The sequence below is a fragment of the Skermanella aerolata KACC 11604 genome (assembly GCF_000936425.1).
Taxonomy (GTDB): Bacteria; Pseudomonadota; Alphaproteobacteria; order Azospirillales; family Azospirillaceae; genus Skermanella; species Skermanella aerolata.
The window spans coordinates 113,544-167,226 of sequence record NZ_AVFK01000015.1 but is presented as its reverse complement, the minus strand read 5'-3'; the positions used below and the strand labels follow the sequence as shown (position 1 = coordinate 167,226).

Annotated in this window: 46 protein-coding genes; 28 read left to right on the top strand and 18 right to left on the bottom strand. The window is 64.7% G+C overall.

The features are described 5' to 3' along the window. Positions 1 to 249: 249 nt before the first annotated feature. The 8 genes from N826_RS19055 (at position 250) to N826_RS43135 (ending at position 9,229) form a co-directional block, all read left to right on the top strand. Entirely contained in the window at positions 250 to 882 is a 633-nt protein-coding gene (locus tag N826_RS19055; protein WP_044431417.1) for a hypothetical protein, read from the top strand. 148 nt (positions 883 to 1,030) lie between these two features. After that, on the top strand, positions 1,031 to 2,116 hold the full coding sequence (gene hisC / locus N826_RS19050; RefSeq protein ID WP_044431470.1) for a histidinol-phosphate transaminase: 1,086 nt from the start codon (positions 1,031 to 1,033) through the stop codon (positions 2,114 to 2,116). A 121-nt stretch (positions 2,117 to 2,237) separates the two neighbouring features. After that, on the top strand, positions 2,238 to 3,770 hold the full coding sequence (locus N826_RS19045) for a DegQ family serine endoprotease (RefSeq protein ID WP_044431416.1): 1,533 nt from the start codon (positions 2,238 to 2,240) through the stop codon (positions 3,768 to 3,770). Positions 3,771 to 3,905: 135 nt separating this feature from the next. After that, entirely contained in the window at positions 3,906 to 4,580 is a 675-nt protein-coding gene (locus tag N826_RS19040) for a winged helix-turn-helix domain-containing protein (RefSeq protein WP_044431469.1), read from the top strand. Then, positions 4,573 to 5,961: a sensor histidine kinase gene (locus tag N826_RS19035; protein ID WP_044431415.1), complete on the top strand. Its 1,389-nt coding sequence runs from the start codon at positions 4,573 to 4,575 to the stop codon at positions 5,959 to 5,961. The genes N826_RS19040 and N826_RS19035 overlap by 8 nt, the downstream gene beginning before the upstream one ends. 206 nt (positions 5,962 to 6,167) lie before the next feature. Next, positions 6,168 to 6,644, top strand: a complete 477-nt coding sequence (locus N826_RS19030) for a PAS domain-containing protein (protein WP_044431414.1) — start codon at positions 6,168 to 6,170, stop codon at positions 6,642 to 6,644. A 229-nt stretch (positions 6,645 to 6,873) separates the two neighbouring features. Beyond that, complete coding sequence (locus N826_RS19025; protein WP_044431411.1) at positions 6,874 to 8,823, top strand: DNA translocase FtsK; 1,950 nt, start codon at positions 6,874 to 6,876, stop codon at positions 8,821 to 8,823. Between the two features lie 241 nt (positions 8,824 to 9,064). After that, on the top strand, positions 9,065 to 9,229 hold the full coding sequence (locus N826_RS43135) for a hypothetical protein (protein ID WP_157599350.1): 165 nt from the start codon (positions 9,065 to 9,067) through the stop codon (positions 9,227 to 9,229). Positions 9,230 to 9,284: 55 nt separating this feature from the next. Here the strand turns inward: N826_RS43135 and N826_RS19020 are convergent, their stop codons facing one another. Both N826_RS19020 and N826_RS44240 read right to left on the bottom strand, forming a co-directional pair. After that, positions 9,285 to 9,755, bottom strand: coding sequence for a response regulator (locus N826_RS19020; RefSeq protein WP_052831603.1), 471 nt, complete (start codon positions 9,753 to 9,755; stop codon positions 9,285 to 9,287). Continuing rightward, positions 9,736 to 10,014: a hypothetical protein gene (locus N826_RS44240; protein WP_044431408.1), complete on the bottom strand. Its 279-nt coding sequence runs from the start codon at positions 10,012 to 10,014 to the stop codon at positions 9,736 to 9,738. The genes N826_RS19020 and N826_RS44240 overlap by 20 nt, the downstream gene beginning before the upstream one ends. A gap of 1,119 nt (positions 10,015 to 11,133) precedes the next feature. Here N826_RS44240 and fusA point away from each other — a divergent pair. Both fusA and N826_RS19005 read left to right on the top strand, forming a co-directional pair. Further along, positions 11,134 to 13,257 carry an elongation factor G gene (fusA, locus tag N826_RS19010; RefSeq protein WP_044431405.1) on the top strand — a complete coding sequence of 708 codons (2,124 nt, stop codon included), beginning with the start codon at positions 11,134 to 11,136 and terminating at the stop codon, positions 13,255 to 13,257. 114 nt (positions 13,258 to 13,371) lie between these two features. Next, positions 13,372 to 13,644 (top strand): hypothetical protein, encoded by a 273-nt coding sequence (locus N826_RS19005; RefSeq protein WP_044431403.1) that lies wholly within the window; start codon positions 13,372 to 13,374, stop codon positions 13,642 to 13,644. Here N826_RS19005 and N826_RS19000 read toward each other — a convergent pair. Beyond that, positions 13,641 to 14,765 (bottom strand): sigma-54 interaction domain-containing protein, encoded by a 1,125-nt coding sequence (locus N826_RS19000; RefSeq protein ID WP_169789379.1) that lies wholly within the window; start codon positions 14,763 to 14,765, stop codon positions 13,641 to 13,643. The two genes, N826_RS19005 and N826_RS19000, sit on opposite strands and share 4 nt — an antisense overlap. 373 nt (positions 14,766 to 15,138) lie before the next feature. Between N826_RS19000 and N826_RS18995 the strand changes: the two genes are divergently transcribed. The 6 genes from N826_RS18995 to N826_RS18970 all read left to right on the top strand — a co-directional run bounded on the left by N826_RS18995 (position 15,139) and on the right by N826_RS18970 (position 24,515). Continuing rightward, complete coding sequence (locus tag N826_RS18995; protein WP_044431401.1) at positions 15,139 to 16,968, top strand: TolC family protein; 1,830 nt, start codon at positions 15,139 to 15,141, stop codon at positions 16,966 to 16,968. Then, complete coding sequence (locus tag N826_RS18990) at positions 16,965 to 19,025, top strand: TolC family protein (RefSeq protein WP_044431399.1); 2,061 nt, start codon at positions 16,965 to 16,967, stop codon at positions 19,023 to 19,025. Before N826_RS18995 ends, N826_RS18990 begins: the two co-directional genes overlap by 4 nt. Then, complete coding sequence (locus N826_RS18985) at positions 19,022 to 21,004, top strand: TolC family protein (protein ID WP_044431396.1); 1,983 nt, start codon at positions 19,022 to 19,024, stop codon at positions 21,002 to 21,004. Before N826_RS18990 ends, N826_RS18985 begins: the two co-directional genes overlap by 4 nt. Beyond that, a complete protein-coding gene (locus tag N826_RS18980) occupies positions 21,001 to 22,035 on the top strand; it encodes an ATP-grasp domain-containing protein (protein WP_044431393.1) in 1,035 nt (344 codons plus the stop codon). The genes N826_RS18985 and N826_RS18980 overlap by 4 nt, the downstream gene beginning before the upstream one ends. A gap of 200 nt (positions 22,036 to 22,235) precedes the next feature. Further along, a complete protein-coding gene (locus N826_RS40275) occupies positions 22,236 to 23,576 on the top strand; it encodes an FHA domain-containing protein (RefSeq protein ID WP_052831599.1) in 1,341 nt (446 codons plus the stop codon). Positions 23,577 to 23,594: 18 nt separating this feature from the next. Next, positions 23,595 to 24,515: an adenylate/guanylate cyclase domain-containing protein gene (locus N826_RS18970; RefSeq protein WP_044431391.1), complete on the top strand. Its 921-nt coding sequence runs from the start codon at positions 23,595 to 23,597 to the stop codon at positions 24,513 to 24,515. Here N826_RS18970 and N826_RS18965 read toward each other — a convergent pair. Beyond that, entirely contained in the window at positions 24,512 to 25,288 is a 777-nt protein-coding gene (locus N826_RS18965; protein ID WP_044431389.1) for a PP2C family protein-serine/threonine phosphatase, read from the bottom strand. The two genes, N826_RS18970 and N826_RS18965, sit on opposite strands and share 4 nt — an antisense overlap. A gap of 313 nt (positions 25,289 to 25,601) precedes the next feature. Here N826_RS18965 and N826_RS18960 point away from each other — a divergent pair, with 313 nt between their 5' ends. Beyond that, positions 25,602 to 25,850, top strand: coding sequence for a hypothetical protein (locus N826_RS18960; protein ID WP_044431386.1), 249 nt, complete (start codon positions 25,602 to 25,604; stop codon positions 25,848 to 25,850). A 93-nt stretch (positions 25,851 to 25,943) separates the two neighbouring features. Next, complete coding sequence (locus N826_RS40270) at positions 25,944 to 26,903, top strand: ATP-grasp domain-containing protein (RefSeq protein ID WP_052831597.1); 960 nt, start codon at positions 25,944 to 25,946, stop codon at positions 26,901 to 26,903. Between the two features lie 122 nt (positions 26,904 to 27,025). Here N826_RS40270 and N826_RS18950 read toward each other — a convergent pair whose 3' ends face one another. Further along, positions 27,026 to 28,528 carry a beta-barrel domain-containing protein gene (locus N826_RS18950; RefSeq protein WP_084720884.1) on the bottom strand — a complete coding sequence of 501 codons (1,503 nt, stop codon included), beginning with the start codon at positions 28,526 to 28,528 and terminating at the stop codon, positions 27,026 to 27,028. Further along, positions 28,492 to 29,241 carry a peptidylprolyl isomerase gene (locus tag N826_RS18945; RefSeq protein WP_044431381.1) on the bottom strand — a complete coding sequence of 250 codons (750 nt, stop codon included), beginning with the start codon at positions 29,239 to 29,241 and terminating at the stop codon, positions 28,492 to 28,494. Before N826_RS18945 ends, N826_RS18950 begins: the two co-directional genes overlap by 37 nt. A 269-nt stretch (positions 29,242 to 29,510) precedes the next feature. Here N826_RS18945 and N826_RS18940 point away from each other — a divergent pair, with 269 nt between their 5' ends. Both N826_RS18940 and N826_RS18935 read left to right on the top strand, forming a co-directional pair. Then, positions 29,511 to 31,088 (top strand): S10 family peptidase, encoded by a 1,578-nt coding sequence (locus tag N826_RS18940; protein WP_084720883.1) that lies wholly within the window; start codon positions 29,511 to 29,513, stop codon positions 31,086 to 31,088. Between the two features lie 7 nt (positions 31,089 to 31,095). Further along, on the top strand, positions 31,096 to 31,710 hold the full coding sequence (locus tag N826_RS18935) for a hypothetical protein (protein ID WP_147039948.1): 615 nt from the start codon (positions 31,096 to 31,098) through the stop codon (positions 31,708 to 31,710). On the opposite strand, the gene N826_RS18930 is transcribed toward N826_RS18935, so the two are convergent. After that, a complete protein-coding gene (locus N826_RS18930) occupies positions 31,676 to 32,176 on the bottom strand; it encodes a GAF domain-containing protein (protein WP_044431375.1) in 501 nt (166 codons plus the stop codon). The two genes, N826_RS18935 and N826_RS18930, sit on opposite strands and share 35 nt — an antisense overlap. Positions 32,177 to 32,260: 84 nt before the next feature. Between N826_RS18930 and N826_RS40265 the strand changes: the two genes are divergently transcribed. Continuing rightward, positions 32,261 to 33,043: a 3'-5' exonuclease gene (locus N826_RS40265; protein ID WP_052831592.1), complete on the top strand. Its 783-nt coding sequence runs from the start codon at positions 32,261 to 32,263 to the stop codon at positions 33,041 to 33,043. Between the two features lie 16 nt (positions 33,044 to 33,059). Here the strand turns inward: N826_RS40265 and N826_RS18920 are convergent, their stop codons facing one another. From N826_RS18920 to N826_RS18915, 3 genes are all read right to left on the bottom strand, one after another. Then, on the bottom strand, positions 33,060 to 34,451 hold the full coding sequence (locus tag N826_RS18920) for a dipeptidase (protein ID WP_044431373.1): 1,392 nt from the start codon (positions 34,449 to 34,451) through the stop codon (positions 33,060 to 33,062). A gap of 100 nt (positions 34,452 to 34,551) precedes the next feature. Beyond that, positions 34,552 to 34,728: a hypothetical protein gene (locus N826_RS44235; RefSeq protein ID WP_169789378.1), complete on the bottom strand. Its 177-nt coding sequence runs from the start codon at positions 34,726 to 34,728 to the stop codon at positions 34,552 to 34,554. A gap of 150 nt (positions 34,729 to 34,878) precedes the next feature. Beyond that, a complete protein-coding gene (locus N826_RS18915) occupies positions 34,879 to 35,892 on the bottom strand; it encodes an alpha/beta fold hydrolase (protein ID WP_084720882.1) in 1,014 nt (337 codons plus the stop codon). Between the two features lie 161 nt (positions 35,893 to 36,053). Here N826_RS18915 and N826_RS18910 point away from each other — a divergent pair, with 161 nt between their 5' ends. Next, a complete protein-coding gene (locus tag N826_RS18910; RefSeq protein WP_052831605.1) occupies positions 36,054 to 36,629 on the top strand; it encodes a tyrosine phosphatase family protein in 576 nt (191 codons plus the stop codon). 6 nt (positions 36,630 to 36,635) lie between these two features. Here N826_RS18910 and N826_RS18905 read toward each other — a convergent pair whose 3' ends face one another. After that, positions 36,636 to 37,493 (bottom strand): alpha/beta hydrolase, encoded by an 858-nt coding sequence (locus N826_RS18905; RefSeq protein WP_044431371.1) that lies wholly within the window; start codon positions 37,491 to 37,493, stop codon positions 36,636 to 36,638. Positions 37,494 to 37,659: 166 nt separating this feature from the next. Here N826_RS18905 and N826_RS18900 point away from each other — a divergent pair, with 166 nt between their 5' ends. Continuing rightward, positions 37,660 to 39,264: a SagB/ThcOx family dehydrogenase gene (locus N826_RS18900; protein WP_044431368.1), complete on the top strand. Its 1,605-nt coding sequence runs from the start codon at positions 37,660 to 37,662 to the stop codon at positions 39,262 to 39,264. 5 nt (positions 39,265 to 39,269) lie between these two features. Here the strand turns inward: N826_RS18900 and N826_RS18895 are convergent, their stop codons facing one another. The 3 genes from N826_RS18895 to N826_RS18885 all read right to left on the bottom strand — a co-directional run bounded on the left by N826_RS18895 (position 39,270) and on the right by N826_RS18885 (position 42,285). Continuing rightward, positions 39,270 to 39,932 carry a Fe2+-dependent dioxygenase gene (locus tag N826_RS18895; protein ID WP_044431366.1) on the bottom strand — a complete coding sequence of 221 codons (663 nt, stop codon included), beginning with the start codon at positions 39,930 to 39,932 and terminating at the stop codon, positions 39,270 to 39,272. A 75-nt stretch (positions 39,933 to 40,007) separates the two neighbouring features. Continuing rightward, complete coding sequence (locus N826_RS18890) at positions 40,008 to 40,886, bottom strand: hypothetical protein (RefSeq protein ID WP_044431363.1); 879 nt, start codon at positions 40,884 to 40,886, stop codon at positions 40,008 to 40,010. Positions 40,887 to 40,986: 100 nt separating this feature from the next. After that, the gene (locus tag N826_RS18885; RefSeq protein WP_044431360.1) at positions 40,987 to 42,285 is read right to left on the bottom strand and encodes an amino acid deaminase; all 1,299 of its coding nucleotides are present in this window, start codon (positions 42,283 to 42,285) and stop codon (positions 40,987 to 40,989) included. A 179-nt stretch (positions 42,286 to 42,464) separates the two neighbouring features. Between N826_RS18885 and N826_RS18880 the strand changes: the two genes are divergently transcribed. After that, entirely contained in the window at positions 42,465 to 42,995 is a 531-nt protein-coding gene (locus N826_RS18880; protein ID WP_244619365.1) for a hypothetical protein, read from the top strand. Positions 42,996 to 43,275: 280 nt separating this feature from the next. Here the strand turns inward: N826_RS18880 and N826_RS18875 are convergent, their stop codons facing one another. The 3 genes from N826_RS18875 to N826_RS18865 are packed head-to-tail and all read right to left on the bottom strand — an operon-like array spanning position 43,276 to position 46,922. Beyond that, positions 43,276 to 45,117: a GMC family oxidoreductase gene (locus N826_RS18875; protein WP_044431355.1), complete on the bottom strand. Its 1,842-nt coding sequence runs from the start codon at positions 45,115 to 45,117 to the stop codon at positions 43,276 to 43,278. Between the two features lie 14 nt (positions 45,118 to 45,131). Beyond that, entirely contained in the window at positions 45,132 to 45,599 is a 468-nt protein-coding gene (locus N826_RS18870) for a hypothetical protein (RefSeq protein WP_044431354.1), read from the bottom strand. Positions 45,600 to 45,623: 24 nt separating this feature from the next. Then, complete coding sequence (locus tag N826_RS18865) at positions 45,624 to 46,922, bottom strand: hypothetical protein (protein WP_052831590.1); 1,299 nt, start codon at positions 46,920 to 46,922, stop codon at positions 45,624 to 45,626. Between the two features lie 840 nt (positions 46,923 to 47,762). Here N826_RS18865 and N826_RS18860 point away from each other — a divergent pair. The 4 genes from N826_RS18860 (at position 47,763) to N826_RS18850 (ending at position 52,560) form a co-directional block, all read left to right on the top strand. After that, a complete protein-coding gene (locus tag N826_RS18860; RefSeq protein ID WP_063772275.1) occupies positions 47,763 to 48,818 on the top strand; it encodes an ABC transporter substrate-binding protein in 1,056 nt (351 codons plus the stop codon). A gap of 124 nt (positions 48,819 to 48,942) precedes the next feature. Next, positions 48,943 to 50,091 carry an alpha/beta fold hydrolase gene (locus tag N826_RS18855; RefSeq protein WP_052831589.1) on the top strand — a complete coding sequence of 383 codons (1,149 nt, stop codon included), beginning with the start codon at positions 48,943 to 48,945 and terminating at the stop codon, positions 50,089 to 50,091. A 153-nt stretch (positions 50,092 to 50,244) separates the two neighbouring features. Further along, on the top strand, positions 50,245 to 50,418 hold the full coding sequence (locus N826_RS43130; protein WP_157599349.1) for a hypothetical protein: 174 nt from the start codon (positions 50,245 to 50,247) through the stop codon (positions 50,416 to 50,418). An 87-nt stretch (positions 50,419 to 50,505) separates the two neighbouring features. After that, positions 50,506 to 52,560 carry a PHA/PHB synthase family protein gene (locus N826_RS18850; protein WP_211099329.1) on the top strand — a complete coding sequence of 685 codons (2,055 nt, stop codon included), beginning with the start codon at positions 50,506 to 50,508 and terminating at the stop codon, positions 52,558 to 52,560. Positions 52,561 to 52,668: 108 nt separating this feature from the next. Here the strand turns inward: N826_RS18850 and N826_RS18845 are convergent, their stop codons facing one another. Next, on the bottom strand, positions 52,669 to 53,331 hold the full coding sequence (locus N826_RS18845) for a LuxR C-terminal-related transcriptional regulator (protein WP_052831587.1): 663 nt from the start codon (positions 53,329 to 53,331) through the stop codon (positions 52,669 to 52,671). Between the last annotated feature and the right edge of the window lie 352 nt (positions 53,332 to 53,683).

Genomic DNA, 53,683 nt, shown 5'->3' with positions numbered 1-53,683 from the left:
TCGCAACCAGGCCATGGGCAAAGGTCAATGTTTAATGCCGTTGGTATAAGACATGGGGACACCCGGATGTTGGTTATTGGACCAACGCCACGGCGTGTGACGTCGGTCATAGGCACAGGCATATAGCGAACTTTCCTAAATTTTCGTGAGTTTGCATCGCTGCGGGTGTCCCCTGCGACTTTTCGACGGGTGACGCTGCCGCATCGGGTGCTAAGGTGCGGCCCGACCCTTCAGCCTTTCAGTACCACCATGATTCTGACGCCGATCGACACAGAAGACCTTCCCGCCGTGCTGGACCGGTTCGAACAGCAGCTTGACGGAAAACCGCTGGCGCTTGCCGCGTTCAGGCGAATCGCGAGATCGATCCCGCCGGACGGCAGTCTCGGCGACCCGGCGGCCCAGCGCGCCCAAGCGGTCGAGCTGGCTGGCAGGCTCGGGATCGAGACGCTGGACGAGGATCCCGCCGTCGCCTTCAGCTGGGACGGCCGCTTCATCCGCACCAGGAGCGAACCCTCGGTCGTGATCCATGAGATCGCCCATTGGCAGCTCTGCACGCCGGAGCGCAGGCCGCTCTACGATTTCGGCCTCGGCGCCGGACCCGAGTCCGGGCGGGTCGAGGAGGCCGACCGCGTCATGGCGCTGAGCCAGGAGGAAGGGCAGGACGAGGAAGGCCTGACCTCCCTGCTCGGCATTCTGTGGGAAGCCGACCTGGGGCAGCCGGCGCTGCTGGCTTTCCTGGAGCAGAACTGGCTGGAAGGCTACGACCGCCCGGCCACGGCATCGCATTTCGAGCGGATGCTGAAACGGCTGCACGCCGGCGGCTTCATCGACGACGAGGCTCATCCCCTGCCGGCGGCGCGGCAATCCGGTCAGATTCTTTAAATCGGGCGATAATTTCAAGCGGGCGAGTTCCCATCGGCCGCGAACGAATGTTCCCTGCGCTAATCCGATCACTGGCTAATTGCCGGCGTTTAAGATTCAATGGCCGACGGAAAGCAGTAGCCGCAACGCAACAGGGAGATGGATGCCGATGGAACGGCTGACACCAAGGGTCGGCATTGGCCAGATCGCCCCCTACCGCTCTTCCCGGGTTCCGCCCGACGGACGCCCGTTCATCGATCTCTCGCTGAGCCACAACGCGCTGGGCCCTAGCACAAAGGCTATAGCGGCATACCGCAAGGCGGCGCTGAGCCTGCACCGCTATCCCGACTACGAACACACCCTGCTGCGGGCCGCGATCGGCCGCCGCTACGACATCGCGACCGACCACATCACGTGCTCCAACGGCTCGGACGAGATGATCCAGCTCGTCGCGGAAGCCTATGCCGGCCCCGGCGACGAGGTGCTGTTCCACCAGTACGGCTACCGGGGCTTCCACAAAGCGGCGCGGATGACCGGCGCCACTCCCGTCGTCGCGGCGGAACGGGATCTGGCGGTGGACATCGAGGCCCTGGCCGATCTGGCGAGCGAGCGGACCAAGATCGTCTTCCTCGCCAATCCGAACAACCCGACCGGCTCCTATGTGCCGGCCGAGCAGGTCCAGCGGCTGAGGGCCGACCTTCCCGCGCATACCCTGCTGGTGCTGGACAGCGCCTATGCTGACTATGTCCGGCGCGACAATTACGATCCGGGCTTCGGGCTGGTGGAGGAGCACGACAACGTCCTGATGGTCCGGACCTTCTCCAAGCTGCACGGGCTGGCGGGCCTGCGGGTCGGCTGGGCCTATGGCCCGCCGTCGATCATCGAGACGCTGGACCGCATCAGGGACCCGTACAACGTCGGCCTGCCGGCGCAGGCCGCGGCGGCAGCGGCCCTGGGCGACCCCGAGCACGAGGCCGCGACGCTCGAGCACAACGACGCGTGGATCGCGTGGCTGTCGCATGAGCTGCGGGCCATCGGCGTGCGGGTCTATCCCAGCGTCTGCAATTTCCTGCTGATCCGGGTGCCGCCTGACCCGACCATGAGCGTCGCGGCGGTCTGCACGCATTTGCGGGACCGCGGCATTCTGGTCAAGACGCTGGGCGAGTACGGGCTGGCGGACTGCCTGCGGATCACCGTCGGAACGGAGGAAGAGAACCATGCGCTGGTCGACGCCCTGCGGGAGGTGCTGGAGTAGGGCAGGCGCGGGGACGTCGAAAGAAACGAAGGTTTCAGCGATTTAATGTTGGTGCAAGGCGGGCGTAAGCCTGGACGGGCTACAAACGGCTTCAATGAATTCGTGAAGCCAGGAGCCATCCATGTTGTCCACTTCCTCGATCGCCAGCCCCTCGATCGTCGGCTTTTCGGCCGGACGCCTGCGCAAGGTCGCGGCCGCCGCTCTCCTCGGCACCACCATCCTGACGGGATCCGTCGGACTTCCGGCCAATGCTTTCGCGGCACCCCAGGCGATCTCCCATGAGCTGCCCGGCAGCTTCGCCGATCTGGTCGAGCGCGTCACCCCCGCCGTCGTCAACGTCTCGACCGTCCAGGGCAGTGCCGACTCGGAGCAGCCGCGTGGCATGCCCGGCATGCCGGAATTCCCGCCCGGCTCGCCGTTCGAAGAATTCTTCAAGCAGTTCCAGGAGCAACAGCGCGGCGCCCGTCCGAAGCAGCAGGAGAAGCAGCAGGCGCAGGGCTCCGGCTTCATCGTCGATGCGGCTGGCTACGTCGTCACCAACAACCACGTGATCGACGGGGCGGAAGAGATCACAGTCACGACTCATGACGGCGCCAAGCTGGACGCCAAGCTGGTCGGGCGCGATCCGAAGACCGACCTGGCGCTACTGAAGGTCGAGGCCGGCAAACCCCTGCCCTACCTGGAATTCGGCGACAGCGACACGGCGCGGGTCGGCGACTGGGTGATCGCCATCGGTAACCCCTTCGGCCTGGGCGGCACCGTGACCTCCGGCATCGTCTCGGCCCGCGGCCGCGACATCCAGGCCGGCCCCTACGACGACTTCCTCCAGCTCGACGCGTCGATCAACCGGGGCAACTCGGGCGGTCCGACCTTCGACGTGCAGGGCCGGGTGATCGGTATCAACACGGCGATCTTCTCGCCCAACGGCGGCTCGGTCGGCATCGGCTTCGCAATCCCGTCCAACCTCGCCAAGGGCGTCATCGCCCAGCTTCGCGAGACCGGCACGGTCAGCCGGGGCTGGCTGGGCGTCCAGATCCAGCAGGTCACGCCGGAGATCGCCGAAAGCCTCGGACTGACGCAGCCCAAGGGCGCGCTGGTCGCCGACGTGACGGCCGACAGCCCCGCCGCCAAGTCCAAGGTCCAGGCCGGCGACGTGATCCTGAGCCTGGACGGCCGGCCGGTCGACACGATCAAGGACCTGACCCGGATGGTGGCCGACAGCAAGACCGGATCGGACGTGACGCTGGAGGTCCTGCGCAGGGGCAAGCGGCAGAACATCAGCGTAAGGCTCGACCAGATGCCCGACCAGCCCAAGGTCGCGGCCGCCACGCCGGCTCCAGAGTCCGGCGCCACTGCCAGCCACACGGTCCTGGGCATGCAGCTGTCCAAGCTGAGCGAGCAGTCCCGCCGGAAATACGGGCTGACCGAGGGCATCGAGGGCGTGCTGGTCGTCGGGACCGACGAGTCGCTGGGCGAGGTCAACTTGCGCCCTGGCGACGTGATCACGGAGGTCGGCAGCGAGCCGGTCGCCGCCCCCGATCAGATCGCCGCCAAGATCAAGGAAGCCAAGGAAGCCGGACGGGGAGCCGTGCTGCTGCGGGTCAGCCGTCAGGGGACCGAGCAGTTCGTCGCAGTTTCGATCAAGAAGGCCTGAGTCCAAATGAGCGGTGGCATGGGTGGCAGGGCCGGGGGTGGCGGAGCCGGGGACGCCGATCCGGACGGCGGATTCGGCGACGGGCACCCTCGGGAAGGTTCTGGCGAGAGACCGTTCTTCGGCTATGATGGGGCCATGAAGATACTGGTCATCGAAGACGACGCCCAGGCCGCCGCTTATCTGGTCAAGGGGCTGAAGGAGAGCGGCCACGTGGTGGACCACGCGGCCGACGGCAAGGACGGGCTGTTCATGGCCGGCTCGGAGAACTACGACGTGCTGGTCGTGGACCGGATGCTGCCGGGCCGCGACGGGCTGGCCGTGGTCGAGATCCTGCGCGGGGCGGGGACGGAAACCCCCGTCCTGTTCCTGAGCGCCCTCGGCAGCGTCGACGACCGGGTGCGGGGCCTGCGGGCGGGCGGCGACGACTACCTGACCAAGCCCTACGCCTTTTCCGAACTGCTGGCCCGCGTCGAGGCGCTGGGCCGGCGGAAATCGGCGGCGGCGGTGACGACGACCAGGCTCCATGTCGGCGAGCTCGAGATGGACCTGCTGGCGCGCAAGGTCAAGCGCGCGGGCAAGCAGATCGACCTGCTGCCGCGCGAGTTCCGGCTGCTGGAATACCTGATGCGCCATGAGGGCAACGTGGTGACGCGCACCATGCTGCTGGAAAACGTCTGGGACTACCACTTCGATCCGCAGACCAACGTGATCGACGTCCACGTCGCACGCCTGCGGCAGAAGATCGATCGGGAGTTTCCGACGCCGATGATCCATACCGTGCGCGGGGCGGGATACTGCCTGCGTGCCTGACTTCGCCTTGCTCCGGACGACCACCTTCCGGGTGGCGCTGCTGTACCTGGGGCTGTTCCTCGCCTCGGTGCTGGTGATCCTGGTCCTGATCTACTGGTTCACCGCCGGCTTCATCGAGCGCCAGACCGACGAGACGATCGCCGCCGAGATCGCCGGATTGCGGGAGCAGTACCGGCAGCGCCGGCTTCCGGGCCTGATCGAGGTGGTCAAGGCGCGGAGCGCCGTGCCCCGGACCAGCACGCTCTATCTGGTAGCGACGCCTACCTTCACGCCGCTGGCCGGCAACCTGTCCGACTGGCCGGATGCGCGACCCGATCCGGATGGCTGGATAGAGTTCGAGATCGCCGATGCGCCGGAGGAACCCGACGGCGGCAGCCATGAGGCACGGGCCGTCGTCTTCACCCTGCCCGGCGGCTATCACCTGCTGGTCGGGCGCGACACGATGGAGCGCAGGCACTTCCAGGAACGCGTCCTGATCTCGCTGGCCTGGGCGCTGCTGCTGACGGTCGGACTGGGCGCCGCCGGCGGCGTGCTGATAAGCCGCAACGTCATGCATCGGATCGACGCCATCAACCGCACCACCCGGCAGATCATGTCGGGCGCGCTGCAGGAGCGCATGGCGGTGGCGAACACCGGCGACGAGCTCGACCAGCTTGCCGGCAACCTCAATGCGATGCTCGACCAGATCGAGCATCTGATGGTCGGCATGAGGCAAGTGACCGACAGCGTCGCGCACGACCTGCGGACGCCGCTGACCCGGCTGCGGTCGCGGCTGGAAATCACGCTGGTCGAGGCTGGGACGGAGGACGAATACCGCGCCGCGATCCAGGAAGCGATCAGCGAGGCCGACCGGCTGCTCGGCATCTTCAGTGCCCTGCTGAGCATCGCCGAAGCGGAGGCCGGGACCATGCAGCGGAGCTTCCAGAAGGTTTCGCTGTCCGATCTGGCGCGCCTGATGGCGGATCTCTACGAGCCCGCGGCCGAGGAGGCGGGACTGGGCTTCGTCGGCGATATCGAGGCGGAGCCGATCGTGCTCGGCAATCAGCAGTTGCTGGCACAGGCGATCGCCAACCTGCTGGACAATGCGCTGAAATATACGCCGTCCGAGGGCTGCGTCACCCTGGCCGTCAAGGGACCGGCGGGGGCGCGGGGCGCCTGCATTTCGGTGGCTGACACGGGGCCGGGCATCCCGGCGGCGCAGCGTGAAAGCGTGCTGCGCCGGTTCGTCCGGCTGGAGGCCAGCCGCAGTTCTCCCGGCAACGGTCTGGGCCTCAGTCTTGTCGATGCCGTGGCGCGTCTGCACGGTGCGCGGCTGGAAATGGACGATAACGATCCGGGTCTGGTTGTTTCCCTTGTGTTCCCCCGCATGGGTCCGGAGTGACAAGTTTCAGAAACACCTTGCCAGCGACTCGGCCGGCCTGTTACCCGTATGGGGAACGGGCGATTTCCTGTCGGCGGGGCTTGGCGCAACCACATCCCGACCGCGCCGGCCGGGCCTTGTGCCTGACCGGCGGGGACCGATCGACCGTAAGTTCGTCCGCAGTTTTTCCGACCACCATCCGCTGACCTGGGGCAGCGCATATCGATATGACCGACGAAACCCTCGTCCTTCGCCATCCCAAGCTGATCAGCTTGTACGCCTTCTGGCTGGAACAATGCGCAGGTGCTCCGCTGCCATTGGCTTCGGCGCTGAACCCGGCCGAGCTGAGGCCGTGGCTTGGCAACCTGCTGATCATGGACGTCGTCCGCAATGCCGACTTCGTCTATTCCTATTACGGCCAGTCCTTCTCGGACTCGTTCGGCGAGGACCGGGTCGGCCAGTCGATCGCGCGCCTTCCGGAAGGGCAAAGCGATATCCTGCGGGCGGAATACGACCACGTGCGGTCGGAGGCCAAACCGGTGGTGCGCGTCTATTCGGCCGAGTTCGACGGAGTGCCCTCCACCTGGGAGCGGCTGGTGCTGCCCTTGACGGAAGACGGCGAGACGGTCGGCAAGCTGCTGGTCGGCGCCTATAAGCTGGACCAGCCCTACCCGGTGTCGGTCAGCGCGCCGAGCCTGTCGTAACCCGTGTTTCGTGATCCGGCCTCGTTTTCGCCCAAGGGTCCGACCGTGGGTGCGGCCTGACTCCGGCGGCTCGTCCGGCTTCCACCGGAATCGGTGCTCCCGAACAGGAAACTGACTGAGCCTTTACGAACATTTACCATTGGGAGACGGACCGGCGCTAGGATGCGGCAAGCACGCCGCTCCGCCGGCGTCTCCCCGATTCTCTTTTTCCAGGTGTTTGGACGAGACCATGACTCAACAGGAAAGCCGTCAGCCCATCGATACGGCAATTTCCGACATCACGACCGCCCAGGAGTTCAATCTGGGCTGTGCCTTCAACAGCCAGCCCTTCAAGCTCCGTCCCGACGAATGGCCGGACGGCGCGGTGGAATGGGTCCTGGAAATGAATCCCGGTCGTCCGAACGCGATCATCGCCTATGGCACCGGCCAGCGGGAGGAGCTGTATGCGGTGATCGCCGCCAACGCCTTCCTCGCCGGGGTCGAATGGGGCGAAGCCACCGCCAGGGCGCCGATGATCGGCCCGGACGCCGACGAAGAGGAAGTGACGGCCGCAGTGCTCGGGAACGGCGAGTTCGAGATCGAGGACAACGGCGTTCCTGTCGAGGACCTGATCCGCGATCCGGATGCACCGTACGAATTGCCGCCGGTCGACCTGCTGGAGCCGGCTCCGCAGTCCGAGACGCTGACGATGGACGAGCTGTCGCTTGCCCATAACGCCCGCAACCTTGAAACCGTGCTGAAGAACTTCGGCGTGCGCGGCGAGATCATGGAGGTGCGGCCCGGTCCGGTCGTAACGCTCTACGAACTGGAACCCGCGCCCGGTCTGAAATCGTCGCGCGTTATCAATCTGGCGGAAGACATCGCCCGTTCCATGCGGGCCCTGACCGTCCGTATCGCCGTGGTGCCCGGCCGCAGCGTCATCGGCATCGAACTGCCGAACCCGACGCGCGAAAAGGTCTTCCTGCGGGAGATGCTGGACTGCGACGCCTATCAGCAGACCGCCGCGAAGCTGGCGCTGGTTCTGGGCAAGGATATCGGCGGCACGCCGATCATCGTCGATCTGGCGCGCATGCCGCACCTGCTGATCGCCGGCACGACCGGGTCCGGCAAGTCGGTCTGCATCAACACGATGATCCTGTCGCTGCTCTACCGGCTGCCGCCGGAGAAGTGCCGCTTCATCATGGTCGATCCCAAGATGCTGGAACTGTCCGTCTATGACGGCATCCCGCACCTGCTGGCGCCGGTCGTGACGGAACCGAAGAAAGCGGTCGTCGCCCTGAAATGGGCGGTTCGAGAAATGGAAAACCGCTATCGAGCAATGGCGAAGTTCGGCGTCCGCAATATCGAAGGGTACAATATCCGTATCGAAGAACTGCTGGAAAGCGGCGAGCAAGTCTTCAAACAGGTCCAGGTCGGCTACGATAAGGCGAAGCGACAGCCGATCTTCGAAGAACAGCCGATGGAGCTGAAGTCCCTGCCTTATATCGTGGTGGTGGTGGACGAGATGGCCGACCTGATGCTGGTGGCGGGCAAGGACATCGAGGCGGCGATCCAGCGGCTGGCGCAGATGGCGCGCGCCGCCGGCATCCACCTGATCATGGCGACCCAGCGGCCGTCGGTGGACGTCATCACCGGCACGATCAAGGCCAACTTCCCAACCCGCATCAGCTTTCAGGTCACCAGCAAGATCGACAGCCGCACCATCCTGGGCGAACAGGGCGCCGAACAGCTGCTCGGCCAGGGCGACATGCTCTACATGGCCGGCGGCGGCCGGATCACCCGCGTCCATGGCCCATTCGTCTCCGACGAGGAGGTCGAGGAAGTCGTGCGCCACCTGAAGGAGCAAGGGACGCCCGACTACCTGCATTCCATCACGGAAGACGACGACCACAGCGGCGACGACGAGGCCGAAGCCCCCTCCCCCACCCCGGAAGAAGGTGCGGCACCGTTCACCGGCAGCGACGACGAACTGTACGAACATGCCGTTGCCCTGGTCACCCGCGAGCGCAAGGCATCGGTCAGCTTCATCCAGCGCTGCCTGCAGATCGGCTACAACAGGTCGGCCCGACTGGTGGACCGGATGGAAGCGGAGGGGATAGTCAGCTCGGCAAACCACGTGGGCAAACGTGAAGTACTGGTATCATCACGCAGCGATGCTTTTAACCGTGATGGTGAATGATTAACTTTTGCTGCAGTTGCGAACAAGAGTTCGCTGGTATGACCAATTACGAAGCCCAAGATAGATGGGATTTTTTCGATCTTCGATAAAAGTTATGGGTCAATTATTCTGGCCCAGCCTTGGATTTTACTCTCGAAAACATCATGAACATCAGGTAACATTAACATCACAAAGGTGTAAAGCGCCGGTAAGGTGAGAGCGCTATAACATAATCGACTGCGCCACCAAGGGGAGAGACGCCATGATCGGCAATGAACGTCGGGAGCCTACGCTGGACGATTTGTTGAACGACCCCATCGTCCAGATCCTCATGCGCCGCGATGCGGTAGAGCGTTGGAAGCTTGAAGAGATGATCGCCCGCGTCAGCCGGAACCGGCGCGCCGAGGCCGATCGCCTAGCCGCCTGACCGTCCTGCACTATCGTTTTCGTCCAATCAGGGGCATGGGCCGCTGACCTTCAGGTCAGCGGCCCATTTCAATTCCGATCCCGGCGGCAGGTGCCGGCTGGTGGGCCGGCTTCGGCTCCCGAGGAAATATCTCAAGGCCGGATGGGAGGTCCATGGCTGAAACCTGTCCGCCCGCCAGGAGCAGCGATGCGGCGTCCAAGGTGGCGCGAACGGCGTCGTTGCCATAGGGCTTCACGAGAACGCCCAGGGCGGCGTCCGGCGCCTGTCGAGCCCTTTCCGGATGTTCGGTGACGAACAGGGACGTCAGGCCGTGATGCTTCCTCATGCCGCGCGCCGCGGCGATCCCGCTGCCGCCGAGGCCGAGGTCGATGTCCATCAGCGTCAGGTCCGGCGTATGGGCTCGGGCTAGGTCCATGGCGGCGCGCACGGTGACCGCGTGGCCGACGACTTCGTGTCCGGCGCCCTCCACCATCATGGCCAACCCGGCTGCCAGCATCCGGTCGTCTTCAACGATCAAAATCCGCATTGCGGGCCTCCCCTGCTGTTCGCTCGTGAGCTGTTTGCTCGTGGTCCATGGATTTAGCTGGCCGATCGCCCGTTCCCAGGTCCGTGGACCGTAAGTCTGGCTCCATATGCGGAAGAGTCGCCAGATCGCCCTCCCGGACGTTCGGGCGGACGCTGCCATCGGCCAGCATTACGTCGTATTTGGGCTGGCCCTCGAACGTGCGGCCGACGATCCGGCCGGTCTGCTTCTCGTATTCAACCCACGTGCCCAACTTCAGCATCGCGTTTTTCCCGGCGCGCGCATCGGGACCTCTCCCCGTCTCGACTGGCTGAAAGGGTGCGGGATTACCGGGTGAAAGAGTTGGTCAATAAAGAGGTATGCGGTGCTTAAGGCGGTTGTGTCGGCCCCTCCGGGGCGGTTCGGCCGTCGAGTATATTCAACATGCCTCTGTCAATTATTTTGAACATTGCGCGTGATGGGCGGCAATAGCGGACTGCTCTTATGTCAGACTGATTGGAAAAACGTCAAAAGCAGGCGAACTGACGGAGAAGCGCAGCTATGGCATGGCTCATCGTGAAAAAGTTTCCCTGCCCTTCCATGAAATATCGTCATGATACAGATGCGATGCTGCGATATCGCAATCCATAGAACGCTGCGATATCGCAGCCATGTAGATGCAGGCATTCGCTGTGTCACAGTCTTCAGGAATTTAATCAGTAGCAGTTTTGGTAGGTTAGTTTTCTTTAAATAGGCAAATAAAGCTGTTAACTTGATGTTAAATCAATAACAGCAGTGCGCCGTGGTCTGGTAAGGCTTGTTGCGTCCGCTCACACTTTCCTGGTCTTCCGCCAATCGAGTCGCTATATCGTCGCCTCGTCCGCAGGCTGAATTGCCTGCCAAGGGCAGCGATTTGCGCCAAGGATTTCCCCAATATCTGTGGATAAGTCTGTGGACACTATACGGGAGAAGTGTGTGTCGAACGTCAAGGAAAGGGGTCTCGAGTGATTGCCTATTTTTTGGGCAAACACGATAACCGCATGAAATTGTTTAGCATCGCGAACAGGCGCGCGTCGCCGACGGTGCCGTGGGAGGGGTTTGTAGCCGCTCCGGCAAGGTGTTGCACGCCGCCATCACCTTGTGGAAATTTTTTTCATGCCAGCTATGCGGGGGCGAGACGAAATGTCGCACTGGCCTTTCTTTGGCCAACGACATATTTTCGATACCAAATTTCCTGTATAGGACAGCGCAATGGCGGCGGGTCATCTCGACCCGGCCGCCTGAGCGCGCAACTGCCGCCCCTGCCCGATGGACGGTCGCGGTCGGCGAACTCCAACCCATAAAGCCGGAAACTTCCGAAGGCGCCCCGGCGCTGGAGGAGGCTGGCTCAGGAATAGTACTCATGGCACGCAGAACGCCACTCAAGGATATGCGCAACATCGGCATCATCGCCCACGTCGATGCCGGCAAGACCACCACGACCGAGCGTATCCTTTATTACACGGGCCGCAGCTACAAGATCGGCGAGGTGCACGACGGTGCGGCCACGACCGACTACATGGAGCAGGAGCAGAAGCGGGGCATCACGATCCAGAGCGCGGCCGTGACCGTGTTCTGGAAGGATCACCAGATCAACGTGATCGACACCCCCGGCCACGTGGACTTCACGATCGAAGTCAACCGGTCGCTCCGCGTGCTGGACGGTGCCGTGGTGGTGTTCGACGGCGTTGCCGGCGTCGAGCCGCAGTCCGAGACGAACTGGCGCCTCGCGGATAACTACAACGTCCCGCGCATGTGCTACGTCAACAAGATGGACCGGTCGGGCGCGAACTTCCGCCGCTGCGTCGACATGATCGTCAACCGTCTGGGCGCCCGCCCGATGATCCTGTCGCTGCCGATCGGTTCGGAAGACAACTTCCGCGGCCTGATCGACCTCGTGACCATGAAGGCCCTCGTCTGGTTCTCGGACGAGAAGGACGCCCAGTGGGAAGAGTGGGAGATCACCGACGATCTGGCCGCCAAGCTGAAGATCGAGGTGAAGGAAGACCTCGACATCCTGCGCGACATCCCGAAGTACCGCCAGGAGCTGATCGACACCGCTCTCGAGCAGGACGACGCGGCGATGGAAGCGTATCTTGACTCGGGCGAAGATCCCGCCGTCGAGGTGCTCCGGAAGTGCATCCGCAAGGGCACCGTAACCGGCGCCTTCACCCCCGTCATCGCCGGCAGCTCCTTCAAGAACAAAGGCGTGCCGCAGATGCTGGACGCCGTCGTGTGGTACCTGCCCTCCCCGACCGACGTCGAGGCGATCAAGGTCGTCGACGAGGAAGGCGAAGTGGTCGGCGAGCGTCACTGCGACGACGATGAGCCGTTCGCGGCGCTGGCCTTCAAGGTCATCAACAACCAATTCGGCGCGCTGACCTTCGCCCGCGTCTATTCCGGCGTGGCGCAGAAGGGCATGACCCTGCTGAACTCGACCCGTGGCAAGCGCGAGCGCATCGGCCGCATGGTCGAGGTGTACGCCAAGGACACTAACGCGATCGAGGAATGCCGCGCCGGCGACATCATCGCCTTCGTCTCGCTGGCCGAGACGGAGACCGGTGACACCCTGTGCGATCCGGCCCATCCGGTCATCCTCGAGCGGATGAAGTTCCCCGACCCCGTCATCAGCGTGTCGGTCGAGCCGAAGACCAAGGGCGACCAGGAGAAGCTGGGTGCGGCACTGGGCAAGATGGTCCGCGCCGACCCGTCGCTGCGCCTGGAGCTGGACAAGGAAACCGGCCAGACCATCCTGCGCGGCATGGGCGAGCTTCACCTGGAGATCACCATCGACCGTATCCGCACCGAGTTTGGCGTGGAAGCCGTCGTGGGCCGTCCGCAGGTCGCGTACCGCGAGACGATCACCAGCAAGATCGAGCACATCTACACCCACAAGAAGCAGACCGGCGGTTCGGGCCAGTTCGCCGAAGTGAAGATGATCTTCGAACCGCAGGAACGCGGCGAGGGCTTCAAGTTCGTCGACGCGATCGTCGGCGGCTCGGTCCCGCGCGAATACATCCCGGCTGTCGGCGGCGGCATCGAGGTCCAGAAGGAAGATGGCGTTCTCGCCGGCTTCCCGACCGTGGACTTCAAGGCCACGCTGATCGACGGCAAGTACCACGACGTCGACTCCAGCGCTCTGGCGTTCGAAATCGCTGCCAAGGCCTGCTTCCGTGAAGCGATCCGCCGGGCCAATCCGGTCCTGCTGGAGCCGATCATGAAGGTCGAGGTCGTCACGCCGGAAAACCACCTGGGCGACGTGATCGGCGACTTGAACCGCCGCCGCGGCCTGATCCTGGGCCAGCTGGAGCGTGGCATGAACCTCGCGGTGGAGGCACATGTGCCGCTGTCCGAGATGTTCGGCTTCATCGGTGACCTGCGTAGCATGACCTCCGGTCGGGCGACCTTCACCATGGAGTTCAGCCACTACGATCCGGTTCCGCGCAACGTCGCCGACGAGGTCATCGCCTCCAAGGCCGCCGCGTAATGCTTCGGTCCCGCCGGCTGAATTGCCGGCCGGTTGAGATGGATGACGGCCCGGGAGGAAACTCCCGGGCCGTTTTTCATTTTCCAGGGGTGTTGTCGAGGCGGGAGGAATGCGATGGCTGAACTGTTCGCGAGCGGGCGCATCATCGACCTGATACTGGTCCTGGTCGCAGTCGAGGCGGCGGCGCTGGCCCTATGGCGGCGGTGGTCCGGTTCCGGCCCTGGGCTCAGGGGGATGGCCGCCAATCTGGCGTCCGGAGCCTGCCTGCTGCTGGCGGTGCGGGCGGCGCTGGTTGGGGCCGACTGGGAACTGGTGGCACTGCCCTTGCTAGGCTCGCTGCTGGCGCATGCGGCCGATCTTTACGGCCGGCGCCGGGCGCGGCCTTAACGCTGGCGGAACTCGTCCGGCTTGAGGTGGTGCTTCTTCATCAGCTGGTAGAGCCTTGCGCGGGACAGGTCCAGCGCCGAGCAGACCGCCTTGATGTCGCCGTTGTGGCGTAGGAGAAGCTCGCTCAGGTGGCTGCGCTCCGCCCGGTCGCGGACGACGCGATGGTCGTCGTCGGGATGCGGCGGGGCCGGATCGACATGGGCGCGGGTATAGCGCTGCGGCAGGTCGCCGATCCGGACAGGCCGGCCGTCGTAGATGTGGGCGATGTACATGCCCAGGTTCTTCAATTCCCGGATGTTGCCGGGATAATGGTAGGTCTCGACCAGGAACTGCTTCAGTTCGGCATCCAGCGACGGCACCGGAATGCCGTTGTCGGCGCAGACCTTGCGGATGAAGTATTCCAGCAGGAGCTGGATCTCGTCGCGCCGCTCGCGCAGCGGCGGGATCAGCAGATGGCAGATGTTCAGGCGGAAAAACAGGTCCTCGCGGAACTGCCCGTTGGTGACCATCTGTTCCAGGTTGCGGTTGGTCGCGGCGATCACGCGCACGTCCACCTTGGTCACCCTGTCGGAACCGACGCGCTGGATTTCTCCGACGTCTAGCGTCCTCAGCAGCTTCACCTGGGCCAGCGGTTCCAGTTCGCCGACTTCGTCGAGGAAGATCGTGCCGCCGCTGGCCTCCTCGAACCGGCCCTTGCGGTCGGCGGTGGCGCCGGTGAAGGAGCCCTTGGAGTGGCCGAAGAGTTCCGATTCGATCACTCCGCTGGGCAGGGCTCCGCAGTTCACGGCGACGAACTTGTCGCGCTTGCTGTTCAGGTGGATGATCCGGGCGAACAACTCCTTGCCGGACCCGGTCTCGCCCTCCAGCAGAACGGTCAATTGGGAGGGCGCAATCCGGGCGATACGGTCGAGATTAGCCGCGATCTGGTGGTTTGAGCCGAGGACGCCTTCAAGCTCGAGGTTTTCGCGGCTGCGCGTGGGCGGTGCCGGTTTCACCCGTTCGTGGACGGCGTTCGCTACCGGCGGCGCCAGCGTGCAAAGGTGAAGATAAGCCGCACGCAGGGTGTTCAGCTCGCTGAGAAAATCATGTTGTTCGAAGTCATATATCCGGGAATTTCCCAAGATTTTGAGCTTCAGAGTCTCGATCCGGGCGATGCATTCATTGATATGATCGTTCGTGCTATCCGCGAATATACCGGCCGAATAGGGGCTTGGCTGGCGATAATCATCATCCATGACGGTAAATACATCCGTTCCATTTAATGCACGACGAAAATTGCCGGCCCACTTCCTGCTGCGGCAGTTGGATGTAATCACCCCTCTTACGCGCCGCGAACCTAGATTTACTAACACCTCCGGCAATTTGTCTACCTATAAAGGATTGCGGGATCGTTCCGGAAGTGGCATGAATCGAGGCCTGTAGCTCAGGCCTCTGGCAAAGCCTCTCTTGATGCAACCCATCATTGTTCGTTCGGCAAAAAGTCGACTGAGTGAGTTGAAGGCGATCGGCAGGCTGCTGCTGGTGCTGCCGCTGCTTCTCTGCGTCCCGTCGCCGCTCGACGCCCAGATGCGCAGCTTCGATCCCATGTCCCTGGTGCGGAAGGCGGCCGCGGGTCCGTCTCCCGGCGTGCGTCGCCTGCTCGACAGCATGGTGCTGCGCGAAGTCACGCTGAACATCGTCGCGGACGAAGCCCTGCGCCAGAACTACACCCTTCTCGCCGCGCACGAGGCGCTGGTATCGGCCGGCGCGCTGGTGGCGCAGCGCGACGCTGCCTTCGACGTCAGTCTCAGCGCATCCCTGAACGTCGGGATGTCGAAGACGGGAGATCGCATCGAGATGATCGGGCGGCCGAGAACGCCGGACAGCGACCTGACCGCCGACGAGGATGCCGACGGCATCCCCGACTTCGTCCAGGGCGGCACCAAGACGGTCGAGGAAGTCGATGGCGAAAAGGTCCCCTGCGTGCTCGAGGACGACCAAGTGGTCAATGGCGGTATCGGTCCCGGCCTGTGCGGCCAGATCCCGGTCTATTCGACGGCCAAGGAGGCTGCAAGCCTGAAGAGCCCCTCGACCAAGCGAATCACTGCGTCGGTCGGTGCGTCGAAGGTATTCTCGTTCGGCACCGCCCTGAACGCTTCGCTGAGCACGAGCTACAACCAGAAGAACGGCGTCCAGGCGCCGGCGCTGACCCGCCCGATCTCGGTCGAGGACCCGTTCGGCTGGGGAGAGAAGCTGTACTGGACTGCGGGCGCATCGCTGAGCGCCACGATCTCGCTGCCCTATACCAAGGGCTTCGGCGAGGCAGGGTCGAAGGAAAGCCTGGACCTGGCGAGCGCCCGCAGCGGCGACCGGCGTGCGGCCTTCGTGGAGCAAGCGGTGCGCAACGCCACCCTGGCGGAGGTGCTTCAGACCTACTGGGACATGATCCGCAGCCTTCAGGACATCACGATCCTGAACGAGCAGAAGGTGGTGCTGGACCAGCGGCGCGCCCGCGTCACTCGGCTGCTCGGCTCCGGCACCATCACCAACTACGAGCTGGGCCAGATCGACAGCGAACTGGCGTCGTTCGTCCTGCGGGAAGAGGCGGCCTGGACCCAGTACCTGCTGCGCTCCAGCACGCTGCTGACGCTGATGGCGGGAGATGCAGACACGATCCTGGTGCCGGCCGACGCGGAGGCGCTATTGGCGGATGCCGTGCCGGAGCCGCCGGCCGACGCCTACGACCGCGCCATGATCGGCAACCCCGAGATCATGGCCGCCCAGGAAGACGTCAACGTGGGCAAGTTGAACCTCGCCTACCGCGACAACCAGTCGCTGCCGGACATCGATCTGGTGCTGACCGCCAAGCTGACCCAGAGCGATACGACGTTTGGGTTCAGCGATCCGGGCACGGCGATGCTGAACCTCGGCAAACCGGACCAGACCAACATCTTCGTCGGTGTCCGCTACCTCTACCCGCTGGGCAACCAGGCGGCAAAGGCGGCGCTGAGCCGGGCCAGGATCGACGAGCGCAATGCCTTCGACCGCGCCCAGCAGACGCGGCAGCGCATCATCAATTCGGTCGACCGGGCGCTGGCCGACATGCGCGGCGCCCAGGCGGTGATGCAGGTCAGCCAGGGCGACATGGAACTGGCGTCGTTCGCCTACGAGAGGCTGGTCGAAGAGCGGGAACGCGGGCTGGCGACCGAGTTCGAGGTGATGAACGGCTATCAGGACGTGCTGTCCGCCCGCCTCAACCAGGCCAGCGCCCGCGTCGAGATCCATAAGGCGCGGGTCCGGCTGGGTGCGGCACAGGGAACCCTTGAGGAGGACTTCCTGCGATGAGGAGACTTGGAACGGCGGCCCGCGCGACGGTGTCGGGGCTTGTCCTCGCGGCCGTCCTGGTGCCCGCGGCGCAAGCCCCGCTTCGGGCACAAACCAAGCCGCGCCCTCCGGTCCAGGCTCCGGCGCCCGACGCCCTGGAGGTGCCGCCCGGCATGTTCACCCTGGATGCGGCCCGCATCGCCGACGAACGGACCGGCAACGCGGTGGTGGCGGCGACGCGCGAGGCGCTGGCGCGGACCGGCGTGCTGTTCGCGCCGCTGGAGATCCGCGAGATCGGCCTGCGCGACGCCGTCATGGCGGCCTTGCAGCGGAACCTTGACATCAAGCGGAGCGGTCTGAGCAAGAGCGTGGTCGAACGGGCGCTGACGGAGGCGGAAGCGGTGTTCGACCCCGTCTTCACGGTGTCCGCATCGGGATCGATGTCGCGCAGTTTCGACCGGGTCGAGCGCCCCATGCAGTGGAAGCCGGCGACCCAGGAGTACAAGCGGGGCCAGCAGATCAAGACCAGCGAATCGATCGAGAACGTCTTCCTGTGCGGCGACATGATCGACATCCTGGAGCAGCCGGAGGACATGCAGGTCAGGTTCCTGACCGGGCGTCTGGTCACTCCCGATGCCAACGGCGAGTGCCATGTCCGGGTGCTGCCCGCAACGGCGCCGGTGGCGCTGGTCAGTTTCGACAAGCAGCGGGTCGCCGGATATTATCCGGTCCACAAGCAGGCGAGCACCAAGAGCCCGACGGGCCAGGACGAAAGCTACACCGGCGCCGGCGGCGTTTCCCAGCGGTTGCCATGGGGCGGCAGCATCGACGTCAGCATCGCTTCCACCTATCACGACACCTACTACACCAACAATCCGAACGATCCGCTGACCCGGAGCTACGGTTCCTACAAGCGGCCCTGGACCGCGCGCGCCTCGCTCAACACCGGGCATGCCCTGCCCTACACCAAGAATTTCGGCGACGGCGACGACAGCCGCCTGGCGATCGACGTCGCCAGGATCAGCCTGAACATCGCCGACTTCGCGGTCCGGGGAGTCGTCAACCAGACCTTGCAGACGGTGGACGGGCTATACTGGTCGCTGGTCGGCGCCGTCCACCGTCTCAACGCCGCCGCCGGCTCCGTGGCGCTGGCGGAGGAAACGTCCCGGCGGATGCGGAAGAAGATGGAGCTGGGGCTGGCGACCGAGAGCAACCGCGCCCAGGTCGATGCCCAGCTGGCCCGGCTGCGGGCGACGCAGCAGCAGATCTTCGGCGATTACGTCACCGCGTCGGAAACCCTGCGCGAGGCGCTGAACGAACAGGACGAGGTGCTGATCCTGCCGGTCGGGTACAGCGCCGTCCTGGACAACCCGCCGGAAGCGCCGGCCGGACCCGCCAGCGTCCTGGACAGTCCCGATTACCTGCGGGCGGAGACGGCCGTCAGGATCGCGATGCGGGTGCGCGACACCCGGGTCGCCCAGACCCGTCCGGACCTGTCCATCAGCTCCGGCGTTCAGCTCGGCCAGAGCAACGCCGTCTTCGGCTATTCGAGCATCAGCGAATCCGTCAGGAACCTGATCAGCTACGACACCGCCTCGGCGAGCATCGGCATCCTCTACCGCCGGCCGCTCCTGAACCGGGCGGCGAAGGCGGCGGTCACGATCGCCGAGTCCGAGATCGCGCGCCAGACGCTGCTGCTCCATCAGGTCGAAACCCAGATACGGGGCGAGTACGAGGCGGCGCGGATCCAGATGGTCAGCGCCCGCCAGCGGATCGAGGATTCGCGGAAGCGGCTGGAGATCGTCAGGGGCCTCTACGAGCGGGCGGTCCGGCTGGAGGCGGGCGGGGTGGTGACGGCTTACGAGACGATCGGGCGGCTCGGCACCCTGCTCGACGCGCAGCTGAACCACGTGCTGGCCCGGATCGACGCGCAGACGGCCCAGACCCGCCTGCTGGCCGCCGTCGGTGCCCTGGCCGACCGCTATGGCGAACGCGTGGCGCAGACCGCCGACGACCGCCAGCGGATCGCGCACCTGCGGCAGACCGGTGGCATGGTCACCTTCGGAGGTCCGCTGTGACGCTGTCCCGCCTGATCGCGAAGCTTCCGGCCGCGCTTGCCTGCGGCCTTGCCGCCGGCTGCCCGTCGTGGGCGGCCTCGGCCGGCGAGCCGGCGCGGTTCCCGCTGGAGGACCTGAAGCGGAACAGCGCCGCCGTCACCGAAATCGTCCGACGGCAGATCGTCGAGCAGCCGACCGAGCGGGACGGCAGCCGGTCGGCCCTGATCGGGGACCTGCTGAAACGGCGTCCCGATATCGGCGGCGCCCGGGTGCTGGAGCCGGTCGACCGGCGGTCAGCCATCGCCAGCGGTCTGGGGAACAACCTGACCGTCGCCATCGGTCTGACCTCGCCCGAGCGCACAGCGGCGCTGGCGCGGGAGGCGAGCGCCGTCTTCCTTCCCGTGCTGGACCTGACCATCGGCTACGGGCGCATCGATGCCGAGCACAGGACGCGGATCGGCCAGGCGATCACCAAGGCCGTCAATGCCGACGGCTTCAACATGAACTCGCCGTTCAAGAACCTGCCGCCCGCGGAGAACGCCGGGCAGGCCGTCATCACCGACATGAAGCTGCGGCCGGTCAAGGGCGGCAAGCTGATCGAGCTGCCGATCGAGGCGACCAGCGGACGCGAATTCGGCGCGCCCAAGGAGAGCCTGAACTATACGCTCAACATCACCCAGGAGCTGCCCTGGGGCGGAACCTTCACGATCACCGACAGGACCGTGCAGCGGGAGGTCTATTACCGGGGCGGATACTACTGGGAGGACGGGCAATGGAGCACCGGCCTGTCCGGCAGCCTGAACATGCCCCTGCCCTTCGCAAAGGGCTTCGGCGCCGGCAACGACAAGCTGGCCGCGTCGCGCAGTGCGGCGGCCGTCGCGGAGCGGGCCGACTGGGACCTTCAGGCGCTGGTCAACAAGGTCCTGCTCGACATCGACACCGCCTATTTCGACGTCGTCCGCCGCATGGAGGCGCTGGAGACCACCGTCGGAAACCGCGACATGATCCGGAAGCAGAAGGAGCGGATGGACCGGCTATTCGACCTGCGTCAGGTCACCCGGTTGCAGAAGGCGCAGATCGATGCCGAGGCGGCCAAGGCGGAGGTTCGGGTCGAGCAGGCGCTGAGCGACTACGTCGCGTCGTCGCAATCCCTGTCGCTGCTGATCGGCGACAGCTCCGTCGTGGGCGGTGCCGCCATATACCTGCCGGTGGACTACGACGACGACCTTGCGCGGGCCATGCCGGTGAACTTCGAGGAAGCCCTGGCGACCGCCCATGCCGTCCGCCCCGACTTCAGGATCAACGATATCAACAAGCTGCTGCGCGAGATCGCCGAGGCGCAAGCGCGGACGAATGCCCGGCCCGACATCAGGGTTTCCGCCAGCGCCACCTCCTCCCAGGCCGGAACGACCTATGGCTACGCCGACCCGCTGAACAGCCACACGAAGATCGCGACGCCCGACAAGCTCGACCAGAACTATGGCATGACCTTCACGAGACCGTGGGGGAACCGGGCCGCCTATGCCGATGCGGAAAGGGCGGAGCTTGGCCTCAAGGATCAGGAATACGCTGGCGAGGCGCTTGCCAATCGGGTGCGCCGGGAAATCACGGAGAAGCTGGTGGCGGTCCAGGCGGCACGGTCGCGCCTGAGGAACGCCACGGCCGAAGCCGACAACATGGCCGCCGCGGTCGCCAGCCTGGAGCGCCAGCAGGCGCTGACCGGGACTGTGTCGGAGGACGAACTGATCGTCGCGACGCGCCAGTTGCTGAATGCCCGGCTGAGCCTTACCGGAGCCCGCGTCGATGCCAAGCAGGCGGAGAGCGGGCTGCTCTACGCGCAGGGCACGATCGCCGGGGCATTGGCGTCGCAGTCCGCCAGCAGCCAGCTGGACCGCAACCGCATCGGCATGCTGTCCGATGCCGGCTTCCTGAAGTTCTTCACGCAGCCTTCCTCCACGCAGCCTTCCGGTTCCGGAAACCAGCCACAGGAAAAACCATGAGAATCGGAATAATCGCCCCGGCCGGCTCGCCGCTCGCAAAGCGGCTCCAGGAGAAGCTGATCCTGCTGACCGGCTCTGCCGCCGATCTGTTCGACGCGGACCTGCCGGAAGGCACGCGGGTCAGCCTGGGTGAAGGCGGCGCAAGCTGGGACGGCATTTCGCTGGACGGCTTCGACGGGCTGTTCATCCACGGCTTCCGCTACGAGGACCCGGTGCTGCCGGTGGCAGACCCGGCGGCCGACTGGTCGCTGTGGCAAGCGGGGCATGTTCGGCAGCAGCAGCGCTACAGCCTGTTCTACAGCCTGCTGGCACGCCTGGAGGCAGGACATCAGCGCCTTTACAATGGTCCGTCCGTCCATCTCGAAGGCTTCTCTCGGCTTCACCAGCTGGAGCGGCTGGGTCTGACGGGCGCGCGGGTGGCCGCCGCCATCGTCACCAACGATCCGGCGGAGGCCGAACGGTTCTGTTCGGCCCATACGGCGGCGGGGGCGCCCGTCGTGTGGCGGACCGCGACGGGCCGCTGCGCGTGGCAGATCTTCCGGGACCGCCAGCGCCGGCACCTGATCGCCGCCGACAAGCCGCCGGTGATGCTGGCTCCCGTCGTCCCCGGATTGCTGCGCCGCGCCTTCGTGATCGACGGGCAGGTCGTCCTGACGGTGCAATGGGCGGCGCCCTCGCTGGAGTCGCTGGAGCGGTTCGAGCAATTCCATGTGGTCGAAGCGGCACGGGATGGAAACGGGATCGAGGGCCGCTCGCTGTCGGCGCTCGGAATCCGATGGGGCAGCGCGCTCTACGTCGCGGGACCCGAAGGACCCGTCATCTACGACGTGGATGTCGACCCGCTGATCGCCGATCTGCCTGCTCCTTTGCGCGACCACTTGGCATCGTGCCTCGCGGCGGGCCTGGCCGGGGGGCAGCCGCCCGCCTATGAGGGGCCGGCCGTAATCGAGCGGGACAGTCTGTTCCTGCGCCGGATGCTGCGGATCCAGTTCGAGATGGAGCAGACCAAGTTGGCGGAACCAGCGGCATGATGCGGACCGGGTCGGTATTCCGGCCAAGTCGCACCGGGAGCAGGTTCACGCATTCCGGTTAATTTACATTAACAAATGTCGTCGCAGTTGCTTAAAAATCTATACTTCTGCATATTGCTGGGAGGGTTGAATGGGGTAATTCGAAAGGCTATATCCTTCCGCCGCTCCCTGTTCCCGTGGCCAGGATCTCCCGCCGAGCGATGACCAAATCGAACGAAGATCGAACCGTGATGATGCGCGACGCCGGCCGGAAGGATTCGGCCGGTGCGAACGCGGCAGCCACCAGGCAGGCCGCCAACCCCGATGGGCGCCTGATCTGCCTGGACCCGTCCCAGGTCGATGGCGGCAAGAGCGAGATCGTCGTGCCCCTGAAGGGGAGCAAGGACGTGACGGTCGGCCGTGGCGACACCAGCACCTTCATCGTGGCGTCGCGCAAGCTGTCGCGACAGCACGCGCGGCTGTTCTCCGGCGAAGGTTCCTGGGGAATCGAGGACCTGAACAGCACGAACGGGGTCTATGTCAACGGCCACAAGGTCACCACGATCTGGCTGAAGCACAAGGACGAGGTCCGGCTCGGATCGCTGGCGTTCAGCTTCGAACTCGACCGTCCGCCCGCCGGGGTCCAGCAGGTCGGCAGCCGGCCCGTCCCGGTCAGCCGCGACGACGACATGTCGGAGCGCACCATGATGGTCGGAAGCCTCGGCGCCGGCAAGGCGGTGCTGGAAGCGGTCCGCAAGGTCGACACCCCCGTCCGGCTGAAGGTCGAGGAGGAGGAGGAGGAGGACGGCGCAGAGCATGATTCGTCCGGTCTGCGCCGCAAGCTGATCCTTGGGGCGGTCGTCGCGGTGATCCTGGCCGGCCTTGGTGGCGGTGCCGCCATCTGGTACCCGATCCACAAGAAGCAGCAGATCACGGCCCAGACAATCGAGCGGTCGGCGCATATCCGGAAGCGCGTGATCGACCGGGCGGCCCAGGTCGCGGCCGGCAGCCAGACCGTGAACTTCGACCAGGATCTCAACGAACTGGCGGAGGCCATGGCCGAAAGCGGACGCCTGCTGGCGTCGGAGCCGAATGCCGTGCTGGCGGACAGTACGGCCCGCATGAAGTTCCTCTCGTTCGAGCGGGAGTTCCCGCCGCTGCTTGCCAAGGGCGACATCAAGGGAATGCGCACGCTCGTCGAGCGGTTGGCGACCGATGTCGAGGCCCTCACGGCCGGCGTTCCCGCCAGTGCGGAGCATGGCCAGACCGACGGTCTGCTGGCTGTCCGCGAACTGACCAAGCTGACCCGTATCCTGATCGACTTCCGCGCTTTGTCGCTGGAGTTTCCCCAGGTATCCAAGCTGGCGCCGGCTCAGCCGAAGCGCGACCGTATCCAGTCGCTCGACGCCGCGAAGCTGGATTTCACCCGTATCCGCCGGGAGACAAACCGCTACCTTTCCGTCGACTACGTCGTCTTCAATACGGCGGTGAAGGCGGTCGAGGAGCGGGATCTGGCGCTTCTGAACCAGTGGAAAGAGTTGCTGGGTTCCAATCCTGGATGAGGGCTGAGACGCACGGTCATGGAGATCCGGACCGAAGAGACGATGGCGGTGATGTTCGCGGATGTCTGCGACAGCACGCGTCTCTATGAGGTTCTAGGCGATGCGGCGGCGCTCGCCCTGACCGGCGAGTGCATACGCCAGATCATCGGGATCGCCGGGCGTTACGGCGGAAAGCTCGTCAAGACCATGGGAGACGGGGCACTGTTCACCTTCGTCTCGTCCGACGACGCCTATTGTACCGCCGTCCACGTCCAGGAGACCCTTCGAGGGGCCGACCTGAAGGTAAGGGTCGGCTTCCATGCCGGTCCCGTGATCGTGGCCGACGACGACGTCTTCGGCGCCACGGTCAACATAGCGTCCCGACTGGCAGGCCTGGCAAGCCCCGGCGAAGTCGTGATGAGTCGGGCCTGCGTCAATGCCCTTCATCCGGCGTACAGGTCCAACACCCAGCGGCTGAACTCCGCCGTCGTCAAGGGCAGCGCCGATGCGGTGGAGATCTACCGGACCTTGGGAGATCCCGAGAACATCACGGTCGCGGTCGGGCAGTTCCAGCACACGCTGGAGAAGCGGCTGGGCTTTCTGACCCTGACGTACCAGGGGAAGCAGTCGAGGCTGGACGGATCGTCGGGGTCCATGCTGCTGGGACGCGATTTCGGGTGCGGCCTGATCGTCAACAGCGACTGGGCGTCGCGGCGGCATGCCACGCTGGAAATCCAGAACAGCCGCTTCACTCTGACGGACCACAGCACCAACGGGACCTTCTGCCTCGACGACAATCAGCGCCTTCAGGTCCTGAAGCGGCAGGCGACGTTTCTGCTGACATCCGGCGTGATATCGCTCGGCATCGACCCGAGCCAGAACCAGGACAACCTGATCCGCTACCAGTTCGCCACGGTTGAACGGCTATGCGGGGACGGCTGGTGTCCGCTTCCATTCTAGAGGAAGCGGGCCAGCACCACGGTCACGTTGTCCTTGCCGCCATGGTCGTTGGCTTCCTGGATGAGCTGCCGCCAAGCGGCGTCGAGGCTGGTTTCACCGATATCGGCCAGGATGTCGATGATGGTGTCGTCGGGCACCATGCCGTTCAAACCGTCGGAGCAGAGCAGATAGATGTCGTCCGCCTGGATCGGCTGCACGGAAAAGTCGGCCTCCACATCATCCACGATGCCGAGCGCCCGCATGATGATGTTGCGGTTGGGAGGATCGCCGGACCGGCCGGCATCGACCCATGCCTGATAGAGGCTGTGGTCGTGCGTGACCTGATCGAGCCTGCCCTTGCGGAACCGGTAGAGCCTGCTGTCGCCGACATGGAAGACGACCGCCTGCGACAGCCCGTGGGGGAGCCACAAGCCGACGAGCGTGGTGCCCATACCGCGCCCTTCCGGATTCCCGAGTTCCCGGTTCAGACCGACGATTCGCTGGTTCGCCCGGTAAACGGCAGTGCGGACGATATCGACCGAAACGTCGAGCGGGCCGAGTTCCGGCGAGCCCTGCCCGTCCTCGGGAGGTTCGTATTCAAGTATATAGTCGTTGACGGCTTCGATCGCCGTGCGGCTGGCGATATCGCCTCCGATATGGCCGCCCATGCCGTCGGCGACGAGGACAAGCCGAAGATCATTGTCGATCTGGAACGAGTCTTCGTTCTGCGAGCGGACGCGTCCGACATCGGTGCCGCCGGCGAACTCAACTGAACGTGGGGAACTGCCTGCCATTCAAGATTACATCCGGATCGGGACCGGCTGGAATGCCGGACCATAGTCAATACTACTGTGCGTTAATGTCACCCTAATACCGGTCACTCAAGGTAAATATCACCATGCCGCAATTCCCGAATTCGGAACAGGGACGATATGGTTGACCACTGTGCCGGTCTTGCCATGGATGCCGAATGCGTGGACGGCGAGAGTAATAAATGATACATCTGACGGCAGCATACCCGCTATGGCTTATTCGCGCGGGCAGCAAATTGCCACGGGCCGCGAACACCGGCGGACGATGCCGGCAGGGCTGTCAGGGGAAGGTTTCATGAACAACGATCTGAACGTCCAGCAGAGCGGCAAGGCGGGCGGAGATGGCTTCGGGTGGTCGGCATCAGGTTCGACCGGAACCGGAGGCGCCGGCACGGCGGAGGCTTCGTCCTTCGGCGGCCTTCTCGGCGATGCTCAGGGACAGGCGGCAGGCGGCAACGGCTTTTCGGCGTCCTCTTCCGGCGGCGCCTTCGGCGGCGACGTCAGCGACAACACGGCAATCGGCTCGATCAACATCAGCTTCTAAGCCGGAGATCCTGGAGTCGGCCTCGATTTCCGAGTCCAGGCCCCAGGATCAGGTGCTCCGGCTTCATCGGCTTATTCCAGGCTCGAGGCATTCATGACGGTGAGAGTTGCACTTTTCGCAAACCATGACAGCGCGCAGATCGCCGAAATCGCAGCCCAAATCGCCGAACTCGGCGCCGAACCGGTGCCGCTCGACATCCAGATCGGGCGCGCCGGCAAGCCGACGCTGACGATCGGCCAGACGCGGGCGCCGCGCTGGGGCGATGTCGACTTCACCGATATTGCCGCTATTCACATCCGCTGCACGGCGCCCCGCACCCTGCCCGTCCTGCCGCCGGTGCTGAACGAGGCGACCTATACCGATTACCGGCACGGCTACATCGACGAACAGGCGCTGAACGCGTCGACCTACGGCTTCTTCGAGCACCTCCACCTGACCGGCAGGCTGGTGATCAACCGCCTGACGTCGGCCTATGTCGATCATAACAGCAAGGCGCAATTCTACGAGAAGCTGCGTGCCGCAGGATTCAGCGTGCCGAGATCGCTGAGCACGAGCGATCCGGAAGAGGCTGCGCGTTTCCTCCGCGAAGTCGGCGATGCGGTCGTCAAGCCGGCGATCGGAGTGGGTTCCACCCGGGGCGTCACCGCCGAGGACCGAGCCCGGCTGGACGAGCTGCTGCTGTGCCCGGCGCTGTTCCAGCATCGGGTTCCCGGATCGACCATCCGCATCCATATCGTCGGCGACCGGGTCGTGCTGCCGCTGCGCATCCTGGCCGACGGTATCGATTCGCGGACCGCCACGCGCGGGTTCGAACCGGTGACGCTGGACCCGGCCGAGGAGGCCGCCATCGTCCGGGCCAACCGGTCGCTGGGTCTTCACTATGCCGCCTGGGACGCCATCCTGGGCGACGACGGCCGGCTGACCTATCTAGATTGCAACCCGGGTCCCTTCGTGATGTGGCTGCCGCCGGAAGACCGCCGGACGGTGTTCGGCGCGCTGGCTCGCTATCTGGTGACCTTCGCGCGGACGGGATCGCTGGAGGAGGCTGCCTGAGGCGGGGGATCCGAGCGTCGGCTGGTCGGGAACGTCAGATGTCGGGCTGAAGAGGCTCGACCTACGTCAACGTGATTTTTTAAATCCGTTGGTAAGAAACGGAGGCTTGAAGCGGACGTCAATCAGTCCACTATGGGTTCGAAGAAGCGTGACGACGGGGCGAAGAGGATTTCAAGGAAGCGCTTTTCGCCCGTCTTGATCTGGGCATAGCCTTCGATGCCGATCTCCAGCGCCCGGGTCAAGCCGCTCGGCCCCGTCACCGTTTCCTTCTCCAGCGCCACGTTGACGAGGTAGAGGGAAGGTTTGCCGGGCTCCGCCGCGGCGGGCTTCGCCGAGATTTCGGTGATGCTGCCGGTCTGGACGCCGTAATCCTGCGTCGGGTAGGCGAAGTATTTGATCTGGACCTTCTGGCCGCGCCGGATCTTGCCGATGTCCCGGTTGGGGATCAAGACATGGGCCTCCAGCGGCGCCGTATTGCGGACCATCGTGAACAGCGGCGCTCCCGGATTGATGATCGTGCCCCGCTGGATATGGACGTTGGTCACGACACCGTCGACGATACTGGTGTAGAGCGCCTTGTCGTCATCGTAACGGACACCGGGGACGAGCGTGCGCGACTCCAGGAGACGCCTGTTCAACTCGGCGATCCTGTCCCGGTTCAGCGCCTGATCGCGTTGGCGGGCGCGCTTCAGATTCTCGATCTCGTTCTCCTGGCGGGCCTGCGAGAAGGTCTCGGCGATCTGGGCGCGGTCTCCCTTGGCGCTTTCCAGCGCCAGCCGGACGTTCTGTATCTCCGCATCGGCGTTGTTCAGCGCCCGCTGAAGGTCGCTGACGCGGGTCTGTGCCCGCTGAAGCTCGACCTGCGGGATGTCGCGCATGGCGAAGAGCTGCTGCTTGACGCCGAGGTCGCGACGGGCGCTGCCGAGATCCTCGTCGATGCCGGCCCGGTTGCGCTGGGTGATCTGGAGCTGGATATCGATCTGGCGGATGCGGTTGTCGATCGCCGCCTGCTCGGTAGCCCTGCGCTGCGTCAGGTTAAGACGGTCCAGTTCCATCTGGCTCAGCCGGAACTCCGCTGTTTTGGCCGCTTCACGCTCCTGGTGCTGCAAACCGCCGATTTGGCGTTGCAGCGCCTCCTGCTCCGGCGTGGTCGCGGCACGGATCTTTTCCTGAATGGTGGCAAGTTCGTCGCCGACGGAAACGGGCGAGTTCTCGCCGACCTCGACGCTTTCGATCAGGCCGCCGCCGATCGCCTGGATCACCATGGCCTGACGCTGGAGCTTGAGCGGCGCCTCTACCACCGTGTCCTTGGTCGCGTAGCCGGAATAGATGAGCATCCCGATCAGCGTGAAGAACAGGAAATACACGGCGCCCCGGAAGAAGGCGTTGGGCGAGCTGTAGAGCAGCGTCGCGGCCTTCAGGGGGTGGCGGGTATCGTGGGCGGCGTTCCTGCCGGGCGGCTTTTTCGGAGCTTTCCTGACGGGCTTGGCGGCTGGTTTGGCAACCGGCTTCGCTACCGGCTTGATGATCGGCTTCGCCGAGGTTTTGGCCTTCGGCTTCTCGGTGGACGGCTTTTTTCCGAACAGCTTCATGCCGGCGCGATGCAGACCTGATGGCGAAGCCATTCCTCGAACAGCACGTCCTTGATCTGCTTCACCAGCGCATCGTTCAGCTTGGTGACGGTGCGGGAATAGATCTTATAGATCGTCCATACGCCGTTTTCGGCGAAGGGGCCGATGACGCCGTCGTCGCGGCATGCGAAGGCCCGTTCATCCACCTCGCCCGGAAGCATGCCGCGCTTGAGGTTGCCGATGTAGCCGCCGCTGAAACGGGTGTTTTCGTCCACGGAATACTGCCGGGCGAGTTCCACGAAGTCGGTTACGCTGTCGGTAGCGGCCGACAGCGCCTTCTCCGCGTCGGCCTTGGTGCGGCACGCAATGCGGGCGACCGAGATCGAGGTGAAGCGCGAGCTGTGCTGGCGGTAGTAGTTCTGCACCAGATCTTTCGTCACGATGGCGTCGCGAAGCCGCTCCCGCCGCATTTCGGCGGAGATCGTCGCCAGCCACTGTTCTTTCGTCAGCCCGAAATGCTTCAGGTAGGATGTGAACGCAGCGTCGTCCCAGAGGCCCAGCGTGGTACGACGGGCCTGAACCCGTTCGTCTATTTCCGCCTGCGGCAGGGTGACGGTGTGTTCCCGCAATTTGTACTCGATGACTCGCTGTTCGATGATCTCATAGATGGCGGTACGGAAGGTCCCCTTGGCCTTGAGGTGCAGGATGACGTCGGCAACCGAGATGGCGTCGCCTTTGACAGTGGTTACCGCGGTACCAAGCTCCATGATCCACCAGTGTCTTGTTTTTTCTTGAAATGTCCCGTGCCGGCGCGTCGCTCGACGCAGCGATCCCAGGGCAGAGGCAATCGGCTTGAGTTTAAATCAAATTCGTTACTTCATTATGACCGGCTCTCCGCCCGGTCCTACGGCCAATGGTGTTATTACCACCTATGTCACCGTCGCCATGGGCGGTTCGGGATCCAAATGGTGAACCAAGCCGGCAAACCGGCGGGCCGAACGGTTGATTATCCTGATCGTCCAATAATCGCGGGTTCATGATGCAGCAAACCAGATCTCGCTTCCGCCGCCGCCGGTTGCCGTATGCCGCCCTGGTGGCGGTGTGGCTGACCGGGATGGGAGCCTATCCCGGCTGGGCACAGGAGGCACCGTCCGCTCCGGCGGCCGCGCCGGCGACCGCTCCAGCGGCCCCCTCGGCGTCCGGGGTGGAGGAAGCCGCGAAGCCGAGTACCAAGCGGCAGACGCTGACGGTTCCCGGCGGCGATCTGGCATACTCTGCGACGGCGGAGATGATGCCCATCGTGGACGCCAAGGGTGAGACGACGGCACGGCTGTTCGTCGCTTCCTATACGCTGGCGGACAAGGACCCCGCGACGCGGCCCGTCACCTTCCTTTTCAACGGCGGTCCGGGGGCGGCATCCGCCTTCCTGCACCTGGGCGTCGCCGGCCCCCGCGTGCTGGCGACGAACCCCGACGGGTCCCTGCCCCGCCCGCCGGCGGCGCTGATGGACAACCCGGAGACATGGCTGGCCTTTACCGACCTGGTGTTCGTGGATCCCGTCGGCACCGGATTTTCGCGGGCGACGGGGAAGGACGACGACGCGGAAAAGCGCTTCCTCGGCGTCAAGGCCGACGTCGCCAGCCTGTCCGAGATCGTCAGGCTTTGGCTGACCCGGAACGGCCGCTGGGCGTCGCCCAAGTTCCTGGCGGGCGAGAGTTACGGCGGCTTCCGTGCGGTGATGATGGCGCGCGACCTTCAGCGGAACGCCGGGATCGCGCTCAACGGCATGGTGCTGGTCTCGCCGGCCCTGGAGTTCTCGCTGCTGCGCGGCGGCGATTACGACCTGCTGGGCTGGGCGATGGCCCTGCCCTCCATGGCGGCGTCGGCGCGGGACAACGGATTGGGCGTCCCGACCGGCCAGGAGGACGCCGAACGTTTCGCGCTGAACGACTATCTAGTCGGGCTTGCCAACCCGGCCGACCCCGACAGCGATGCCGCCAAGGCCTTCAACACGCGGATATCCCAGCTGACCGGCGTACCGGTCGATGTGGTCGAGCGATTCGCCGGCAAGCTGCCGATCCAGGTCTTCGCCAAGGAACTGCTTCGGGAACCCGGCCGGATCGTCAGCCTGTACGACGGCACGATCAAGTTCCCCGATCCCAGTCCGGAGCGCCAGTCGGTCGGGTCCGACCCGTTGCTGGATGCGCTGATCGCGCCCTATTCCGCCACCTTCAACGATTATGTCAGGCGGGAACTCGGCTTCGAGAGCGAAGTGCCGTTCCGGCTGTTGAACTGGCGGATTTCCGGGGAATGGGACTGGGATGTCGGGCGGCAGCAGGGCTTTGCCGGAGCGACCGAGTCCCTGCAAAGCGCGATGGCGGTAAATCCGGACATGCACGTCCTGATCGCGCATGGTGTCCACGATCTGGTGACACCCTATCTGGCGTCGCGCTGGCTGATCGATCAGCTGCGGTTGCCGCGCGAGGTCAAGGCGAACATGGCGGTGAAGACCTATCAGGGAGGGCACATGATGTATATGCGTCCAGAGGAGCGCCGGTCGATCAACGAGGATGTCCGCCGCCTGTTCGAGGCGGCGCTGGGCGGGCGCCGGTGAGCCGGCCGTGATCGGGCGCCGTGCCTGGATCGGGACGGCGGCAGCCTTGACGCTCGTGCTGCCGGCCGCGGCGGCGGCGGCCGATCTGGCGACGCTGTCGGCGGCGCGCTGGGGCATGGACGCCGGCGAGCTGGACCGGGCGCTGGGCGACTTCGACACTCGCCTGCCGGGACGCTGGGACTTCGGGCGCTATTACGCCGACTCCAGCGTCGAGAACGTCGAGGTCGCGGGTATTCCGTTCCGGGCGTTCCTCCAGATGGACCGGAAGAGCGGCAGGCTGTCTCAGGTCCTGCTGGAACGGCGCGGACACCAAGCCACCCCGATGGTGTTCGAGGATATCGCCAATGCGCTGATCGGGCAGTTCGGCGAGCCGGCCGAGAACACGAACGACGGCAACGCCGCCGTGCCCTCGTCGGTCCGGCTGGTCTGGAAGCTGCCGGACATGACGATCAATGCCAGCTTCTTCGACTTCAGGACATCAGCCATCTTCTCGGAGGATCCCAACGTCGAGCCGAATCCGCTGGTGCCTTACGCGGAACGCCGCCGCAACAATCCGCGCACCTTGCCGCGCCGCGCGCTGATCCGCTTCAACCCTCCCGGATGTGACGGAGCAGGATGCTGACCAGCTTCTCGCAGCCGTCGCGATCCTGGTCGTCGAAGCGGCCGGGGATCGGGCTGTCGAGGTCGAGGACGCCGATCACGCGGCCGTCGGCGAGCAGCGGCGTCACCAGTTCGGAACGGGACGCCGCATCGCAGGCAATGTGCCCGGGAAAGGCGTGGACGTCGGGGACGACCTGGGTAGCGCGGGTCTCGGCGGCGGCGCCGCAGACACCCCGGCCGACCGGGATGCGGATGCAGGCGGGCTTGCCCTGGAACGGACCGAGGACCAGTTCGCCGTCTTTCATCAGGTAGAAGCCGGCCCAGTTGACGTCGGGCAGGCCGTGGTAGATCACGGCCGCCATGTTGGCCATGTTGGCGATCAGGTCGATCTCTCCTGCCAGGATGCCTTCGAGCTGGCTTGCCAGCTCGGCGTAGAGTTCCGGCTTGGGAGTGGAGGATGCCGGGGCGGTGAAGTGTTCAGCGGCCATGGGGGATATCCGTGCTTTGGGGATCTGGGTCCACTACATAGGGTGGATACTGGAAGGGTGGATGTTGGAAAATCGAGGAAACCGATGAGGACGCTCTACGTCGATACCGAGACGAGCGGCGTGGCGCAGGGGCCGGGCGGGCTGGTCGAGATCGCCGTGGTGGACGAAAACGGATCGGTGCTGTTCGAGCAGCTGGTCAATCCGATGCACCCGATCAACCCGTTCTGCGTCCGTATCCACGGGATCACGGACGAGATGGTGGCACAGGCGCCGACCTGGGACGAGATCAGGCCCGAGCTGACCGCGTTGCTGGAAGGATCGCATTTCGTCGCCCATAACGTGAAGTTCGACCGGGGGGTCGTGGGGGAAGCCGGTGACGGCATCCTGGAGACGACCTGCACCGTGGAACTGTGCCGCCGCAAGCTCGGCTATCCGCTGAAGCTGGCGCTGGCGGCGGAGCGCGCTCTCCATGTCGCATCCGGACCATGGCACCGGGCGGCGGCCGATGCGCTGGCGTGCCGCAGTGTGCATGTCTGGCTGTCGGGCTTGCCCGACCTGGCGCCGGAGGAGCGGCGGGCGCTCCAGGCGGCCCGCAAGCGGGAGAAGCACGCGGCGCGCGCCGCATTGAAGGAGATCGACCCCCGGCTGGCCAAGGTGCGCGAACAGAAATGCCCGATGCCGTTGCGCCATGGCCAGCCCTGGACCGAGGAAATGGACGTCCGCCTGGGTCAGATGTGGCGCGAGGGGCGCGAGGTGCTGGATATTCTGGAGCTTTTCCTGCGGACGCCACGCTCGATCTTCGCCCGGCTGGAGCATCTGGGCCTGATTCCGCCGGAGCACAATCCATATGGATCGCGCCCCGGCTGAGATCCGGTTTGAGTGGTCAGCCTTCCGCCATCCGCGCCAGGATGGCGGCGTGAGAGCGGATGCCGTTCCGATAGCACTTCAGCTCGAACTTCTCGTTCGGCGAGTGGATCAGGTCGTCTTCCAGGCCGAAGCCTACCAGGATCGAGTCGAAGCCCAGTATCCGCTGGATGTAGCCGACGACCGGGATCGATCCTCCGGAGCCGACCAGAACAGGCGGCTTGCCGTAGATGTCGGCCAACCCGGCCATGGTACGCTGGAGATGCGGACTGTCGACCGGCACCTTGATGGCGGGCGAGTTGCCGAAGGTCTTGATGTCCCAGCGGGCATCAGGCGGCGTGCGGGCGTCCAGGAACTCCTTGATGCCGGCGAGGATCTTCTTGGGGTCCTGACCGGCCACGAGCCGGCAGCTGAACTTGGCCGAGGCTTCCGCCGCGATCACCGTCTTGGAACCGGCCCCGGTGTAGCCGCCCCAGATGCCGTTGATGTCGCAGGTCGGACGCGCCCAAATCCGCTCCAGCGAGGACCAGCCTTCCTCGCCGCGCGGGGTCTTGAGGCCGACGCCGCCGAGGAAGCCCGCTTCGTCGAAGCCGAGGCCGCGCCACTGCTCACGCTCGGCGTCGGAAAGCGGCTGGACGTCGTCATAGAAACCGGGGAACTGGACCCTGCCCTGGTCGTCGTGGATCTGGGCCAGGATACGGGTCAGCGCGTTGATCGGGTTCAGCACCGCCCCGCCGTACATCCCGGAATGCAGGTCGTGGCTGGGACCGTGCAGCGTCACTTCCAGATAGAGCATGCCGCGCAGCATGTAGGTGATCGCCGGCGTCTCGATGTTCCAGCTGTTGGTGTCGGTCACGACGCAGATGTCGGCGGCCAGTTCTTCCCGGTTTGCTTCCAGGAAGGGGACGAGGTTGGGGCTGCCGGTTTCCTCCTCGCCTTCGAGCAGGACCGTGATGCGGCCCGGCAGGGTGCCGTGAACGGCGTGCCACGCGCGGAACGCCTCGATGAAGGTCATCACCTGACCCTTGTCGTCGACGGCGCCGCGAGCGACGATCCGCTTGCCGTGCCTGGCGTCTACGATGGTCGGCTCGAACGGCGGGCTGTTCCACAGCTCCAACGGCTCCGGCGGCTGGACGTCGTAGTGTCCGTAGTAGAGGACGTGCGGACCGGTCGAGCCGGACGGTCCCGGATGATGAGCCACGACCATGGGATGGCCGGGAGTGTCGCGCAGGCTGGCCTCGAACCCCATGCCGGTGAGCTGGTCGGCGAGCCACTGCGCGGCCTGGCGGGTCTCGCCCTTATAGGCGGGATCGGTGCTGACGCTTCGGATGCGCAGCAGGTCGCGGAGCCGCTCAACCGCCTGATCGAAATCGAGGTCGAGATGGGCCAGCACGGGTTCGACGGGAAGCATGGTCTGTCCGTTTCGGTTATGGCGGCCCGTCACCAAAGCAGATGCCGCAGCGTACGGCAAGCCGCCAAGGGTGGATGAAACCGGGGCAGATCAGGTTGGGTCAGGTCAGCGGGCCGGGCGGGTTGTGGATCGGCGGAACCGGGATCGGCGCCGGAGGTTCGTCGATCGGCGGCGGTTCGTCCGGATCGGCCGGGTTGCCGGGATCGGGCTGGCCGGGCGTCGGCGGGATCGGTCCCGTCAGATGGAAGTCGAACGGCGCCTGTTCGTCTATGGGCATGGCTTACCCTCCATTCGATTTATGTAGTCCTGTTGTTTCCAACAGCGGACGAGGCCCCACCGTTCCGCGCTGTCAGATCTTGACGAGATCGGTCGCGACTTCGTGCAAGAACCGGGCGATGGTGGCGTTGACGAAGTCGATGTCGGCCTGCTACGAACCGCTCGCCATGTGGCCCTGGTCGGAGTCGATCTCGACCAGCGTCGCCCTGGGGATGTGCCGGGCGGCGAAGCGGCTGTCGGCGGGCGGATGCAGGAGGTCTTGGCTGCCGGGCATCAGGAGCGCACGCGCCTGTATTCTGGCGAGGGCTTCGGCGTAATCGCCGCCCTTCGCGATGTCGTGCAGGTCTTCTGCCCTGGTCTGATAGATGAAATCGTTGGCGTCCCAGTTCTTTGCCGCGTCGGCGGTCCGCTCGTTCAGCCAGCCGACGACCTGGCGGTTGTCCGTGAACTCCTTGTCCATCCAGTCCCAGTGGCGGACCCAGGTCTCCAGCGAGGCTGCTGCCGCCCGCAGTCCTTTTTCCGGCTGCTCGGTGTAGGCGCCACCGGCCCAGGCGGCATCGGCCATGATCGCCTGACGCTGGCTTTCCCAGATGGCGGTCACCCAGGGGCTGGTGCGCGCCATGGATACGATGGGTATCACGGCCGCTATCTCGTCCGGGAAGCTGGCGGCCCACTGGTAGGCCTGCATGCCGCCCATGGACAATCCGACGACGGCGAGCAGGCGGTCAAGTTCCAGTCCCTCGGCGACCAGCCGGTGCTGGGCGTCGACCATGTCCCGGATCGAGAACTGCGGGAACTTCGGACCCGGCTGGGTCTCGCTGTTGCTTGGCGAGATCGCGCGGCCGTTGCCCAGCGTGTCGGCGGCGATGATGAAATATTTCCCGGGGTCGAGCGCCTTGCCCGGTCCGATCAGGAAGTCGTGGCGGTGGTGCGTGCCCATCAGGGACGGCAGAACGAGGATGGCGTTGTTGCGCTGCTCGTTGAGCGTGCCATGGGTGACGTAGGTCAGGAAGCCCTTCTCGATCACCTGCCCGCTTTCCAGTCGGAAATCGCCGAGGTCGAATCGCTGGTGCGGAGCCGCGCCGGGAGCGTCGGCATTCGCCGCGCCCGCTGTCATGGCCACGGCAAGACAGGCGCCCAGCGCCGCGTTAAGCAACTTTCTCATCTTGTCGGCCTCCTCGGTTTACGATGGCGGGTTCTCCCGTCATCCGTAGTTCCGAGCGGGATTGAAGCAGGTGAGGGATGCACGGTGCAAGGTTGACCTCCGCCCTGCTTCGGGCCAGCTTCACTCACTCCCGAAGCATCAACCGAGAACCGGCGCCCGCGATGACCACCGACATCTCCACTCCCCTGCTCCCGTACCGCATCACGATCTGCGGCCTGAACGAACTGGCGGGACACGCGCAAAGCGGCTTCAGCCATGTGGTGTCGATCCTCGACCCGGAGCGGGCCGATCCCGAGGACTTCACCGTCTATGCGCCGCACCGCAGGGTGCTGTGGCGGTTCGACGATACCGTGGAGCAGCGGGCGGGCTTCACGCCGCCGGCCGAGCGCGACGTCCGCAAGATCCTGGCGCTGGGCGAGGAGCTGCTGGCGGAAAAGGCGGACCAGCTGCTGATCCATTGCCATGCCGGCGTTTCCCGCTCGACCGCGACGGCGGTCATCCTGATGGCGCAGAACAATCCGGGCCGCGAGGCCGATGTGTTCGGCGAACTGGCGCGGGTCCGGCCCCGGAGCTGGCCGAACAGCCTGATGGTCGGCATCGCCGACACGATCCTGGGCCGCCAGGGCGCCCTGGTGCGCGAGCTGCGCGACCATCACGCCAAGGTTGCGAAGGCGCATCCCGACCTTGCCGAGATGATCCGCCTGCACGGCCGCGCGCACGAGGTGCCGGAGGTCTGAGCCGGCTTAGGAAGGTTTCAGCATGTCCTCGACGGCCCGCCACAACGGGCCTTCGGGGGCTGCGAGGTCGTCCAGGACGGTGAAGTGATTGCGGCCGGCAATGTCGAGGGTTTGGGCCGAGCCGCCGGCTTGGCGCAGGGCTTCGGCATAGGACTCGGTCTGGCGGTGGAACTCGGCGCTCTCCAGGCCGCCGACGGCGGCGAGGACCGGCAGAGGGTCCGCCGGCAGGTGGCGGATCGGGCTTTCGGTCAGAACGTCCTCGGCGGTGAACTGCACGGAGGGCTGGAGCCATGACCAGCGGAGCGGTTCCAGGTCGAACAGCCCGCTGATGGCGCAGGCGCCCTTCAGGAAATCCGGCGGCAGGCCGTAGTCGCGCTGCCACGGCGTCGCGATCAGACGGCCTACCAGATGCCCGCCGGCGGAGTGGCCGGAAACGGCAATCCGGTCGCGGTCCGCTCCGAACGCGGCGGCGTTGTGCCAGACCCAGGCGACGGCCGCGCGCACCTGACGGACGATCTCCGCGATCCTGACCTTGGGGCAAAGCTCGTAGTTGACGACGACGGTGGTGACGTCGCCAGCAAGCCCTGACCCGGCGATGAAGCTGAAGTCCTCCGCGCTGAAGGCGCGCCAGTAGCCGCCGTGGATGAAGACGTGGACCGGGGCGTTCGGGGCGGCGGCCGGGAAGATGTCGAGATATTCGGCGAGGGTCGCTCCGTAGCTCCGGCGCAGCCATCCGGCATTGCCGGCGCGAGTCACGGCGCTGCGCTCCTTCCAGCCGCGGACGATGCCGTCGACATCGTCGACGCCGATGCGGGGATTGTACTCTCGGTCGATTTCTTCCTGGGTGGCGAGATGACGGTACATCGGACCGTTGGTTTCCTGTCCAGTTTGCTCGTTGCCACCCACTGTCGTCGCGAATGCCCGGTTATTCAAGAGGCGGAGACGGTGTGGGCCGCGACACCGTTGCAGCTTCCGCCGGGGTGAAGTCCGGGCGAGTATCGATGTCCTCGCCGCAATGGAGTGTCCTTCCATGGAATGGCCGGACGACAGCTTGCCGCATGATCTGGCGGGATATCACCAGCGCACCAAGCACGCGCCGAACCGCTACGCCCTTGGCCCTGCGTTTCTCGACTGGGAGTCCCAGCCCAACCCGTTTCGCCGATTCGCCGGCGCGCGGCTGGTCGCGTTGCCGCTCGGCTATGACAGGCCAACGCCGGGATTCGACCGCCTGGGCGGCGTTCCGGCACAGCCGCTGGATGCCGGAACGCTGGGGTTGTTCCTGGAACTGGCGCTTGGGCTGAGCGCCTGGAAAGCGGTCGACGGTGCCCGCTGGGCGGTCCGCAACAACCCGTCGAGCGGCAACCTGCACCCGACCGAAGCCTATCTGGTCCTGCCGGGGCTGGAGGGGATCGGAGCCGGGACGGCGCTCTGGCACTATGCCGTGGCGGAACATGCACTGGAGGAGCGCTGCGTCTACCGGACGAACCCGGACCTGCCGGAGGGCTGCTTCCTGGTCGGGCTCGGTTCGATCGTGTGGCGGGAGGCCTGGAAGTATGGCGAGCGGGCGTTCCGGTACGTCCAGCACGATGTCGGCCATGCGGTTGGATCGCTCAGCTATGCCGCCGCTTGCCTCGGCTGGCGGCTCGACGTGCTGGCGGGGCCGGGAGACGAAGAGGTCGCGGCCTGGCTGGGGCTGGACAGGTCGGATGCCAGCCACCCCTATGAGCGGGAGCATCCGGACCTGATGGCGGTGGTCTGCACGGGCACTGCGAATCCGCCGGCCATGACGCTTCCGGAGCGACCCGCCGGGGCCTGGCATGGCGAGGCGAACTGCGTCAGCGAGGACCATGAACCCTGGCCGGTCATCGATCTGGCGCTGAAGGTGACGGCAAAGCCGCCGGGGATGGTGCCGGCCGCACGGCCGGCGATTCAGGTGCCTGCCCTGCCCGCCTCCGGCCGGCCGGCCGCCGAGGTGATTCGCGCGCGGCGCAGCGTGATGCGGATGGACGGCGGGCAGGTCCTGGAATTGGGGGCGCTCCACCGGATGCTGGCGGCGACGCTGCCGGATGCCGACGTGGTGCCGTGGAGTGCTTTCCCCTGGCCGACGCGGCTGGCGCTGTTCGTCTTCGTCCACCGGGTCGAGGGGCTTGAACGGGGTCTTTACGCCCTAATCCGCGATCCCGGTTCCGAACCACGCCTGCGGGCGGCCTGCTCCGCCGGATTCGCGTGGGAAACGGTGCCGGACTGTCCGCTGCCGCTGTTCCGCCTGAGCTCGGGCGACCTGGAGCGGAAGGCGTCGCAGCTGAGCTGCCTTCAGGCGATCGCCGGCAAGGGCGCCTTCAGTCTCGGCATGGTGGCGGATTTCGCCCGCACCTTGGAGGAGGAAGGCGACTGGGCCTACCGCCGCCTGTTCTGGGAGGCAGGGCTGATCGGTCAGGTGCTGTATCTGGAGGCGACGGCGGCCGGGGTTTCGGGGACCGGCATCGGCTGCTTCTTCGACGATGCCGTCCATGAAACCCTCGGCATCGACGGCAAGGCCCTGGGATGGCAGAGCCTTTACCACTTCACCGTCGGCACCGCCGTCGAGGACCCGAGGATCGCGACCGAACCGGCCTATGGTCATTTGGACCGCTGAGCCGGTCATGTCTCCGCCCAGAGCCGCATGAGGTTGGCGGTGCTCTTGGAGATCAGATCGAACTCCGCGGTCTTTCCCTCGCGCTGGAACAGGGAGCGTCTTGCGGTATCGAGGTCGAACAGGATCTCCCGCTTGCCGGCATCGCGCACCATGCTTTGCGCCCAGCCGACCGCCGCCAGACGGGCGCCGGCGGTGACGGGTTCGACCCGATGCAGGGCGCCGGACGGATAGAGGATCATCGAGCCGGCGTCGAGCTTGTAGGACTGCTCGCCGCCGGTCCCCTCCATCACCAGTTCGCCCCCCTCGTAGGAGGAAGGATCCGCCAGGAACAGGGTGAAGGAGATGTCGGTCCTGATCCCGCCCATGACGGCGTCGTCGACATGGGTGCCGTACCGCATCCCCGCCGTGTAGCGGCTGATCATGACCGGCCGCACCGCCTTGGGCCGCGCCGCGATCTGGAACAGCGGGTGTTCTTCGATCGCGGCGTTGATGCGGCGGATCAGGTCGGCGTGGAGAGCGTCCGACGGGGAAAGCTGCTCGTTCGCCTTGACCAGCCGTGCATGCCAGCCGGCGGTCCGGTTGCCGTCGACGAATTTGGCGTCGGCTAGATAGCGTGTCAGGTCGGCCAGAAGATCGGCCGGCAGCACCTGGGCGATGCAAAGGATCATCAGGTTTTCTCCACCGGCCGGCCGTCCTGGTCGGGTCAGTTTAGGTCAGGTCAGGAAGTTCGAGTTGGACGGAGGTCAGCGGAGCCGGGCGGTGGCGAACTCGATCCGGGACACCAGGGCCGAAACCTCGGATGCTGACCGGACGGCCTTCTTGGCGGGAGTCACCGCCGGCCAGGTGGTCAGCAGCGTGTTCATCTGCTCGCGCAGCTGATTGGCGGCGTCCGCGTCCTTGGTCGTCAGGGCCGGAGTCATCAGCTCGACCATCGCGTTGGCGACGCGGGCGAAGCCGAGGCTGTCCTGGTACTCGACCGGATTGGCGATGGTGTCGCCCTCGAAGGCTTCGGTGTACTCGTCGGTGACGGTGCGCAGCACGCCCACGACGACCGGCAGGGCGAAGGCCGGATCGGACAGGGTGTTGGCGGGGATGACGGAGGTGGCTTCGGTCAGGCGGGTCAGCACGACCTCGGTCTGCTCCTGGACCTGCTGGGCCGGCACCTTGCGCTTGACCATGCCCGAAAGCTTGTCCAGATCGGACTTGAAGGCCGGGACCTTCTTTTCGTCCATGACCTCCTTCAGTTCACCGTAGAGTTCCTCCACCGGATGAAGGAAGTGCGGCAGGGCGTCGTTGGTCTTGCCGGCGGCGTAGAGTTCGTTGCCGACATTCAGGTGGCCGCGGATCATCGAGATGTTCGCGAGATAAGCCTGCTCCTTGCTGAGGCCGGCCAGCGCCTGGGATTCACCGGCCTCGCCGCCTTCACCACCCTCGCCGCCTTCGCCACCTTCACCGCCCTCGCCCCCGTGGCCGCCATGGGTGGCCGCCTGGGCCATCTGGACGCCATGCTTGCCATGGAGCGAATAGTCGGCGTCGGAAGTCTGCGCCAATGCGGTCCCCGCACCGCTGGCCAGTACATAGGCACCCAGCCCCACCCAGATCTTCACCTTCGAACCAGCCATTGTCCCCACCGTTTCAGTGTTACTCGCGAATGCGAGCTATTTGCAATGGCTCGCACCATAAGACGTTGGGCATAGCTTTGGCAATCGCGAAACTGAAGCGTCAGAACCAGGTCTTGACGGCCGAGACGATGTCGTACCGATCGTCGACCAGGAACAGGACCTGCCATTTGTCGAAGGTCGTGCACGGATGCGAGATGCTGAAGGCGACCATGTCGCCGACCTTCAGGTCCGCTTCAGGCGGCACCGACAGATGGGCGTGCTGGTCGTTGAGTTCCACAACCGCCGTCCCGGGCGGCATGGCGGCGGGAGCATCGTGCAGGCCGGGCCGGAACCAGAGCGTCGGCACCGGAAGATCGACGTCGTAGGAGATGTCGCGCTTGCCGACGGTGAGGATCGCCTTGTCGGCCTGGGGCCGGCTCTGCACATAGGCCCAGACCTCCAGCGCCGCCGAGGGACCGGGGCCGAAGCCGTCCACCTCCGGCATGCGGGTGCGGATCTGCTGGAACATCGTCTCGTAGGACTTGCTGTCGTGGGTCAAGTAGCAGCCGGAGCGAAGCACGACCAGGGTTTCGCGCGGGAGACCGGCGGTGCCGAGACGGCCGGCGACCATGTCGTAGAACGCGGAGCCGCCGGCGCTGAGGATGACGGGTCCGGCGGCGAACAGGTCTTCGCGGAGGCAGGACGCGGCGACGCCGACCATGCGGTCGAGGAAGGCGCGGATGGCATCGTCCCTGTCGCCCTCTCCTCCCCCGTCTCCCCTGACCATGCCCTCGTAGCCTTCGACGCCGCGCAGCGCCAGCAGCGGTTCGGCCTGCTTGACGGCACGGGCGACGGATAATGCGACCTCCTCGGTCCGGCAGCCGGTCCGGCCGCCCATCGCCCCGACCTCCACCATCACCTGGAACGGCCGGCCGGGCGGATCGGTGCGGAGGCGGTCGGCGAGCTGACGGACGCCGTCGACCGAGTCGACAAGGCAGTAGAAGTCGAAACCGGGATCGCGCGCCATTTCGGCGGCGATATAGCCGATGGCCTGCCGACCGACGAGCTGGTTGGCGAGAACGATGCGGCCGATGCCGCCGGCCCTCGCGACGCGCACCTGCTGAACGGTGGCAAGGGTGATGCCCCAGGCGCCGTCCGCCAGCTGGCGGTCGAACAGGGCCGGGCTCATCGTGGTCTTGCCATGGGGAGCCAGCAAGGTCCCGGTGGCCTCGAGGAAACGCGCCATCCATCGGCCGTTATGGTCGAGAGCGGATCGCTTGAGGACCGCAAGCGGCATCGTCATGTCTTCCCGCAGCACGTTCCATCCCATGCCGCCGACGCTGTTCAGCGGAATCGGCTGGATTCCGGGCGGGATGCCCTTGGTTAGCCCGTCCACCATCAGGCTGTCGTCCATGGCCATCTTTGGCTCCCCTCGCTTCTCGATACGGCCGGCTTTCGCAAAACCGATCTTTCGTCTTAATTGCCCGGAAACCCGCGATGTCGGATTATCCGGGGGTCTTCCGAAGGCGGTACCACGCTGTTCCGAACAGGTGCCGGGTATGGTAATTTCTTAACCAGCAACTGAGGCGGCGGCATAACGTGACGACATCCTTCTCCACATCGACCCGTCGAGACGTTCAGATCGTCATCGGAATGTCGCGAACGCTTGCCGACGATATCACCGCCCTACAGCGCCAGTCCTCATCCAAGGTCATCGAAACTTTCCTGCACTACAAGAAGGTCCGCGAAAACTACCTTGGCATCCAGAGCCTGATCTTCAGCATCGAAGAACGGTTTCCCAAAGTCGAGGAGAGCTTGCCGAAGGGCTTCAATCAATGGGTCATCCGGGCCAAGTTGAAGGCGCTGTCGGCATTCACGCATCTCAGCCACGGGTTCTTCTCCAACCCGCCGCTGACGCTCACCCACTCGCTGGGTGCCTGGGATATCCTTTCCGACGAGATGACCGCCTTCGGTGTCGTCAACGGTTACTTCGACATGATGATCTTCGAAGCCGGCATCGACGACAAGACGGCCGATGCGCTGGAAGCGACCCGGATCGAGATCGAGCAGATCGTCGGCATGCTGGACAACCTGCTGAAGAGCAGTCCGAAGCGCCTGGAGGAGTTCTGACATTCGCCGGTGAGAGGCCAAAATACGAGCGCAAATAGGGAGTATTCGATTGGCATCGATACTCCTTTGTGGTGTGAACGCGCAGGTCCCAAAGGAATTCCGCAACCTCACCGAATTTTTTCAGGGCCTGTGAGGCGGCTCACACTTCGTTAACCATCTTCATATTATAGTCCATTCCACGATGTCCTCTGGACAGCGTTTCCTCCCTGTAAAAACTCGAGCCGCTCGGGACTTTCCCGAGCGGCTTTTTTCTATGCCGGTTCTTTGTGCCCAGCCCGGATCATTTAGACAGGCGCTTGCCTAGGATGTCGGCTGTCTTGAACGACAGGGCGGCGATGGTCAGCGTCGGGTTGGCCGTTCCCGTCGCCGGGAAGGTGCTGCTGCCGACGATGTAGAGGTTGTCGTGGTCCCAGCACCGCTGGTCCGAATCGACGACGGAGTCGGCCCTCGACGAACCCATCACCGTCGTTCCCATGATGTGTCCGGCGCCGAAGTAGTTGAAGCCCTCGCCGTCCACCTCGAAGTAGGTCGGGTCTTCGGTGTTCGTGACGGTGTACTCCGTGGCGCCGACCGCCTTGTAGATCGCCGAATTGACCTTGCGCGCCTTCTTGAATCCTTTCCGGGTGTATTCGCTGAGCCGGTAGTCGATCAGCGGCCGGGGAAGGCCGAGGCGGTCCTGATAGCCCCAGGACAGCGACACGCGGCTGCTCGGGTTGGCTTCCTCCTCCACCAGGTTGGCGATCCGGAACTGGCGGATGAAGAGCTTGTTGAGCCGTTCGACCAAGGCGGTGCCGTGGAGCTTCTCGAGCTTGGGGTTAAGCTGCGAGACGTTGGTGCCGTCGATGTAGTCCTGCGGCGTCTGGTACGGATCGTTAATCGGGAAGTTCCAGCCTTCGTTGCCGATCTCCATCCGGAACGCCGCCCATTTCCGCCGATGCGCGGTGTCGCGCAGCGTCTCGATCCCGGAGGTCGAGATCGGGCCGCGCATCGGGTAGATCGGCTTGTCCTCCGGCATCAGCGCCCAGCTCAGGTAGAGCGGATGGTCCATCAGGTTGCGTCCGACCTGTCCGCTGCTATTGGCGACGCCGTTGGGCATCCGGTCGTCGGCCGACATCAGGAGCAGCCTGGGCGTTTCGATCGCGTGGGCTGCGAGGACATAGAACTTGCCGACGGCCGTCCCATGGCCCGAGGCGCCGCCTCGCGGGTCTGTCCAGGTGATGTAGTCGATTCCGCTGATCTTGCCGTCCAGCGAGTCGACGTTGACGCGCGAGGCGACGGTCCGGTAGAGGATGGTGACCTTGCCGGTGGTCAGCGCCTTGTTGATCGTGACCGTGGCGTCGTACTTCGCCTCGATCGGGCAGATCGGGATGCAGTTGGTATTGCCGGCGCAGACCCTGCGGCCCTGATACGGTCTCGAGTTGCGGGCCGCCGGGGTCGGCGCCAGATTCATCGGCTCGCCATAGATCTGCACGCCCGCAAGCGATCGCTGGAGCGTCTTGTCGAGGTAGGACTGCTTGATACTCGGCATCGGATACTGATAGCCGGGCGGATACAGGCCATCCATGTATTGCTGGGTCTCGACGGTACAGGCGACGCCCATCTCCGTCTCCGCCCGGGCGTAGAGCGGAGCCATGCTGTCGTAGGGGATCGGCCAGTCGCGGCCGTGGCCGAACTTCGACTTCAGTTCGAAGTCGCCGGGCAGCAGCCGGAGCGAGGTCCCCAGCCAGTGCCACAACGTGCCGCCGCCGACCCGCTCGTAGGTGCTGGTGAACGGCGTCTGGTTGTCGCCCAGGTTCTGGACCAGATAGCTCTTGCTTTGGTCCCGGACATTGGCGAGGTCGTTGGTAGTGGCGCGGCCGACGTTGAATTCCGACGGGTCCGCGTTGATCGGATTGGGCGGATACGGCGCTTCCGGCAGCTTGGCGGGAGAGGTGAAGAACCGCTCCATGTAGTCCTGCCGGCTGGCGGGGATCGGCTGGCCGGCCTCAATGATCAGGACGTTGAGGTTTTTGGCGGCGAGTTCGCTGGCGACGATCCCGCCGGACACGCCGGCGCCGACGATGACGACGTCGTAGACTATGCCGTCCGTACCGGGAGCGGCGGTGCTGCTGGTGGGCTGCATGGATGCTGCTCCTGTCAGGACTGGGGCGTCGGCGTGATGTAATCGCCGAGCGGCGGGGGCGGTTCGGCCCAGGAGCCGGGCTCCAGCTCCGAGTAACCCATCGGATGGGCCTGTGCGATCTTCCAGGCCCAGCCCTGGATATACGCGTTGCTGGAGATCACGACGGGGTTCGACTGGCTGCCGAGAGGATACCAGTTCCCGAGCAGCCACAGCTTGGTGAGCGACGCGGCGACGGGGCCGTTGTCGGCGTCGGCGAGGATGCGGCCGGCGATCTCGTCGTCGCCCAATCCCTGATCCCGGAGCGATACGAAGCGCTCCAGGATCACCTGGGCGGCATAAGGGCCGGCATTGTTGACGAACCCGTCATAGATCGTCTGAAGAATATTCATGCTGTCGAACTGAGGCACCAGCAGGCTGCCGGCTATGCCGGTCAGAGCCTGCGACAGACCGATGAAGGCCGTCTTAGACTGTTTGTCATCCATGGGAGTGGACTCCGCGGCGGGAAATCAGGGCTTGGCGGGTGCGGGAGCCGGCGTTGCGAGCGGTTTCGCCATCGACAGCATGTAGGTGAAGTCGGAGAAGTTGCCGGTCATCGCGGCGGCGTTCTTGTGGCAGCCGATGCAGCTCGACGACACGTTCGGCGTTTTGCCCTGGATGTAACTTTCCAGCGTGGTGTTGGCGAGGAACTGCGGGGCCGGATTGCCGAGCGGACTGGCGCCGGCCGCCGGGGTGTTGCAGTCCTTGGAAACGAGCGTCGGCCACTGCGTGCTGACGAGTTCGTAGTTCTGCCAGGGCGAGGTCGGGTTGACCGCCGCAAGCGCCGCCTGCCACGACTTGTTCAGCGCCGTCGTCGACGGGTCGATCGGGGTCACCCGGGCGATCTGGGTCGGCTGGCCCGGCTTGTTGGGGTCCCAGGGGCGCGGCGGCGGCTGGTTGACCGGCGTGCAGCCCTTGCAGTCCTGATTGTAGAAGCTGTAGGGCTGCTTGGCCGGGAGGCCGTCGAGGTCGGGCACGTTGCCCTTGTGCTCGAACGTGGACCAGACCCATTGCGACGTGTTCTTGACCTTGGTCGCGATGTGCAGGCCGATCATGCCGACATCGGAAATCATGCAGGTGGCGGGGGTGACCGGCTTGGCCGGATCGGCCGGGTCGGTCAGGGCCGGCGTCCAGACCAGGGCTTTGCGCGTATAGAAACCCGCGGCGTCGTCGCTCTGCCCCAGGATCTTCCAGGCGGCCTTGACCATGACGGCGCCGGTATCCGAGGTCCCGTTGGCCGTGCACGCGAACGCGACCTTCTTGCCCTGGTCGGCGAATCTCTGCTGTCCCTGCGTATTGTAGAGTTCGTTGCCGACGATGTAGTCGAACATCGACTTGTTGAGCGAGATCTCGAACCGGCCGAACTGGCCGTTCTGGTCGATCAGAGGACCGGACAGGAACGGCTGGGTCGAAGAGAACAGCACGTCCGGTTTCTTGGCGACGTGCGGCAGGAGCTTGTTTCCATCGGAAGCCGCCAGCTTCTTGCAGGCCTCCGGGATATCCCGGTCGGGGTCGCCCCAGGGCGTCGGAGGCGTCCCGTCGTCCTTGAAGACTTCGGTCGATTCCTTCCAGGTTTCCCATACGCCGGGAGGCGTGGTGCCCTGCTGTCCGATCGTGACGGCGGTGTTGGCGTTGCCGTTCTGATCGGCCGGCCAGTTGAGAGCGACGAAGGTCTGCCAGGAGAAAACGTCGAAGTCGGTCTGGAGTTGGCCTAGATCGGGATTCGGCTGCGGTACGGCGACGGTGGCGGGTAGGACCGGGCTTAGCACGATCGCCTGATCGGCTGCGCTCGATGAGCCCGGGAAACCGGCCGTGACAAAAGCACATAATGACCCGAAGACAAATGTCGCCCCTAGGGCCGTAAAGCGTCGCATGGCTGCCTCATCGATTATCAGAATCTGTTTATGATATACCGGCGGAACTGATCGACTGGCGCCTCAACCCAATAATAGTCGACATATGCGCCTGTATGCATTTGCCTACCAATGCAATAGAAGGACGCTAGCTTGAAAACTGCATCCATTCAATTAAGTTTTTATTTCTGTTCTGAAATTCAGGTTTTTTTTGATTCCCGTATCGGGCATATGACCCAGAACATGAAAATCATCGAAGACCCTGTTCGAGTGGAGAAAATCAAAGTATGTTGTGAGATTGTTTCAAATCTGAAATCTGACTCTGGGAATTTACTAGTTCTTATATTGATAACTTATTCACAAATGGTGAAAATATTTAATGTATATTTCAAGTTTCCACAACGCCGAATCAGAGATAAGCGGGCCTATTGTTGACTTTTTGAAGCTTTCATTGCACCTCCTAAGATGCTCTCATCTGTCGAGGAGGATCTTTTTTCGGCATGAAACATAGGTATTGCCCTTCAAACCTGTTGAATGATAACGGACGGGCATGTAAATCTATCAACCAGAGAGTTTCTTTGGACTTAGTGGCTTAATAGGTGATTATAGTAGTTTATTTTCTATCATAGGTTTTAATATTATACTTCAGTGCGATTGCCGGAGATGGCGAAGCGCCCGGCTCCGCCGGTCCGGACACAAGATGAAACACGTTCTTCTTGAATGCCTGCCACTTTTCCGGCCGAAGGGCCTCGAAGCATGCGACCAAAAAGTCTTTCGCCCATATTTCCCGCCCGGCGCGAGTTCATCGGAGCATGTGCGGCCGGTTCGCTTGCCTTGGCGGCGGCGCCGGCCGCCGTCTTCCTCTCCGCCGGCGGCCACGCCGAAAGTCCTGCACGGATCAACTTCCAGATCGGCTGGCTCAACTCCAACAACCAGACTGGCGAGGTCTGCGCCAAGCGGATGGGCTTCTACGAACAGGAAGGCGTCGAGCTGAACATCGTTCAGGGCGGACCGAATATCGACGGTCTTTCCCGGGTGACGGCCGGACGGGCGGAGGTGGGGCAACTCTCGTCCACTCCCTCGCTGATGGTGGCGGTTTCCCAGAACGTGCCGCTCAAATGCTTCGCGGTCGGCGCGCAGCAGCACCCCTTCTGCTTCTTTTCGCGGAAGCGAGCCCCCGTGCGCTCGGCACGCGACCTCCTGGGCAAGCGGATCGGCGTGTCGCCGACGAGCCTGATCCTCGTTCGCGTCTTCCTCGCCAAGAATGCCATAGATCTGCGGGATGTCACCTTGATGACGACCGGATCGGACATGACGCCGCTGGTCACGGGCGAGGTCGACGTCATGGCGGGCTGGCTGACCAATACCGCGGCACTCAAGATCCTGGGAGCAGACCGGGTCGACCTGCGGCTTTGGGACGCCGGTGTCCGGCTCTATGCCCATCCCTATTACGCCACGCTCCAGACCATCGTCGACCGGCCGGATCTCCTGGCCCGCTTCGTCCGGGCAACGAGCAGGGGTTGGGAGTTCGCCTTCAACAATCGTGAGAAGGCGCTGGACCTCCTGATCGCCGAGTTTCCTCACCTGAACGCGGAGGACGAAAGGTCCGCGCTCGACGTGATGCTGTCCTACGCCTTCAACGGCGCCACGAAAAAGGGCGGCTGGGGCATCATGGACAAGGATGTCTGGGCGGACCAGATAGAACTGTTCGCCCGGCTCGGCCAGTTCCCGAAGAAGGTCCCCCGGGTCGACGACCTGGTGACCATGGACATCCTGAACGCGACGCGGGACATACGGCCGCGGATCGGATGAAGCCTGATGACAGGCCGCCGGGGCCGACGATTGCCCATCGGCGCCGTACCTGTGATACAAGCCTGTCCAGCGAACCGGGCCGGAAAGTACCGGCGCCGGTTCCGGGAAAATTGGAGAGACAGGAATGGCGGACGACAGGGAAGGCCCTTCCTCCGACGGTGCGGCCTTCTGGGCCGACGCATTGCGCAGGTTCGACGCCGTACGGCGGTGGCGCGGCAATGCCATGGACAGCATGGGTCTTGGGCGGCAGGAAACGCCGTTCAGGACGGTTCTGGACGAGCCGGACGTGCGGCTCCGACTCTATGGGGAGCAGCCATCCGTTCCAGGAGGCCCTACCCTCCTGATCGTTCCCGCACCGATCAAGCGCGGCTACATCTGGGACCTGCTGCCCCATGTCAGCGTCGTCCGCCGCTACCTGGAGGCGGGCTTCCGCGTCTATATGACGGAGTGGATCGAGCCCGTCGAACCAGCCGACGACGACGGCGGCAAGACCGGCGGCAAGGGCCGGGCCGGATCGCCGCTCGGGCTCGCCGATTATGCCGACCGCCTGATCCTGCGGTGCGCCGACGCCATCGCGGCTGCGGGCGACGGCGACCGCATCTTCATCGCCGGGCATTCGCTGGGCGGTACCCTGGCGACCATCTTCAGCAGCCTGCACGCGGACCGTATCCGCGGCCTGGTCGTGGTCGAGGCGCCCCTGCATTTCGGCCCGGACAGCGGCGTCTTTGCGCCGGTCGTGGCGGGCGCACCGCACGCGGCGGCGTTGCGCGAGCTTTTCGGCAATATCCCCGGCACCTTCCTGAACATGGTTTCGGCAAAGGCATCCCCGCGCGAGTTCAACTGGGACCGGCGGATGGACATGATCGCCAGTCTCGCCGATCCACGGGCGTTCCAAGCCCATCTTGCTGTGGAGCGCTGGACGCTGGACGAGTTTCCGCTGCCCGGAAGGCTGTTCGAGGAACTGATCGAGCAGCTTTACCGGGAGGACAGGTTCGCCCGCGGCACCTTGGAGATCAACGGCAGGACGGCGTCCCCAGCAGGCCTTGCGTCACCCCTGCTGGCGATCCTGGGCAACGACAGCCAGATCATCCCACCGGCGTCGATGCTGCCGGTGATCGAGGCCTCGCCGGCGGCCAACAAGCGGACGGTCACCTATGGCGGCGACGTCGGGGTGTCGCTCCAGCACGTCGGACCCTTGATCGGACGCACCGCCCATCAGGCCGTATGGCCGGAAGTGATCGGCTGGCAGAAGGATATCGCCAGCGCCGGCTGACCGCTGCTGGGGACGGGAGAATGCCGGAATGCCGCACCCATGCCATACCCCTGCCGTCGAACGCGCGGTCATGATAAATCTGTCCGGTGAGGATCGCCCTTATCAGATGTTTCATCATCGGATTGCCGAGCACCGCATGAAGGAGACAGGGGAATGAGCAATTCCTCCACCGACAAGGACGAACCGAACTTCGCCAACGACACGGATACGCCCGAAACTCCGTCGACGGAGACAAGTCCAGGCATCCTGCCGCAGAAGCCGATCGCCGGGGAGGCTCCGTCCCGGGAGCAGGCGGGACGCGGCAAGGGCAAGCCGTCCGGGCGATAGCGGCCATAAAAAGACGGCACTACTGCAAAGCTACGCCTCAACAAGCCGACGCCGGCCAGTCCGGCACCACAAGGGGGGAATACCGCAATGGCCACCATCAAGGGTGAAGACACCCGCCGCCGCCGGCCATCCGCCGGCAAGCGCGCCGAGGAAGCCGCCCCCAGCGGCGGCGCCACGACCGGGGCTCCGGAAGAGCGGTCCGCATCGGAGACCCAGCCGCCGGCCGATGGTCAGGCTGGGATGGGGATACCCACTCCGGAGGCGGCGCTTGGTCTGTGGATGTCCTGGATGAAGCAGAACATGGGGGGCTTCGCCCCTGTCGGCAGCACGGAACAGCCGTGGTGGGTGGCGAGCGCCGACGCCGTATCGGGGTCGCTACTGGCGACCGGGGTGGAACAGTTCCAGCGCTTCGTCGCCGCCGACCCTATGCTGGCATCGATCGACCGCATGTGGAACGCCAACCCCCTGCGCGAAGTGATTCCGGTAGACTGGGCGGAGGCTGTCCGCGCGCTCCGGATAGTCTGGCTGCGGTCGCTCCGCGACCCCGCCAAGGCCTTCACGCGTTCGGCGGAGCTCAACATGCAGATCTGGTCGTCGGCGATGGAGACCTGGAACTCCGCCGGCGCCCGCTGGTGGGGCCTGACCACGGGCACGGCGCCGGAAACCGGCACCGGCAGCGACAAGCGGTTCGACGCCCCGGAGTGGAACGGCAATCCCGTCTACAAGACCCTGAAGGAGATGTATCTGCTGGCCTCCGATTTTCTGCTGAGGCAGGGCATGGAGGACGAAGACATGGACCCGCAGGAGCGTGAGCGCATCACCTTCCACCTGCGCCAGTTCGTCGATGCGATGAGCCCGAGCCTGCTGCTGATGTCAAACCCGGTAGCGTTGCGGCGCGCGGTCGAGACCGGTGGCGCCAGTCTGGCCGACGGTGCCCGCAACCTGCTGCACGACCTGCGCGAAGGCCGGCTGAGCATGGTCGACGCGACCGCCTTCGAGCCGGGCCGCAATCTGGCCGTGACTCCGGGCAAGGTGGTCCTGCGCAACCGCCTGATCGAACTGATCCAGTACTCGCCGTCCACCGAGCAAGTCCGTCAGGTGCCGATCCTGATCATGCCGCCGTGGATCAACAAGTTCTACATCTTGGACATGCAGCCCAAGAACAGCATGGTGAAGTACCTCGTCGACCAGGGCTTCACGGTGTTCATGGTGAGCTGGAAGAACCCCGATGCCTCAATGGAGGACATCACCTTCGAGGACTACATGAATCTCGGCCCGCTGGCCGCCGCCGACGCCGTGCGCGACATCACCGGCAGCGACAGCGTCAATCCGGTCGGGTACTGCATCGGCGGATCGCTGCTGGCGATGACGCTGTCATATCTCGCGGCGGAGGGCGACACCCGGTTCGGATCGGCTACATTCATGGTGTCGATGCAGGACTTTAGCCGGGTCGGCGACAGCGCCTTCTTCATGGACGAACCGCAGATCGACTTCATCGAGCAGCAGATGATGGAGCGGGGCTATCTCGACAGCCGCGAGATGGCGAACATGTTCAACCTGCTGCGCTCCAACGACCTGATCTGGAGCAACGTGGTCAACAACTACCTGCTGGGCGGCAAGCCCCCGGCCTTCGACCTGCTCTACTGGAACAGCGACGGCACCCGGATGGCGCGGGCGGCCCATAGCTGGTACCTGCGCAACACCTATGTCGAGAACAACCTGGTCAAGCCCGGCAAGATCCAGCTGGCCGGCGTGCCGATTGACCTTGGCAAGGTCAAGGTCGACATTTACGCGGTGGGGGCTGAAAAAGACCATATCGTGCCGTGGAACGCCGCATGGAAGATCACCCAGCTGACCGGCGGCGATGTCCGCTTCGTCATGGCGTCGAGCGGCCACATTGCCGGGATCATCAACCACCCCGCCGGCAAGAAGGGCGGCTACAGCGTCCGCGAAGGTGCGCGCGACGTGAGGTCTCCGGAAGCGTGGCTGGAGGGCGCCGACAAGCAGCCCGGAAGCTGGTGGCCCGACTGGGTCAGGTGGCTGAACGCGCATGCGGGCGATATGGTGCCGGCCCCGGCGCTGGGGAGCGACAAGTATCCTGTGGTGTGCAACGCGCCGGGAACTTACGTCCTGGAGAAGTAACGTCTGATCGGGTCCGGCCGGGCAGTCCGAATGGGCGGTCCGGCTCGGGCTATCCGATCGAGCTCCGGCGGCATCGGACTTCTGCCGCCGTAGCCGGGTTTCCTATCTTCAGACTTCTTCCGGGAAGCAGCCTGCCCTTGCCGCCGCGACAGCGACCTGGGTGCGGTTCTTTACGCCCAGTTTCTGCATGATAGCGCGAACATGAACCTTGACCGTGCCTTCCAGCACGCCGAGTGAGCGCGCGATCTCCTTATTGGAATGCCCGGCGAGCAGAAGCTGGAAGACGTCGCGCTGGCGATCAGTCAGCCTGTCCAGCATATGATTGGTAGGCCGTTCCGGTTCCGCCGCGATGGCGCTGACCAGGACGGTCCGCGGCAGCGGAACGTAGGTTTCTCCGGACAGGACGAGCGAAATCGCGTGCTCCAGCAGGGCAGACGATCCCGACTTCAAAATATAGCCCTTCGCACCGGCGCGGACGCTGTCGATCACGTCGGCGCTTTCGTCGGATGCCGATATCACGATCAGCGGCACTCCGTCCAAAGCCTCGATCATCCGGCGGACTCCGGTCAGTCCATCGTCACTGTCCAAATGGAGATCGAATAGAACCAAAGAGAGATCCGGGTTCCTGCGGACCGTGGCCAATGCTCCCTCAAGCGAGTTCGCTTCGAGCACTTCGGCGGTTGGGAAAAGTTCAAGCACGGAAAGAGCAAAGCCGTGCAAGACGAGCGCGTGATCGTCGACGATCAGGACTTTCAATGAGTTACTGGTCATCTGGCGCTATCACATCTGCCATTGGAGGAAACTGGTTGCTTTTGAAACAAACAGCAAGGGTCCAGCGACTTCCCAACAGGCTAGTCTTTGATTGCTCTCCACGGATCGGATCCCCCTCGCAAGAATTCTTTAGCTGCTAAGCCCGCCAACTCCAAAATCTCTCTTTTTGGTTGCCCCTGATGGCTGTCAGCTTAGGAACGTGTGCTTGGTCTTGTAAGTATCCTATAGCATCGGAACATCGATTTCATGTAAGTTTTTATTGTCAAGTCACCCAGCTACCTCTTTCGATGTGAAATCGTAAAGAATTCAATAAAAAGCTAAATGATGCGGATGATACCGCTCAACTGGGAGC

Coding starts and splice junctions, on each gene's coding strand:
- N826_RS18920 (WP_044431373.1), bottom strand. CDS start 34,451: ATGCTTCCCGTCGAACCCGTGCTGGCCCATCTCGACCTCGATTTCGAT.
- N826_RS18990 (WP_044431399.1), top strand. CDS start 16,965: ATGAGGAGACTTGGAACGGCGGCCCGCGCGACGGTGTCGGGGCTTGTC.
- N826_RS18845 (WP_052831587.1), bottom strand. CDS start 53,331: ATGACCAGTAACTCATTGAAAGTCCTGATCGTCGACGATCACGCGCTC.
- N826_RS40275 (WP_052831599.1), top strand. CDS start 22,236: ATGACCAAATCGAACGAAGATCGAACCGTGATGATGCGCGACGCCGGC.
- N826_RS44235 (WP_169789378.1), bottom strand. CDS start 34,728: ATGCCCATAGACGAACAGGCGCCGTTCGACTTCCATCTGACGGGACCG.
- N826_RS18850 (WP_211099329.1), top strand. CDS start 50,506: ATGGCCACCATCAAGGGTGAAGACACCCGCCGCCGCCGGCCATCCGCC.
- N826_RS18915 (WP_084720882.1), bottom strand. CDS start 35,892: ATGAGAAAGTTGCTTAACGCGGCGCTGGGCGCCTGTCTTGCCGTGGCC.
- N826_RS19045 (WP_044431416.1), top strand. CDS start 2,238: ATGTTGTCCACTTCCTCGATCGCCAGCCCCTCGATCGTCGGCTTTTCG.
- N826_RS18980 (WP_044431393.1), top strand. CDS start 21,001: ATGAGAATCGGAATAATCGCCCCGGCCGGCTCGCCGCTCGCAAAGCGG.
- N826_RS18965 (WP_044431389.1), bottom strand. CDS start 25,288: ATGGCAGGCAGTTCCCCACGTTCAGTTGAGTTCGCCGGCGGCACCGAT.
- N826_RS18870 (WP_044431354.1), bottom strand. CDS start 45,599: ATGGATGACAAACAGTCTAAGACGGCCTTCATCGGTCTGTCGCAGGCT.
- N826_RS18960 (WP_044431386.1), top strand. CDS start 25,602: ATGAACAACGATCTGAACGTCCAGCAGAGCGGCAAGGCGGGCGGAGAT.
- N826_RS40270 (WP_052831597.1), top strand. CDS start 25,944: ATGACGGTGAGAGTTGCACTTTTCGCAAACCATGACAGCGCGCAGATC.
- fusA (WP_044431405.1), top strand. CDS start 11,134: ATGGCACGCAGAACGCCACTCAAGGATATGCGCAACATCGGCATCATC.
- N826_RS18945 (WP_044431381.1), bottom strand. CDS start 29,241: ATGGAGCTTGGTACCGCGGTAACCACTGTCAAAGGCGACGCCATCTCG.
- N826_RS18930 (WP_044431375.1), bottom strand. CDS start 32,176: ATGGCCGCTGAACACTTCACCGCCCCGGCATCCTCCACTCCCAAGCCG.
- N826_RS18855 (WP_052831589.1), top strand. CDS start 48,943: ATGGCGGACGACAGGGAAGGCCCTTCCTCCGACGGTGCGGCCTTCTGG.
- N826_RS43130 (WP_157599349.1), top strand. CDS start 50,245: ATGAGCAATTCCTCCACCGACAAGGACGAACCGAACTTCGCCAACGAC.
- N826_RS18970 (WP_044431391.1), top strand. CDS start 23,595: ATGGAGATCCGGACCGAAGAGACGATGGCGGTGATGTTCGCGGATGTC.
- N826_RS18905 (WP_044431371.1), bottom strand. CDS start 37,493: ATGTACCGTCATCTCGCCACCCAGGAAGAAATCGACCGAGAGTACAAT.
- N826_RS18860 (WP_063772275.1), top strand. CDS start 47,763: ATGCGACCAAAAAGTCTTTCGCCCATATTTCCCGCCCGGCGCGAGTTC.
- N826_RS19040 (WP_044431469.1), top strand. CDS start 3,906: ATGAAGATACTGGTCATCGAAGACGACGCCCAGGCCGCCGCTTATCTG.
- N826_RS19025 (WP_044431411.1), top strand. CDS start 6,874: ATGACTCAACAGGAAAGCCGTCAGCCCATCGATACGGCAATTTCCGAC.
- hisC (WP_044431470.1), top strand. CDS start 1,031: ATGGAACGGCTGACACCAAGGGTCGGCATTGGCCAGATCGCCCCCTAC.
- N826_RS40265 (WP_052831592.1), top strand. CDS start 32,261: ATGAGGACGCTCTACGTCGATACCGAGACGAGCGGCGTGGCGCAGGGG.
- N826_RS43135 (WP_157599350.1), top strand. CDS start 9,065: ATGATCGGCAATGAACGTCGGGAGCCTACGCTGGACGATTTGTTGAAC.
- N826_RS18940 (WP_084720883.1), top strand. CDS start 29,511: ATGATGCAGCAAACCAGATCTCGCTTCCGCCGCCGCCGGTTGCCGTAT.
- N826_RS18885 (WP_044431360.1), bottom strand. CDS start 42,285: ATGGCCATGGACGACAGCCTGATGGTGGACGGGCTAACCAAGGGCATC.
- N826_RS18900 (WP_044431368.1), top strand. CDS start 37,660: ATGGAATGGCCGGACGACAGCTTGCCGCATGATCTGGCGGGATATCAC.
- N826_RS19030 (WP_044431414.1), top strand. CDS start 6,168: ATGACCGACGAAACCCTCGTCCTTCGCCATCCCAAGCTGATCAGCTTG.
- N826_RS18890 (WP_044431363.1), bottom strand. CDS start 40,886: ATGGCTGGTTCGAAGGTGAAGATCTGGGTGGGGCTGGGTGCCTATGTA.
- N826_RS18910 (WP_052831605.1), top strand. CDS start 36,054: ATGACCACCGACATCTCCACTCCCCTGCTCCCGTACCGCATCACGATC.
- N826_RS19005 (WP_044431403.1), top strand. CDS start 13,372: ATGGCTGAACTGTTCGCGAGCGGGCGCATCATCGACCTGATACTGGTC.
- N826_RS18950 (WP_084720884.1), bottom strand. CDS start 28,528: ATGGCTTCGCCATCAGGTCTGCATCGCGCCGGCATGAAGCTGTTCGGA.
- N826_RS44240 (WP_044431408.1), bottom strand. CDS start 10,014: ATGCTGAAGTTGGGCACGTGGGTTGAATACGAGAAGCAGACCGGCCGG.
- N826_RS19020 (WP_052831603.1), bottom strand. CDS start 9,755: ATGCGGATTTTGATCGTTGAAGACGACCGGATGCTGGCAGCCGGGTTG.
- N826_RS18875 (WP_044431355.1), bottom strand. CDS start 45,117: ATGCAGCCCACCAGCAGCACCGCCGCTCCCGGTACGGACGGCATAGTC.
- N826_RS19055 (WP_044431417.1), top strand. CDS start 250: ATGATTCTGACGCCGATCGACACAGAAGACCTTCCCGCCGTGCTGGAC.
- N826_RS18895 (WP_044431366.1), bottom strand. CDS start 39,932: ATGATCCTTTGCATCGCCCAGGTGCTGCCGGCCGATCTTCTGGCCGAC.